The sequence below is a fragment of the Arsenophonus nasoniae genome (assembly GCF_004768525.1).
Taxonomy (GTDB): Bacteria; Pseudomonadota; Gammaproteobacteria; order Enterobacterales; family Enterobacteriaceae; genus Arsenophonus; species Arsenophonus nasoniae.
Genome location: NZ_CP038613.1, coordinates 1,094,552 through 1,150,084, shown reverse-complemented (window position 1 = coordinate 1,150,084; position 55,533 = coordinate 1,094,552). Strand labels below are relative to the sequence as shown.

Here is a 55,533-nt window from a genome sequence, read left to right as displayed (position 1 = left end):
AAAGCGCACAAGGGCCATCAATCTTAGCTTCCGCCGTTGACTTATTTGGGAAGATGTTGTCATTTTTGTCAGGTCTTACCGTCACATTAGACATCATCCAGTTCATTACTGGGTGTTGGTTGTGGTGCAGTTTCCCGGCGTATACCAATGCTTCCACTGCTTTCATTGCTTCTGACAGATTTCTGACTGTTTGAGAAACTTCAACCAGTGGTAGGCCTTCTTCTGCGAGTGATAAGCCAAATTGCGTTGCACTCCAGGGATCAAATCCTATTTCTTTTAATGTTTGTCCTGAGACCCACGTAATGATTTCCTCTTTGATTTGATTGTGATCAACCACTTCACCATCAGTCAGGGTTAATACCCCCATCGCTGACCATTTCCGATAGAGTTCTGCAATTTGTCGAGAACAACGCGCTAGCCTGTCCTCTGGCAGCCAGAACCTGGCATCAGTATGAACATGACCATTGTTTGCCTGCCAGACTTTGACGGCCGCACAAATATCAATTTTGTTAGCCAAATCAACACCGACCCACATCGGATAGGTTTTTAGCTCGTGCATTGGGGCGACAGCAGAGAGATCTGTCCATTTGAGCATATCCATCCAGGCTGACTCTGCACTCACCCAAACGTTGGCGTGCTTTGTTATAAAATTACAAACAATTATAATTTAACTATATATCAATAAGTTAATGAATATTTATTATTTATTTATAGCTATCTGCAATACACATTGCAATACACAGGTTTTAATCAGAAGAGAAATTTGTTTAAGATTATCCGGGGCGCTAATAAAAACCCGCTACACCCCATCAAATGAAGCTAATCGTTGTTTCTGCTCATCGGTCAAACTAAAGGTAAAGTCCTCATGCTCTATCTGCCATGTGCCAAAACTCATCAGAAACGCTAAGGCCGGGTCGATTTTATTAGCCGATTTCTTCTTGTTCGGTTTAATATTGGCGTTTGCATCGGTTTCCATCACTACATTTGCGATCGCCCATGTTAAAACAGGGTCGCCGTTATGGTGGATATTCTGACGATTAACAAACACTTCTGCTGACTTGGCGACAGGGCTTAAACGCATATAGGTTTGTGGGAAGGGTTCAACATCTAAACCTGCACCCTGTAATTGCGTTCTAAGATGAGTCGCATTCCACGTATCAAAGCCAATGAGCTTAATCTCAAACTGCTCACTGTCTTTGAGAATATCATCTCTGATACGGTCATAATCAATACAATCGCCTTTGGTGGTTCTCAGCCAGCCTAACCGCACCCATTGATGATAGATTGCTCTATTTTTATTCGCTGGACTCTGTAATTGCGCTTCGGGGATATAGTGACGGCTCAATAGCAAGAGCGCATTCTCTTGTGGGAAGGTATAACAGACGCTAGTAATATCGTTTGTTGAGGATAAATCCATCCCTGCATAACAGGTTTGTCCCTTTAAATCCGTTTCCTTGTAGTCCCGTTGACAGGCAGCCCAAGCCCCTTCACCCATCCACGGCGTTTGACCCTGACACCAGATATTAAATCGTTTGGTTAACATCTCTGTCCATTGTGAGGGAATTCCCCTTGCTTTTTTAATCGTATCGTTCAGGGCATGACTTTCTACAGAGACATTAAGATTAGGATTGGCTTTAACCCAGTTATGCTCATCATCAAGCTCACCGTCTTCGTCTAGTTCATAAATCAGGGCAAAGAGTGATTCATTCTGCGCTTCACCGTCCAATATCTGACAACAATAATCATAGTGCTGTTTACAGGCTGAAATAACATTGCTCCCTGCGGTGGTAATGGCAAAAAGTAGTGCTTCAGGGCGTGCCCCCATCCCTAACTCAAGCGCGGAATAAACCGCATTATCAGGGTGTAGATGGTACTCATCGACGATCGCCAGACTCGGATTAGTGCCCTCAATGGTGGCAGCTTTGGCAGCAAGCGGCTTTAGCAAACTGTTATTTTTAGGATAAATTATTTTATGTTGCTGGATAGTCAGCCGTTTCTTTAGGCTAGGGGATAGCAAACACATCTGACGGGCATCATCAAAAACAATGCGTGCCTGGTCTCGACTCACGGCTGCCGTATAAATATCCTGTTGCCCCCCTTCCATGATTAAAAACCAATTAGCCAGTATTGCAGCCAATGTAGACTTAGCGTTCTTTCTTGGCACTTGGATATACGCACTACGATATTTTCTTCTTCCCGTGCTAACTTCTTTGAATCCTAAAATATTCGCTATAGCAAATTGCTGCCAAGGTTCTAATTGAATGGGCTTACCTCGAAGATGTCCTTTTACATGGGGGCAGAGACGGGAAAAAGCGATAAAACGTGCTACCGTTGGCGTATCGAAGGTATAAACGGGATTATTGCGGTCATTAAAATAACGATTAACCGCCTGTTTTAAGCGCTTACAGGCCGGAATATCGCTATTTCTGACGCGCTCAGCGTATTGATGCCAATCGGTCAAGTTCATCTTCTTCTTGCATTTCTACCGGATTACGGCGACGTGATACGGGGTCAAAACCTAATAGGGAGGCCATTTTTATCATGGTTTTTTCTGCCTCAGCTTTGGCGCTTAATGCGGGGTTCCTACTTTCGCTTCCCTGACTGTTGGCGATACTAAATCCGCGTTCTGCGAGGTCTGCAACGGCTTTTCGGTAAATGGAATAGTTGACGCAATACAGCTCAAAGCTACTCCAATCAGTGGGGTTCAGGTCGTTACGCTCTGCAACGAATTTTGCCTTAGCTTTCCATTCTGTAGTAGCAATCTCATCAAGATAGCTAGGGGCTTTGGGTGCTCTTGCCATAATCTACTGTTTTCCTTATTGTTTTATTTTCAAAAAAATGACCGCGCATAAAAATTCGATTGACGTGCGGTCCCAGCGCAATAGGGGGTTGTCATATTTAACTCCCCCACCCCCTACTTCCAAGGCTGATTCCTAAAACATTCCATTAGCTCACGGTCACGCTGAGTCAATCGTTTAACGTAGGATTTATTCGCGCTTGGCTTAACGCGTCGATAACCTTGGCTATGTCTAAGTAATCCCTTAATCAATTGATTTATCTGATATTCGTCCATTAAGGTTATACTCGTGTATCCAGTCATTACGATGAGCAGCTTTTTCTTCCTGCTCACGGAACATGCCAGCTTTACGCTGTGCTTTAGTTATTGGATCTTGCTGAATAATTTTGCGGTTATGACATCCCTGACACAATGATTGATGGTTATCTTGCCACCAGAACAGTACATCGCTATCTCCATCGATTGGGATGATATGGTCAACGATTTTAGCGGGTGTATATATCCCCTGACTTTCGCACTTCACGCAAAGAGGATGCTCCTTCAAATAAATCAGACGATATTTAGCCCATTGGCTGGAGTAGCCACGCTGGGTATGCGTTCCACGTTGTTTTTCTACTCTGCGTCTGGCTGCTCGTTTATGCGCCTCGCACTTACCCGATTTCACTCGGGTACTACAGCCTGGCTCTGTACATCTTTTTAATGGTTGATACGGCATTTAATACACTCCAATATCTCGATACACTGACCATAACGATTTAATCGTAAAGGGGACTTCTTTAAGCTCAACATCTGTTGCCATTTCCCGATTCTCATAGAGCAATCCGATATAGAGCAAACACCCAACCTTAATTGCTGGCGTGAATGTCAATCCTTCATCAAACCGTTTGCCGATATGTTGTTGACAGGCTTCAAGTGCTGCTTCGGCATACGTGGTTAATAATTTATCATCCAGCGTAAAACTCTCTTCTAATCGACAATGCTGTTTGATTTCATTTAAAGGGATTTTTACATTAATCAAATCGTCCTCCTCCCTTGCAAATCAATTCTAATCTTGATTGGCGTGCATCGGATAAAACAACGGCTATCTCAAATCGAGAACCCAGTGTATTAGCACCTTTATACACAATGGCGTTGTCAATCGTGATATCAGGACGATAACGCATCCAAATCTTGACGATGGCTTGAGGATAGCGAGTACCAAAGGTTAATAACTCCTGACCGCGTAGCGCTTTTACTTCTGCCCAGACATCTTCAACATCTACCCAGGTTACTCGCTGGTCACCTAGATTACCGTATGTAATCTCTTGTTTCTGAATCGTCACACGATGTCTTAATCGTCCTGCTCTCATGCGTTGTCCTCCGCATGTTTCTTAACCTCAATATGCTGTTTCCACGCCTGACTAAATTCATCACCGCCATCACGAGGCGGTAAGCCTTCCCGTTCACGGGCTTCATTGGGGCACATCACACCGGATTTAATCGCCGTTTCATAACTTAAGAAACGCTCTCTTGGGTTGGCTCTGAGTAAATCGGCGGTGTCAAATTCCACTTGGTAACGCATACCGGATTGCGGAACATTAAGTAGTAGTGCCGATTTGATTTGCTGTTCGAAATTCGCTAACCAAGGGCGCATGGTAATGGTTAAAAACGCGCGGCTGGCTTCACTAAAATTACTGTAGGTACTGTTGGAATATTCTTGCAGAAAAATAGGGCTGACATTGAACATGCGGGCGATATCTTCTATCGTAAAACGGCGGGAAGCTAACCATTCTGCATCCTGATTACTCATGCCTAATTTTTCATATCCCATTCCACCTTCAAGGATTGGCACTTTACCCGCATTTTTTGCGCCTCGATAACGTTCAAGCGCGTCAAGGGCTTTTTTGCCCTTTGGCATCATTCAGCCACTCATTGGATTTAATAATCCCTGCTGCCATCATGCCATCTTTCATCACACTCGCGCCGTGGCGCTGTTGGGCTAGTCCTAAACCTAATGTCTCCCGACAAATCGTAATCGGTGAACGTCCCATAAACCCATCATCCGTGGCGTAACGTAAATGTAAGATTTCTTCTTGCAGACAGATACGGACTTGACCACTGTATGGCTCGGTTATCGTATAACGGTAACGGTGCTCACTTAATCGTTCAGGTACAACCGCACTCGGCGGATAAGGATGTAATGAAGCGGGCTGTCCGTCTTTACCCCATGTGATAAGCGCATAGGCATTACCATTGAGTAAGCAATGGCGCATTAGGGTTCGTTTAAACTGGAAAGGTGTTTGACAATCATTTGGTTTTTCATTGAGCAAATAATCTACCACGTGGTTACTTAGCCATTCCCGTGATTCCATACCTTTATCATTGTGTACCCGATATAAAAAACAGGGCATCGTCGCCACCGCTTCACTAATCACCGTAACGGCATTGATAACAGCGGGTAAGCCTTCTGCGGTTATCGGTGAGACATATTCGCCTGACCGACTGTTAGGAATGCCAGCCAGTGACAGGAACTCATCAATACTAAGGCTGCGTTCTTCTGCCTTTTTATGTCTGAATGGCCACATTATTCCACCTCAGATAATTGTAGCCACCGATTGTACAAATGCGTGGGTTTGGAGCGATTAGCATTGAGTGAACGCTTGGCAATTTCGACACCACTTTCAGGGTAAGCGGGTAAACTGGTGATCGTGATTTCTAGCAATTCAGCCTCAATAACCGTTCTGAGATAAGGCTTTTCACCAATTTCCCAATGGTCTTTTATCGTCCTAAACGCAAAGCTCATACCGGATATATCCCCCCGTTCAACCAGTGTTAGAACATCTCGGCCTAATTGGGTATCAGGCGGGGTAAGCGCAAACCGTAACCCCGTTTCATCTTCAGCCAGTTGTAACGTACTCGACGCGGTACGCCCTAATAGATTAGTTACGTCATGTTCAAACAGACACCTTACATCTGTTCCTTTTCCCAGACTGTTTTTAAACGCATAGGGGGCAAAGGTTTCAATAAATTCACCCCACAACAGTTGTGAACGGCTATTCCATTTAACCGCATAGCCCATTAGTTTTTTTTCATCAGCGGTGATGCCTGCCGTGCGTATTTCAAAATCGGTTGATTTCATGGCGTTATGCCTTAACCTCAAGCACTTTAATCGCATTGGAATCGACTAATCCACCACCGAGATATTTATCAGTATGAATTTTGATAAAGCCAGGCTCAGTAATATTGTCAGGTCGTGTACGGGTGCCTGTCTGATGGTCAACAATGGTGTAGCCACGTTTAAAGTCACCCAGCGCTATCACATCATCATTCATAAATTCAAGGTAATGAACCGATAAACCCAACAGACTATCAGGATCACCCACTTGTAACCGTTCACGCCAGATATAATCACCATTGCCATTTTTCAATTTTTGTACTTTGGCAGCGGTGTTTGAGTTCATCACCCAGACAGCATTTTTACGGTATTTATTTTTTAGCGTGAATTTCAGGTCAATCAGGCTATCGGCTTCCAGTTTGGTCACTTCCTGCTTTTGCAATGTGCCAAAACTACGCGCTTTATCGGCTTTCGTATCACGGGGATAGGATAGAAATCCTTTTGCTTTCTTTGTACCGTTACCACTGACTAAATCGGTTTCTTCGGTATCAACAAAGGTGTCAGCGATTTCACGGGTCAACCAGCCTAAAATATCGACATCACTAAAATCCAGAATTTCCTGTGTTGTCTTGGGATAGGCATAGACAGGAAATAACTTGATACTCACTTCTTCCAGTTTAGGGGTAGCGGTTTCGGTTCTGGCTTTGCCTTCTTCACCGTGATTGATCACGGCACCACCAACAGACACCAGTTGCTTATATTCGTTGCTGTGAGTGGTCTTGATAGTACAGATTTTACGCATGACGGACTCATCACTGAGACGTTGCATAATCTGTTTATTCAGTTCAGGGATAACGGTATAGCCACCATCAGCCGGAACCCCAGTCGAAAGCCCGCGTGTTTCCCCTGTCAAAACATAATGCCTTAATGCATCATTTCCCTGTTCTTTTTGTACAGGCTTTGCCGCTAATGTTCTTTCTTCATCAGCGAGACTTTCATAACGGGCGATTTCAGTATTGAGGGTTTCCGACTGATGACGCAACGCATCAAAGTTTTTAGCTTCATCTTCGGTCAGTGTTCGTTTTTCTGTTTCTGCTAATGTCAGCATTGATCGCATTTGTGCCGTTAAATCGGCTTTTTGCTGACGTAATTCAAGTAGTCTTTTCAAGGTTGGCTCCTGCATGCAGTGATTGTCTTGACTGAACATGCAGAAAAAAAGCAGCTAAGGGAAGGTGATATAAACCTTAACCGCTTTTAGTAACCATGAATATTTCAAAATACACCTGCATGAATCAGGAACCTCAATTTAACATGATGAAAAATAACAGGAAACAACCTCACAGGAAGGCAAAAAAGATGAGAAAACATGAGAACCAATAATTTACATAACTTTACATTAATTATTTATTAAAACATTAATAAGGGTTGCACCCGTTTTAGTGAAAACATCATGAGCTATTTTGGACAATCGGTAATCACTGCCTACCAGGAAAAAGAAAGAATTTTTTATGATGATCCTTGTTCTCTTTCGAAAAGATAAAATTTATTTAATAATATTTCTCATGTCAGAGAAAAAAATAAAAATATTTTAGCGTGCGTTTTATATAATTAAAAAAAACTGGAAAACTGTTCATACTGTTCACCAATTCAATAAAAGATATATATATCAATAAATTAAAGGGTGAACACTTAACTTAAAACTATTCACCAAGTGTTCACCACTGTTCACCTTTTTATGGGAGGGGTAATGAACAAAAAGTTTTCTAACTTCAATTTATTTATAAATAAAATTAATATTTATTTAAGTTGGTTAATAAAATAATTTTTTAATCTTGTAAGAAAAATAAAAGATGGAAGTGTTTATTAATATTTAATAAAAAGTGTTTTGATTGTTAATGATTGCAAATAAATATATTATATATCAATACGTTATACTATTATTGCCTGAACTAAAGCAATCCATAAAAAGGTGAACACTTTATTGAAAGGGTGAACAGTGGTGAACACTTAACACAAAACTATTCACCACATAATTTATTGATATATATATCTTTTATTGAATTGGTGAACAGTATGAACAGTTTTTACCAAAAAGTTTTATACGCATCTATTTTTTGTCTAACGCGACTTAAATAAAAAATTCTTTCCTTTCCCTGGTAGGCAGATAAAAAAGCCAGCCTTTTACTGGCTGGCGTTGTTTGTTTAGTATTGGCTGATGCTGGTTTGATATTACGGTGTCTATAATTTATGTTAAGGTACACTTGGCAACCAATCTTCGGCCTCCACTTCATTTAATTCCAGATTTGTTCTATATCCATGTTTTGTTCTTTCTCTAATATACCTTTTACCCAGTTCTTTAAGCGCATTATTAATCGAGCGTCCAAAGGCGGTTAAACTCAAGGCGTTTTTATTACCGTTCCCTTGCATATAAGCCGTGTAAGCATGGTATAAATATTTCCTTGGCACTGGCGGGTAAATATTGGCGTTCCCCATCAACATACCGCTAGCAGCTTCTAATGTAATGAGATAGGCGCAAAAATCGATGAGGGGGTCACTTTCCCGTTTGATTTCTATCGCTTCCCCTGATCCCCTTTGTTCAAGTAATAACGCTTTTGCGTCTTCTGGATCATCAAAAGTTGCCAACAATCGACGTACAATGACAGCGATCTCACTTGAAATCTTTTCCGCTAACCTAGAATCTTTATCTTCGTCTTTTACCTTGTTATTGAACTGGAATATCACTCGCCTACGGGCTACACCGTCTGCACGTTCAGTGAATATCATAGGGGTATTATTTGTTGCAATAACAACGGCTCTTATTACAGTGCTATACTGATGTTCATATTTAGGGTCAATTTCAATTAAATCACCGCCTGTTATGGCTTTTGCTCCCGTGGCTTCTCCTATGTACTTCGGTTGATCGGGGAGGGTGATCAATCGTTTACTAACGAATTGTGCTCGCCCTCTCGCGGTATCTAAAGCGGCCATATTGCTACTTCCGGTATTATCTTCACCTACGAGTAAAGTGGCTATTTGGGCAAAAACACTTTTACCGCTTCCGCCTATTCCTGTAATTTCTAAAAACAGTTCCCAGTCATAGCGGTTAGCTAAAATCATATATAACCCTGCAAAAATCCGTTTCATTTTATACGGGTCACGATTAGCAGCATGATCTAACCATTTATGAAAATGTGGAGCATGATCCCGTAAATTTTCATCGGGTGGGGCGGGTCTATATTCAATCCCATTGTGATTTAATAACCAGTTATCGGGCTGGTGTGGTGAAAATACTTTAGTTTTAATATTAAAGACACCATTAGCAAAAGGAATAACATCGTTACAAGGCTTACCCAACTTAGGGACAATAATTTTCAATGCCTCCACCGCATTATTAACCGCTCGGTTGCTAAAGTTGGTGTTATGTTGACAATAGATATTGCCCATTTCACGAGCCAGATCAAGGTGGGAAATTTTTTCCCATATCCCTGATACGTAGCGATAAAATACCTTACTATCACTGTGTACAGCGATCCCCTCATAACGTTCAGCCAGCAACAAGGCTTTTTCATTGTCTGCCATTTGAGAAAGATTGTTACCCGTCTTTTGCTTGTCAGGCTCAACTTGATACGCCCCCTCTATAAACGCCTGTTTTGCTGCCTCAATCCCATGTTGCTGACGGTAATCATCCCAATCAGCTTTTTCTTTGGTTGGCGGTATGGTGACCCAACCATTAACCACTTTTGCGGTTTTCTCCGCTTTAATCTTGCCAATATTGGCTTCATCGGGCTTAACATCATTATCCGCCGCAATAATGATTTTTGATTGAGGGTAATGCTTCCTGACCCATGTAGCAACGGGTAATAAATTACCTTCATCAAGCGCTGCCAGTACCACGCCTTCATGCAACTGGCTCACGGTTAAAGCGGTTGCATATCCTTCGGCAATTAACACCGTATCGGGCGTTCCAGTGAAATCAACGACGGGAATATAGCCACCTTTTTTCTTTGTGCCTGAGATAAAGCGCTTTTCACCGTTAGCTCTGATAATCTGAGCACCCAGTAATTTATCACCCTGTTTTACGGGTAATATCATCGAGCCATCTTTTAATAGCTTAACTGAACAGGTATGACCTTTGAGTATTAAGTACTGAGATTGACCTAATGTGGCTTCTTCTAATAACTTTGCGGATTTTTTAATAGCATCCGTTAAAGGCGGTTTATCTGATATAGTCGTTTCTTTTTGGACAGGTATTGAAATAACCTTAGCCACTTCCTTAGCCGCTTCCGTGACATCAACATTAAATAACCGTCTCACTAAATCCAGTCCGTCACCACTACCACACTGATTACAGATAAATGTGCCGTTACCTTCCTTATCATCAAAGCGAAAGCGGTCTTTACCCCCACAAGCTGGACAAGCGGTATGACGATTCAAGGGGACTTCTGCCCCCAGTGATGCTAATATACCTTGCCAACGTCCTGTGGCCTGCTGCTTAACCTGACGGATTAAATCAATATTTCTCATGATTTATCCTCCTGAGCAGCAGCGCTATCCGCCATGTCATTCATCATGTCAACCCACATATCAAGCCCCATCCCTGACAACTTGCCGTTCTCAACGCACAGGTCAAGTATTTGTTCAGCGACAGATTCCCAAGATTTGTATTCATCTTTCAACGGTTTTAATGCATAAGTATCAACCAGCTTCCGAATCCCTTTTACGCCGTCGATAATATCAACATGAATAGCGTCATCTTCGGTGTATAAGGTAAACCAGTCTCCGCCGTTTTCTGCTCTTACATCCTGATAGATTGCCTTAGCAAAAGCGTTAGCCCGTGCATTCAGGCGAAAGTTTAAAGTGATTAATGTCATCTTTCCCCCTTAATGCACCACAGCAACGGGCTGAACATTGCCGTTAAGCACATCATCGATAAATAGGTTATGGAGTTGGGCTAAAATTTCTTGCCCCATAAAGGAAAGTTTTAAACACTTAGCATTACTGACTTCTAGCATGTTTCGATAAAACGTCAGAATATATTGCTCTGCGTCTTCCTTGGTCTCCCTAGAATAAAAAGCGCCTTCAATATTATTCTCCATGCCCATGCGTTCAGTCGCCAGAAAAATAGGAAGGTGATAGTTTTTATGGGTGTAGTAAGGCTGACCATTTTTAACGTTGCATTGCATAACGAAAATAGCCGAAATAACACAGCGTACGGACGTGATCACATCGGCTTTGTTAAAATCGTCTTTTTTCCAGTATTCATCGATTAATTTCAGGATTAACTTAGGGTCATCATCCCAATGACCCTCATTAACACGATTAGGGATATCCGCCACAGGAATCGTTATTTTTTCAATATGCCCCTGTTCGTTTAAATGTGTAAGGCATACATTTTTGCCAATGGTTTTTATTTTATAGCTCATCTTGACCCCTTCCTTTTTTTAGCCTGTTTGCGCTTACACTTTTTCGACTTAGTGCCTGTGTGCTTTGAGCCACTGACATAAGTGTTAATCCCAGGATTTCTTATAAATTGGGGCTTCACTTTTCCCTTAAGAAAAGCCCGTGTATTCTTAGCGTTAAAGGTATTATCCCGCCCTGAGTTATAGCCATCGCTAAAAGTAATTAATGGTTGTTCGTCATATTGTGTCATGTTCATCTCACGCCCTCCGATACAGGGAATCCTTCACGCTGATAGAGTGTGAACTGGGCGTTTTCTGCGTTGATAATGAGTGCCTGAGCAATTTTAGGTAAGCACATCAACGCCTCACTCATCCGGCATAAATCCGCTTTCGCCTGACTATCGGCATAGTTTTCATTGCTACATGCCCAATATGCGCATTCACCAAAGGCTTTTAGCCCTGACATAATCCCATCAAACCCTGCCTCACAAGCACCTTTCATTTCTCTTAGATCTTTAGTGCTCATCGCCTGTAAATTATCCGCTATGAGGTAATGCTGAATATCAGCCATGATGTACCCCCTTGGTGAAATCACCTAAATCACAGATAGACAGTTGGGAAAGTTCAATAACGGTTTTGATGGCTGGACGAAGGCGCTTAAGCTCTCTACGGCGTAGGGTCATCGCTGCACTGCCTGGCTTACCATGACCAAGATAAGAGTCCTTCTCTGCCTTAACGACAAGATGTTGCGCTTCCTCCGGTTTCATCTGGCTTAACTCTTCAAGCGAAGGAATATCAACATGACGGAGTTCACCTAAGGTGTTACGGCGGAAATAAACATTGACTAGCTCTTTTTGTATTTTCCAAGAAAGCTCATCACGAAATGACTTAACGATTAACAAATAACCTGATTCAGTTAGAACCGTTAGCCCCCTGTTTGGCACAGAAATTCCTAAAGTATCTAATTGATACTTTAGAGATACTGGAATCGATAAATAATCTTCCTCATAGACAAAATGTTCTCTATGGCGGTTAAATGCGACTCGTGTAGTTCCTTTAGGGCGATCATGTGCCTTATCAATCATGGCAAAAGTAACAACACGCTTACCTTGGTACTCCACAACAGGCATCGCCCGATTATGGATAGCGACAAAATTAGACATGTTGTCCCTCCTTACCCATGTCTAGCATGGTCACGAGGGTATTAGCCCTTTCAGACGCCAAAAACACTAAATCAGATAGATAAAAGGCTAGGCTATTATCCTTTTCTACTGCTATCTGATTGATACAATTAAGCAAAGATGCCGTTATGGTTGCATAGTGAAGAAGATTGTCATTATTGACATAAGCGCTATTCATAATGTCACCTCCTCTAAATCCTGACGAGATTTAGCCAAGTCCCTGGCATATTCGAGTAGGGCGAAAGCAATGTCTTGTGACTTCGGATCGCTAAATAAATATTCCATCGTCTCAAGCAATGTCGCTATGACATTTAATTTGTCTTGAGGGTGAATATAAGCCGCTGGAAGTGAGCTATTACACATAAGCCACCTCCTGTACAGGCTTAAGGCCTGACCAGACAAGCCGATCACCTTTGAACAGCACATGAAATAATCTGCGCTCACGACGGGTTAATGACACTTTGCCGTAGGGAATGTTGGAATCTAGAGGGATAATCCAGTAAGTATCTGTAAATTTAGGGCGAGTTTGGGTAGACTTATACGAAGCCATAACTGTTACTCCAGTTAACATTGTGGTTAGGCGCCCTGCTAGTGTTGAAGCACTGTAGGGCGTTGTCTTTTGTTCAATGTGATAGTAACGTGTAGTTACACATAAACACATTACAACAGGTGTAATAGACATGTCAATACACAAAAACGATAGACGAGGTAACCCAGTTTTCCAATTTCGATTAGATCCGGAACTTCGGGCTGCTATGGAAGAAGCACAAAAAAAAGACGGAGATGAAAGTCTTGCAGGATGGATGAAACGCATTATCCGTAAAGAACTAGACAAAAGAGGCATCACCCCTAAAGGCTGAAATCGCTTAGATACATATTCCGCTGATTGCTTCTGAGCCAATCCAGCCAACCCAACCAACCCGATATTATCGGGTAGCCTCATCATCAGAGAAAAATTTCCTTGATGTTCTGAGTGACCATGAGCCACTCGCTTTGTTTGTTTATTAACCGTTCCTCTTAATGATGAATGGTTATTTTTTGCACTACTCAAATTTGAGTAGATGAGGTATTTTAAGCTGCGGTTAGATGGTTGTTTTGTATACTGCACAAATTGAATCAACCTATTGTTTTTAATGCTTTCTTTTGTGCGCACCTCTCTAATGGCTTGTACACCCATGTTGTTTAATTTCTGAACTACACTTTTTGTGTAGTGACCTACACTTTTTTTGTAGGTCGACTTGTTCAGGCGATTAAATATATCGCCCCCCTGATTTTTGGCATAAAGAAGCCCTTCACGGTTATTCACCGTGTTTTGAATGTTCATATTGAACCTTATTTAATTAATTGAGCGGTGAGTCATGCTGCTTGGTCAGAAAAAGGGGACTTTCGGTAATCACTGCCTGCCAGGGAAAGGAAAGAATTTTTTTAACCGACTTCCTCTTTAAGTTGTTACAGGTCTTTATAGGTTTTTAGAGGTATTTTATCTACCTATACCTAATTAACTAATTGATATTAAACGGATTAAATGTAATTGGTACAGGTGATACAGGTTTTTTAGGTTTTCTGCCAAAAAGGGGACTTTTCCCCTCATCAGTGAGATTGACGGCTGTAAGGATTATTCACGTTCTTCACCTCTGGCGGATTGCGTGCCCACCATAGAACATCGCTTAATAGCCATGAGACGGAGTTCTTTCCCATAGGTATACGCTTAGGAAATTTTCCTTCTTCCTCTAACACCCATCGACGGGAACGGGATAAACCAGATATCTGCTTACATTCGGCTTCCCTGATTCGGCGATCATACTTTTGACCATATTCATCTAAAATAAATTGTCTTTCTTCTCTGGTAGGTTCAGTAAATTTAACCGTTATCATTATTTCTTCTCCATAATAAAAAAACCCCGATTAACGGGGTTCAATTCATGACATTTAATTTTTATACGTTCTAGTTATTCAGGTTTCCATGTGCCTTTTATCCAAGCCTGAACTTCGGATAATCGGTATAATCTGGTTTGTAGTCCTATATTTATTTTTAAAGGAAATCTGCCCCTTTTTTCTAAATAATATCTATGATTTCTACCTAGCGAAGTTAACCATTCACATTCTTCTTCTTTAATTAATCGGTCAATTTCATCCATATTTTCTATCTCAGCACGAGTTAATATTAGTATCATAAAACCATCTTCTTTTTATAATGCGTTTAAATAATCTACCCACCAAACAAGCGCTTCTCTTTTCCTATTCATATATTTACTTCGATTGTATATTCCCGCTACACCAGTTAATGTGTGACCAAGTAATTGTTCAATAACATTATGTTCAAATCCGTTATCACTAAGATTTGTAGCGATTACTCTTCGCATATCATGTGGAGTCCATTTTTCTAAATGATTAAGCCTTTTCCATATTTTTATCATGCTGATACTGGCTGCACTCTGACGCATGTTAAAACCAATTACCCTCTCTCTATTACAAGTTGCTTTGTTTAATAGTGATAGCCATTGTTTAAAATTATAGGGAATGGGTCTAATAATTTCTCTACCATTTTTACTATGATGAGGGGGGACTCGCCATATATCATTTTCTAAGTCCCATTCATCCCATGTTGATAATATTATTTCAGAAAGACGACAACCAAAGACAATAAGAAATTTTAAAATAATTCTATTTTCATATGAGATAATATGATTATCATATTCTTTATTCACATAATGCCACAGCGCTTTTAATTCATCCTTTGTTAACACTCTCTCTCTTTTATTTGATTTTTTTCCTACATCACTTACATCTAAATCGTCAATTTCATGGCTGATTGCATATTTTCTAACCCTACAAAATTTTAAAGCCTGTTTTGTTGTTTTTAACATTGCGCCTGCTTGTACCGGAGCAACTTTTTTTATTCTATCGAAACAGTTAACCCACATAGACAACGAACAATCATTCAATGGAATATCTCCAATATCGGAATAAATATGTTTCATGAAACAACTTTGAATATATTTTGCGCCTTTTCTTTTATCTTGAGCATAATTATTAATCCAGTATTCTAAGCTATCTTTGACTGTAACAGGTTTCAGTAAATCATCTTTGGTTATTTTGATTTGTATTCTCGGATCTTTACCCCCAGCTAACCATATTCGACAATTATCTCTCTGCTCCCTTGCGGCTTTTAAACTTAAATCTGGGTACTTGCCTAATGTTAACCATATAGGCGCGCTCTTTCTCCCGTAAAGGCGAAAGAAAAAAACAAAACTTATCGTACCTGTTTTACTTATTCTTATAGCTAACCCATTACCATCAGCAATAGTTTGTTGTTTTTCGCTTAATTTACCATGTAAGGATCTTAACTTTTTATCACTGAGCTTGTTGACTGCCATGTAGCGCCCTTTTTTCAATTTGCAATACACATTGCAATACACAGAGTTGTGTAAAAACCAGAAAACACGAAAAAACACGAGAACAATAAAAAATGAATAATCTATTTTATATCAGTATCTTACAAACAACACGAGGACGGCTAATCCATTATAATTAGCAGATATTACATTCTTTGTTATAAAATTCGTCCTAGCTGAAACCTGCTCCTGTGCTTTTTTTGCAAGGCGGCGCATATCATCCCATCGCTTGCAAATACCTAATCCAGGATTGGCTTTTTGCCACATCTTCTCGTCAAACGGATCATCTTTCTTGTCTAGGGTATAAATAATGCCAAAGAAGGAATCGTCTTCAACCTGCCCCTGTAAAACCTTGATGGCATAATCGCGTAATTCGTAGCATATGCCTTCTTTATTAAATCCAGCGGTGGTAATACCGAAGAGCAAGGATTGTAATCTTGCACCTGTTGCCGTCTCTAATACGTCCCAAACATCACGCGTTTTGTGTGCGTGCAGTTCATCGACAATACCGCAATGGATATTTAACCCGTCCAAATTATTTGCATCGCTGGATAGTGGTTCGAATTTTGAAGCGGTGACTTCTTGATAAATCGCTAATTTATTGAACTCAAAACATTGACCAAGGGTATGTTTAGCCTTCCTTATCATGTTTTTTGCATCTTCAAAGACAATGCGAGCCTGATCACGAGTCGTGGCGGCTGAATAAACCTCTGCGCCACCTTCGCCGTCTGATCCGGTCATATAAAGTGCAATACCTGAAGAAAGCGTTGATTTGGCATTCTTACGGGCAACTTCGTTATAGGCGGTACGAAAACGTCTGACCATCACGACTCGTCCACTGCCATCATTACGGATTACCCTTTCCCCCGTTTGTTCATCGACTAAAGGGATAACAAATCCAAAAATATTGATCAGGATAAAAATATGCCAATCCATCAATTTTATAGTTTGACCGGCAAGATTACCTTTTACATGGGGCACAAACTGATAGAAATTAAGGATATGTTGTGCGCGGGGGAAGCTAAAATAGATACCCCGTTCTTCACCATGCTCAAGGTCATTCAAAAAGCGTTGACACGCCAATCGTACATATTCACACGCGATGATATCACCCGACACAGCGCGTTGTGCATAGCTAATGCCTTCCGCTACTTTTGCCATTAGTCTATCCTGCTTTTCAAAAATTCGACAAACGGATCTATTTCGTTTGAAGCCTTACCGTTTACTTTTGACCTGCTAGCGGGGTCATGCCGAATTCAGCTTGCATTCTGCAAATGCGCTTCCACGCATCGGCCATCATGGCAACTTGCGGATGTGGACGGATCATGACGTTGCCGTCAGTGGATGTTGTCTTGTAGGTCTCGCCTTCTTTGTCAATAACATCTCGATGTTTTCGCCATTCGACATACGCCCCAACCAGCAATTCCAGAGCCATACCATCGATAGCAGTAATAACGCCTATCGCATCTAGCCGTTCGCAAAGAACCTTAAACCAGTAGCGTTCTTGCTTGTTAAAGTGTTTTGGTGTTGGGGGAACCCCTTTTTCGGGTTTTGGCTCATTTTTATTAATTGCCCTTTTTGAAGGATTACCCCTTATCAAACGTAGATGTGTCGGTGTTTTTGGGGGTCCAGACATAATTTAAAATTCCTATTAATCGCGCAATTGGGATACCTATAAAAAGGTTTTCTAACCTGCGGTGGTGTAAAAAAAGGCAAATCGGCGGTTCCCAAAGGTAAAAGAGGGAGCGATTTTACCCGCCCCTCCCTCGCTTTTCTCTTGCGGTCTTCGTGCGATGGCATGGCCAACATAACGCTTGCAAGTTACTTTCTGCATCATTGCCGCCTGTTGCTTTTGCGAGAATATGGTCAACGGTGGTTGCGGTTATCAATCGCCCTTCAACTAAACATCCCTGACACAAAAATTTATCACGTTTTAATATTTTTTTACGGAGATGATCCCACTTTGTACCATAGCCACGCTGATGACGGCTTTTACCTTGTTGATAATCTTTCCAACTTTGGTTTCGATGTGCGTCACAGTACCCACTGCATTCAGTTGTTGTCTTGGCACAACCGGGTTTGCGACAGGCACGAGGAATACGTGGCGGCATAGTCCTCCTTAAGCATTCACTTCTTCTGCTGATTTTAAATATATATCAGGCGCATCAACTATTATCTCATCAGTCACAATGAAAGAGGCCTTAACACGTGGAATTTCCTGCGGTTTACTCTCTATAACCGTCGATTCCTGATTAGAGAGTATCTTGCCATTAACGGTAAGTGCATAGCCTTTAAACACACCCCTAATAAACAGTTTTGATAATTTTATCGATGTCTCTTTTTCATCATTGATTTGTTTATCTCTTGCTTTTTTCGCGCCTTCTCGAGCACCTATATTACAAGCCTCTTGTACTGCCATTTGCAAACTGGCTGGATATGTTTTCTCTTCGTTAATTGACCCCATTTGTTGCATCAAATTAGCAATACGTTGCAAGCGATCTTCTAATTTAATGAGATCACTATCATCAGCCTTTATTCTTACTCTAATTTCTGGTGCATTTTTTTCAGACATAGCTCACCTATTTCAAATTAATGGTAATCTTTAATAATTATTTCCAACTGAATGGTGGCCAACCTGTTAAACCACCACATAGCAAGCCAAAAATAAACGTAATTATTGGATAAAGGAGCCACCAATATTCATGAATGATTTGATAAAAATCCTGCAACTTTACTCACCTCTGATTAGTTTATTAACATTCTTTTTGGGCTTATATATTGGTAACAAACACGCCATAGGTAGAGATAAAAGACAAGAGTTTAATGAACGTGCTGAACCCATAATTGACTATTTTGATTATATGCAGTCATGGTTTGAACAACGGGGTTTTACTACTGCATTCCTTTTACCAGAATCCGCGATAACCCGCTTAATGCGTCGGTTATCTAAAAGAAAACAGAAACGTTTCGATGCTTTAATTCGTCAATATCAATCGACTTTTAATCAGCTCAAACATGAAAAATCCAGAACTGAGGAGGCATACAATTTATTATTAAAACAGGTGGCAGATATAAAACTATTTTTACGCTTTAAATAAAGCAAAATTAACCACTACACTGTGTTTTGATGTACTGCTGTAGATATTCCGTCTGCTTTTCGTTCTCAGCTATCATCTCTCTGAGATGGAAATAATCCTGTCTAGCTGCCTCACCAAGTTGTGGGCTGGCTTCATCATGTCGGCTCTTGGCGGTAGCGGTTTTGGATGCACGACACACGGCGTTGACGCGCAACCGCTTAGTGCCAGCGCGAACAGTATCATGCAGCTTAGCAATTTCAGCTTTGGCATTATTGAGTTTCTCAGTCTGTTGAATGTCGAGTTGGTGCAAAGCATCGATTTTTTGCTGCTGTAATTTCACCGCTTCAATTTGTGCGTGATATTCCTGTTTTAGCGTGTGGTATTGTGTTTTCAGATTTTTGTAGTTTGATAAAACAACGTTGAGATAAATCATCAATCCGACAATGATTATCAGGATAAGTGTGACAGGTCGCCAAAACATATTACGCTCTCTATTTCCCGACGGGTCATTAACCCTTTCCACTTTCTGCCATCGACATAAACCCAGCGTCTCATCTCGTTACAAGCGCCCTTTCGGTCATCAGCGTTGAGCTTTTTGAGTAACGTCGATTTAGCGAAATTCCCCACGCCCACGTTGTAGGCAAATGAGTAAATCGCGGCTTGTGTCAACGTATTGATATTGACTTTAATCAACGGGTCAACGTAACGTTTTACCGCTTTTAAATCGTCATCAAGCCATTTATCGCAGTCTTTTTGCGTGTACGTCCGGTTACGCTCAATATCGTTACCTGTGTGCCCATAACAGACAGAAAGCACACCGCCACCGTCAAAATAGGGCTTAAGTCTCAACCCTTCGAAATGCGTTATCATGCTTGATGCCAGAAACAACGCGCTACCGCCTGTTGCCATCAATATTTTTTTCGGTATCTTCATACTGACGCTCTTTGAGTTTGTACTCCTTTTTGCGGTAGTACACGTTGATAAAAAATGTCCCTATCGTGCAGCCGATACCCATCACCGCAATCCACTGGTCAAGGGTTAAAAAATCAAAAATCGTTGTTGTAACACCACCGATGGTCGTCATGATGCCCCACAGATAGGCAGCCGGTGTTGAGTATTTTTCAGACATGCGCATATACCCTCCCATTGAGGGTTCCATTGCTTTGAATTGAACAGGGAGCCAGCCGCCTTACTCGTTTTGATGATTGTTTTTGTGAGTATTGCGGTGGCTTATTTTTAATGCTTATTCAGGTTTTTTTGCCGGTAACACAGCCCAATAAGCATAATCTTTTGGCTTAAAGGTGACATACTCGCCGTTATCCCAACCCTGGAAATAGAGAAATTTGCCGTCTTCTGCAAAAGTCCCGACTACCTGGTTGTAGTAATCCGCACTGTTTACGATAAGATATTGACGGGGGTATTCTTCTGTACCAAGTTTAACACTAGAAGGGTGTAATTCAAGGTTTAATGTTTTAGTCATAAGATTTCTCTTTGTTATTATTGTTATCAATTATCCCGTTCCTTGATGTTGCTAAAACAAAAAAAAACACCTCAATGTGTGCTATTTCTATATATTCAATTTGTGAGTGTTGGTGGTGTAAACAAAAAACCCCACGCTTTCACGTGGGGCTATGCACTACTGGCTTATTTACCGTATGGATCGTACGAATTCACAAAAAAGTAGTGCACCAACAAAATATACTTAATTGGTTAACAACACAAGCCAAAAAGAAAACCTCGCAAAAGCGAGGTGAGCAAAAAAATAATTAATCGAGGTTTTATTTATCAGCGTACATTTCTGCTGGACGCAAAAATTCATCATGGGCACTTTAGCATACCTTTTGCGGTCGCACTAGTGTTTGATAATTGTTTGTACGATATTTGTACAATATGTCGATATCTAATTGAATATCAAGGGTTTCAAGGCATCCTAGAATAAATCCTTCCGCTATTTGCATTCTTTTTCGCACCTCATCCTCGCGTACCGCAAACTTACGCGCGATAGCACGCTTGGATACCCCCCCTGATGTAATAATCCTCAATATAACTCAACTCTCTCGCCATCCCCACCGTGTTAAGACGACTGACGCACACATCAATCACCAGCCCATCTGCATCACTGCACGATAAGCGATTTGTGCCTGTAAACGGCATGAGGCGACTAAAGCCCGCAGCCACGGACAACCAGCTCACCACTGCATACGGATTACCCGCACACCACCCACCCCAGTGGAGTAGTATTTTCTCGATGTCTCTGCTCATGATCTTTTTGCTCCTGTTGTGAACGGGAATATTTCTTCTTTACCCCAGCAAGACAACCTATTTCTATTAATACTTTTTAAGGACATATATTACTAGCGCGCGTATTGGTTTCAAAAAAGGTTGTCTTGGTTGTCTTGGTTGTCTTGTTTTGGTGAAAAAACGCGCGTTTGTATTCCATCAATATAAATTCTTTCCGTTTTATACCCGCAATTTTGTAAAACATTGCCAATGCGCATTTGTTCCCTTCGCGATATATTTTTTGGTTCAAGGTTCAATGCTTCACGCAAAATATCCGCAGAACGTAAAAATTGCCGTGCCCGTGGTTTTTGTCCGGTCATTAAATCCGGTTCATCTAACCAACGCTCGATAATTTCCTGTAATGGTCAACAAATTCTGTAGAAGATCTAAGCGGCATTTTTTAGTTCATGATATTTTTGATGTGGCGTTAAATAACCAATCGTTGAATGGCGTCGATAATAATTGTAAAACTGAATATAATTTTCAACTTCACAGACAACAGATTGATGATTCATAAACGATAAACGATAAACGATAAACGGTTAAGTCTTTCTGTCTTTAAACTCCTAAAAAATCTTTCCATCACGGCATTATCGAGGCAATTACCTCGCCGACTCATGCTTTGAGTTATTTTCCGTTCAAAGAGGTGCGCCCTAAACTCCTCCGATGAATATTGGCAACCTTGATCTGAATGGAACATCAAACTTGTCGTATCCGGTAATTGCCGTTCAATTGCGTTATCTAAGGCTTCTTTCACTAATTTCGAATCCGGTTTTGTTGATAAGGCATAACCAATAATTTCTTTGGTGGCTAAATCCAACACACAGGCTAAATAGCTCCACCCATAGTGATGTCTAATATACGTGATATCCCCGACATAATAGTGATTATGCTGTTCAGGGGAAAATTGTCGTTTAAGCAAATTAGGGGCATATCGATGTTCGTTACCCGATGAGTGATAGTAGTGCTTTTTCGTTGGTCTAATTGCAACTAATTGATTTAATTTCATGATGTTCGATATTTTATAAGTGCCAATTTGGTGCCCTAAACCCTTTAACTCGGCTTGAATACGTCTTTTGCCATAAATTTGACCCGATGTATAAAAAATACGTTTGATTTCGCCACACAGTCTTTCATTTTCAACTGTCGGTATTTTCGTTTCATAATAAAAACTACTGCTGCTTACTTCAAAAAGATGGCATAACTCAGTGACCGTAAAATTGGGGTACATGATTTTCAGTTGCTTCACGATTTTGAGTTTTGATTGTCGAGGATGAAGTAAGCCGCGGCTTTTTTTAATATGTCATTATCCCTCTGAGCACGCTTAAGTTGAACTTCTAATTCTTGTATGCGCTGTTGCTCGGGTGTTAACGCTTTTGATTTTACAGGCGTATTCCCATTTAACTCGGCAAGATATTGTTGCTTCCATCGTGATACGGCAGATTTACCCGCACCGGATATTTTTTCAACTTGGATATTGCTATATCCACCTTCAACCATGAGTTTTGCATATTCCAGTTTTTGCTTTCCGCTAAAGGTTACTTTTACTTTTCGGGTCATATTTATACCTATAAGATTTTGCTTAATTATAAGCTATAAATCTCTACAGTTTTATTAGACCACTACACTTCTACCCTTACCAGCAAGGGTTTGCCAATCTATCCCACAGACTAATACGCTTAATATCCCTATCGTACCGCCCCTTGAATCTGTCAGTTTGCAACACTCAATCAGCGTATACGAAGCATTACTGGGAGGTGAACATGTTATTGCATGAACAAATTGAACACCTGTGTGAGTCATTGAAATTAAATTCTATTCCGACTCATTGGTCATCACTTGCCGAAAAATGCATTGCCCAAGACAAAAGCTACGGAGAGTTTTTACTGTCCCTGTTAAAATGTGAGCAACAACAACGAGATGAACGAACTCGTAATCTTTTGAGTCGGATGGCAGGATTCCCAGCACATAAAGAACTTAATACGTTCGATTTTAAGTTTGCAACGGGGATCCCCAAACAACACATACAGGAATTAAGCGCATTAACGTTTATTGAACGTAATGAAAATGTCGTGTTGCTTGGCCCAAGCGGTGTAGGCAAAACGCATTTAGCTATTGGGTTAGGATTAAAAGCAGTACAGGCCAAGAAGAAAACCCGCTTTACCACGGCAGCTGAACTGATGTTGCAACTCTCAACTGCCAAACGACAAAATAAGCTCAAACAATATCTATCACGTTCGGTGATGGCCCCGAAGTTGTTGATTATCGATGAGATTGGATACCTGCCGTTTGGGCGAGAAGAAGCAAACCTGTTTTTCAATGTGATTGCCAAGCGTTATGAGCATGGCAGTGTCATATTGACGAGTAACCTATCATTTGGGCAATGGCCAAGTGCTTTTGCTGATGACGCAACATTAACTGCCGCTATGCTTGATCGTTTACTTCATCATTCGCATGTACTGCAATTAAGCGGTGAAAGCTACCGATTGAAAGATAAGCGGCGCTCAGGAGCAATAACTGAGTAAAACAGTGGATCAATTTTGATTGATCGGATTTAGATAAAAAGTGGATCAGTTTTCGGTGATCGTTGACAGACAAGCCGAGTCGCTGGGCAAAACTGGAAGCACTTATTGAGCGAGCAGACGGTAAACCCGTCATCGCACCAGAATCAGACCCAAGACCTGCCATTATTACTAACCCCTTAAACGACTTCGACGATGTGACCGAAGCGTCACTCGCTGATAAATCCATTTAATTAAAAGGTAACACTATGAAAATCAAATTAAACAACGTACGTCTGGCTTTTCCTGATTTGTTTGAACCCTCTCAGTTTAGTGGTCAGAGTGAATTTAAATACCGTGCCACTTTCCTAATCGCCAAAAATCGTACTGACCTGATTGAGGAAATCAAAGCCGGGATCAAACACGTGATTGGCGAGAAATGGGGCACCAAGGATATCGAAAAAATCTATAACAGCATTTGCAATAACCCTAACCGTTTTTGCTTACGCGATGGGGATAGTAAAGAGTACGACGGGTACGCCGGAAACCTGTATATCGGTGCTAGCAATAAATCTCGTCCGTTAGTCATTGACCGCAATACCTCACCGTTAACCGCACAGGACGGACGCCCCTACTCAGGCTGCTAAGTTAACGCCACCATTGAATTTTACGCCTATGACAATAACGGTAACGGTAAAGGCGTCTCCGCATCATTAAGAGGGGTTCAGTTTTTCCGGGATGGCGATGCATTTAGCGGTGGAAGTGTGGCCTCCGTTGACGAATTTGACGACCTGAGCATGGCTGAGGAAGAAGAGTTATTGGCAAGTTAAACACCAGGGAACTACCGCCGCCTGAGGTGGTTAAACAATCAGGCACCGCTCAAAAATATGAGTGATTTTTACTCAATTTATCTTAAGGAAAATTTGATATGTAACGTGTAAATAACCCGAGGAGTCTCAAAAATGAAATTAGATAATATGAGTGAAACCATTGCACTTACTAATCCCAGTAACAACCACCATTATCTGCTTAACCTGGAACAACCCGTTTACGCTGATGAGGAAACCAGAACATTAATCAATATGATTCAACTACTGGCAGAAGAAAACCAGTACTTGAGAAAAGAGAATAAGCGATTGGCAAAGAGCCATCGGTAAAATGGTGGGCTATGCAGGACTCGAACCTGCGACCGATGGATTAAGAGTCCACTGCTCTACCCACTGAGCTAATAACTCATAATAGTGATTATAGTGCTGGCATTAAAAACGCTTTTACCACCAGAGAAAGGATACCCAAAATACCGGCACCTAACATCCAGCGCATTAACTTTTGTTCAGCACGAATACCTGACATCTCAAGTTGTAGGTCTTTGCGAACTATCTCCATGTCTTTGCGAACATCAGCTATATCACGTTTAAGTTCAATGATATCCGCTTTAGTCGCTACATCAGCAACCTCGTGAGACTTACGCACAACAAGCGAAATAGCCTTAGCTTGCTCTCTGGAAATACCTGCACTTTCAAGCTCTTCTGACGCTTGTAAAGTATCAAATGCAAATTGGCCCATAAAGAAATCCCCCTGTGTTTAGGTAAGTATAACCTAACAATAACCATTGACGAAAGAAGAAATCATGCGCTATAGTTCGTTTAGGTGCTAGAAACACCTTACGAACGGCAACCGCGCCCGTTAGTTCAGCGGTTTTTTTGTGTCCATATTTTAGATATGGCCGAGTGTGGGTGAATAAAATACCAGTAATGGGAATAAGCCCGCTTGCCTTCGTACAAGTTTCTAGCACTTGGCCGCCTGAGCCGTTCAGGCTTTCCTCTAGAAAAGGATACGAAAAATGAACACCATCATTCTTGATAACCTTAAAGTTCTAACTCACGATAATATACCTGTTATCACTACTGAACTACTTGCTAACTTGTATGGTACCGAAGTAATTAGGATTCAACAAAATTATAACCGTAACAATAGTAGATTTATTGAAGGTAAGCATTTCTTCAAAATTACGGGTGAATGCTTAAATAATTTGCGACTATCTTTTAGCGAGTCACAAATATCTGCCAAAACTCGCAGTCCCATACTTTGGACAGAACGAGGAGCCGCTCGCCACGCAAAAATGCTTGAAACAGATAAAGCATGGGATGTATTCGAACAACTAGAAGATTGTTACTTTAATTCAAAAAAAGTTAACAATTCTCAACCCCAAACGAAAGCCGCAGAGCGTTTTACCCACTCCGATACTCGTAACCTGACGCATTTAGTTTGGTGTATGACAAATGGCTTCCGTTTTGAGCGTTCATGGAGTAATGCGGTGTGGCTAGCGTTACGCGAAGTAACTGGCACACCCTCACCGGAGCGTTTTCAGGTAGAGCATATCCCGTTAATGGCTGACGAATGCAGACGCATTTACTACATCACCGAGGCACTACGCCAGATTATCAATGACGCTGAAAAGCAAACGATCAAACGACTTTTGCGTAAACGTGAGAACATCGATACTGTATTAGCGGAAATAAAACAGCTTTTTGAGCAATTCCACCATCAACAAATCGGGATAATCACCGCACGCACCGATCAGTGGTATGAAGGTGAGTTGACCCACTTCTTAGAACGTCACTAATTTAATCTTAACGCCCCTTTTTATAGGGGCAATTTTTCATCAATTTCATTATTGAGGAATTTTTATATGCAAAATTTAATGAATGTACCAAATGTCACACTTTCCAATAACGAAACGATTGACTCGCAACAATTACTGCTAATGGTCAACGAAACACGAAAAGAACACGGCGAACCACCAATTAGAAACAACAAATTTATTGAAAAGGTTAAAGATGAACTTGAAGGAGAGACCTACACAAAAAGTGTAGGTCAAAAAAACGGCGCTGATATTGAAATTATCGAAATGATGCTTAAGCAAGCGCTTCGTGTTGCCGCCCGTGAATCGAAAGCCGTTCGCCGTTCACTGATTGATAAACTGGAGCAGCAAAGCAAACCACAAAGCGCCAATGAAATTATCGCAGCAATGGCGTTAGCTAACGTTGCACAGGAGCGTCGGTTAAAGAGTATCGAGCATCAGGTAGAACAAGTTTCGGAAGAAATCGAACATATAAAACAAGGCACTATCCCCGCGGATTTCCAAGGTTATAGCTATCTTAAAACAAAATATGGCTTAAGCGATGCGAAATGTCGCCAGTTAGTGATGGCGTGGAATGTGCCTTATAAAAAAGTGCCCCATGTAGCGCCAGGTGGTCAGATTACCCAAATGTCGGTAGTTGAGGAAGAAGCATTTAAATACGCGCTGGATACGATGATGCTTGAGTCTGAGAAACGCGGCAGTCAGTGGTATCACCCTAAAATGGGGCGTTTTCCCGTAACCGCCTGATAAGGATGGATTATGCAAAATTTACTATTTTGTGATTTAGAAACCTATAGCGATATTCCGATTAATTGTGGTACGCATCGCTATGCTGAAAATGCAGAAATATTACTTTTTGCCTACGCTTATAATCATGGCTCTGTCAAGGTTTGGGATGTGACTGAAGATAAAACGATGCCCACAGATTTAAAATCCTATTTTGATGCCCCTGAGATTTTAACCGTTTGGCACAATGGCGGTATGTTTGATACGGTAATTTTAAAACACGTGTTAAATATTGACTTACCGTTATCCCATGTTCACGACACGCTTGTACAAGCACTGGCACATGGCTTACCCGGTGCGCTTGGTTCGCTTTGCGATATCTTCAACGTTAATAGTGATAAAGCCAAAGATAAAGAAGGTAAAGCCCTTATCTCTTTATTTTGCAAACCGCGCCCTAAAAACAGCAAAATACAACGCGCCACGGCGTTAACACATTTCGAAGAATGGCAACGTTTTAAGCAATACGCAGGTTCTGATATTTTAGCCATGCGCGAGATTTATCAACATTTACCTCGCTGGAATATGAATTTTAATGAAACAACGTTGTGGCAGTTAGACCAAAAAATTAACCGCCGTGGGATGTGCATGGATGTTGAGTTGGCAAAAAGCGCCTTGACCGCCGTTGAGAACGAGCAGAAACGGTTATCAACCGTCACACAGCAATTAACAGGTAACGCTGTACAGGCTGCGACCCAACGCGATGCTCTGCTACAGCATATCACCGCGTCATTTGGCATCACATTACCGGATATGCAAGCCAGCACGCTACAGCGACGCGTTAATGACCCTGATATTCCACGGGCTTTACGTGAACTGCTGTCAGTCCGTCTGCAATCGTGCACAACCAGCACCAGTAAATATAAAGCGCTGTTGAAATCGGTGAGTGCAGATGGACGACTTCGAGGAACCAAACAGTTTTGTGGCGCTTCACGCACTGGACGATGGGCGGGGCGGATTTTTCAACCGGATAATCTCCCCAGACCTACGCTTGACCAAAAAACCATTGATGAGGGGGTTGAAGCGTTAAAAGCGGGTTGCGCCGAGCTGATTTGCGATGACATTATGCAACTGACCAGTTCTGCGCTTAGAGGATGTATTATTGCCCCGCAGGGTAAGAAGCTGGTTATTTCCGATTTATCCAATATTGAAGGTCGCATGTTGGCATGGCTGGCGGGCGAAAACTGGAAAGTCAAGGCTTTTAGCGAGTTTGATAACGGCAAAGGCGATGACCTCTATAAATTGGCATATGCGCGCGCATTTTATCTTTTACCAGAGAACGTCACTAAAGCTCAACGACAAATCGGTAAGGTGATGGAGCTTGGATTAGGCTATGGCGGTGGGGTTGCGGCATTTTTGACATTTGCCCTCGCCTATGGCCTGGATTTAGATGAATTGGCGGAAGCCGCATTACCTAATATACCGCATAACGTTAAGCGAGAGGCGATAAGCTGGTATCAACAATCTGTTGAAACAGATAAAACTTATGGCCTCAGCGAAAAAGTCTTTGTTACCTGCGATTCCCTTAAGCGCATGTGGCGCAATGCCCATCCACAAACCGTATCATTCTGGTACGATATTGAAAAGGCAGTAAAACAGGCCATTCAGTCACCTCAAATACCCTTTGAGTGTCGCAAACTTAGCGTTCGACGCGATAAAAGCTGGCTTAGAATTTGTCTACCATCAGGTCGTAGTCTTTGCTACCCTTCTGCACGAATAGAGAATGGACAGATTACCTACATGGGGACTAACCCCTACAGCCGTAAATGGGAAAGGCTAAAAACCTACGGGGGGAAAATTACAGAAAATATCTGTCAGGCCGCTGCACGCGATGTATTAGCCTATAACATGCCGCCTATTGAAAAGGCGGGGTATGAGATTGTCCTAACCGTCCACGATGAGATTATCAGCGAAGCGCCCGATACCCCACAATTTTCCGCTGAGGGGTTAAGCGCACTGTTAAGTGCCAAGCCTGACTGGGCTTTTGATTTACCGCTTAGTGCAGCGGGATTTGAGACTTATCGCTATCGAAAAGAATAATAACACACAGGATAAAATAAACATCATGGCATTTAAAAAAAACGATAGCCCACTTTATTTCAAGGCGGCGCAGGACGCGGTACACCTTGAGCAGTCAGGGCAATACCATGAAGCAGCGCGCGCATGGGCACAGGCAAACCGATTGGCGCGCAATCGCAATAACCGTATCTGGAGTGAGAACCGCGCCGATTTTTGCATTATGCAAATAAAACGGGAAGACATAAAAAGGAAGTATCCATGCGGTTAATTAGGGAAGAGAGTATCGAAAAACATTTGGTGCGTGAAGTGCAAAAAATCGGTGGCATTGCCTATAAGTTTGTTTCACCCGGACGACGAGGCGTGCCTGACCGATTAGTCGCGCTGCCCAATGGCAACATTATTTTTGTGGAGTGCAAAGCCCCAGGCGAAAAGCCTACCCCCTACCAGTTACGCGAACACGCTCGGCTTTTTGCCCTCGGTCATCAGGTTATCGTACTGGACAGTCAGGATCTAAGCAGCATTTTACCCGTTGCGGGCTGAGAGCCTTAAAAACAATTTATCTTCTTGATTTCCGGTATTTAAGCCCTGCGAGTTACAGAACATTTTTCACACTATCAATTTAACTATTGAGGAATATCCTTATGTCAAATTTAATCAACATCGAAACAAAAAACATTAACGGTGGATTAATCCAAACGGTTAATGCTCGTGATTTACATGCATTCTTAGGGGTAAAAAACCATTTTAAAGATTGGATAAAAGATCGCATTGAAAAGTATGGTGTCAACGATCACCGAAAACTGATCCACTTTTTATCTAAATCCGATCAATCAAAATTGATCCACTGTTTTACTCAGTTATTGCTCCTGAGCGCCGCTTATCTTTCAATCGGTAGCTTTCACCGCTTAATTGCAGTACATGCGAATGATGAAGTAAACGATCAAGCATAGCGGCAGTTAATGTTGCGTCATCAGCAAAAGCACTTGGCCATTGCCCAAATGATAGGTTACTCGTCAATATGACACTGCCATGCTCATAACGCTTGGCAATCACATTGAAAAACAGGTTTGCTTCTTCTCGCCCAAACGGTAGGTATCCAATCTCATCGATAATCAACAACTTCGGGGCCATCACCGAACGTGATAGATATTGTTTGAGCTTATTTTGTCGTTTGGCAGTTGAGAGTTGCAACATCAGTTCAGCTGCCGTGGTAAAGCGGGTTTTCTTCTTGGCCTGTACTGCTTTTAATCCTAACCCAATAGCTAAATGCGTTTTGCCTACACCGCTTGGGCCAAGCAACACGACATTTTCATTACGTTCAATAAACGTTAATGCGCTTAATTCCTGTATGTGTTGTTTGGGGATCCCCGTTGCAAACTTAAAATCGAACGTATTAAGTTCTTTATGTGCTGGGAATCCTGCCATCCGACTCAAAAGATTACGAGTTCGTTCATCTCGTTGTTGTTGCTCACATTTTAACAGGGACAGTAAAAACTCTCCGTAGCTTTTGTCTTGGGCAATGCATTTTTCGGCAAGTGATGACCAATGAGTCGGAATAGAATTTAATTTCAATGACTCACACAGGTGTTCAATTTGTTCATGCAATAACATGTTCACCTCCCAGTAATGCTTCGTATACGCTGATTGAGTGTTGCAAACTGACAGATTCAAGGGGCGGTACGATAGGGATATTAAGCGTATTAGTCTGTGGGATAGATTGGCAAACCCTTGCTGGTAAGGGTAGAAGAGACTTAACTTCCTTAGCTAATCTATCTGCTGGCTTCTCTAACGTTGTTCCATGAATTCGCTGATGGGCAACGCGTTGTAACCATGGACCCACTTTTGCATTAGCTATTTCAATATCCAGTTCAAGATTATGAGCACGAAGGTCGGTGTTTAATGGCACGATAAAGCTGTTTTTTAAATAGTGGTTAAAGCGCTCTACTTTCCCTTTCGTTTTTGCCCTGTAGGGCTTGCAAGCCTTCAATTTAAACCCGTAATCTTTCGACATTTGAAGCATTTCGACATGTAATTTATGATCACCTTCTGCATAAGCATCCCGTTCGATGATGAGGGATTTTGCGTTATCACACAATACTTCCTGTGGTACACCACCAAAGTAGTCGAAAGCTTCTCTTAAACCTTGCTGCCACGATTCTGCTCGTTCATTATCAAAGAACTTTACATAACTCGCACGCGAATAGCCTAGCGTTGCAACAAACGCTTTCAGCGATTTTTTACCTCGCCGGATGCTGGTGAAGTCGATTTGCATTTGTTGACCTGGCTGTGTTTCAAAACGGACGACTACTTCGGGAACAATGCTTGGTTTAAATTGACAAACAAATCGGCGTAATTGAGCAATACCACCTTGATAGCCGTTTTCAACTACCTCATCAAATAAGACTGTTGCAGGGATCCAATCAGGTTTAGCCAGTTCAATTCGCTGAAGCAAATAAGGTTTAAAGGGGGATAATTTAGTCGGTTGTTGACTTCTTTTAGCATAAGTTGGCATTGTCTGTTGTTGTAAATGATGTTTTACGGTGTTACGGGATATACCCAACTCACTGGCAATTTTTCGAAGGCTTTGTCCTTGTGCAAAGCGAACATGAATATCCACAAATATCTCCTTGGTTAACATAAATTATCCGTACAAAAATGTGCGAATAATACCAAGTGGATCAGTTTTAGATGATCGTTAGTGGATCAGTTTTGCATGATCGGTGACAGTATGGATTCCTTGCGAATGAGGACTTCGTGACTTTCGCGGAAAAAACCGCAAAAGGTAGGCCGTCTATAGAATACGCAATTTCCCTCGACATGGCGAAAGAGCTATCCATGGTTGAGCGTAATGAAAAAGGAAAACAGGCAAGGCAGTATTTTATTGAATGTGAACGACGTGTTTTACAACCTCAAACATTGCTACCAACAGCAAAAGAACTCGCTCTCATGGTTGTTCGTGCCGAGGAAGAGAAAGAACAGTTATTACTGGAAAACAAAAGCCTCTCAACAGAAAACGATTGTCTTAAAAATCTCTTCAAAGAAGGTATGACCCCTACCCAATTTAGCAAAATGCTTAACGGGGTAAACAGTCAGCAGATAAATCATTTTCTGGCAGGACTTAAATGGCTCTACAACGAAAGTAAGTCCGGTAACAATTTACGCTGGCGTGTTGCCGCTACCGCTCGGGATAAATATTTAACCGAAAAGCAAAACGAAATAAGCCCACATGGTGCAAATAGTTTCATTAGCTATCGTCCTGTTTTGCTGAGAAAAGGCGCACAGCGACTTTATGACCAGTATTTGGCTGACAAACTCCCCATGAAAAAGAACTGGAACGGATTACATACCCATGACAAAACTATCCAGATTGTCGCCTGAACAAAAGACAATCGCTAAAACCTTCACCCCTCGCCCTTACCAAAATCTCATTATCAATCACCTACTCGATATAAAACGCTCAAATGTCTGGGCGGGAATGGGAATGGGTAAAACGGCAGCAACGCTGACGGCGTTAGAAAATCTCTATCTTGCAGGCAGTGAAACCAAACCCACATTGGTATTAGCCCCTTTACGGGTAGCCCAATCCACCTGGCCGGATGAAGTGCTTAAATGGAACCATCTCCATAATATCGAAGTACAACCCATCATTGGCACTGCCAAATCACGAATGGCAGCACTCAAAAATACCCATGCCAGCGTATTTACTATCAATTATGACAATCTCGTCTGGCTGGTTGACATCCTCGGAGAAAGTTGGCCTTTTGGTACGATTATTGCCGATGAGAGCACCCGGTTAAAATCATTCCGGCTACGCAAAGGGGGTAAACGCACCGCAGCCCTTGCCAAAATCGCCCATAAATCGGTTCATCGATGGGTAAACCTAACAGGCACACCTTCACCCAATGGCCTGATGGACTTATGGGGGCAAGCGTGGTTTGTTGACCAGGGCGAACGGCTAGGCAGAACGCATAATGCGTTTACGTCCCGCTGGTTTAATCGTATCCAATTTCCTGGGCAACAATGGAGCAAATTTGAGCCTTTAGGATTTGCTAATCTACAAATTCAGGCAGCTCTCAGGGATGTCACCTTATCCCTTAACGCCGCTGACTGGTTTGATATCGAAGAGCCGATACACAACGTTATCAACATTACGTTACCTGTAAAAGCACGAGCGCACTATCAGGCGATGGAAAAAGAACTGTTTCTTGAGTTGGGCGATAGCGCTATCGAAGCGTTAAATGCTGCTGCCAAAACAATAAAATGTTTGCAAATTGCAGCAGGCGCTATTTATAGCGATGACAATCACAACTGGACAGAAATACACGATGCCAAAATCCAGGCGCTGGAAAGTATTGTCAATGAAGCCGGAGGAATGCCTGTACTGGTTGCTTACCACTGGAAACATGACCTTGAAAGACTGTTAAAAGCATTTCCAAAAGGCAAAATGTTAGACGCTAACCCACAAACCCTCACCGACTGGAATAATGGCAAAATCCCGCTGCTTTTTGCCCACCCTGCAAGCTGTGGACACGGCTTAAATTTACAGGACGGCGGTAATATTCTGGTCTTTTTCTCCCACTGGTGGGACTTGGAGCAGTACCAGCAAATTATCGAGCGTATCGGCCCCACCCGTCAAGCGCAAGCTGGACATAATCGTCCTGTCTTTGTCCACCATATCGTCGCTAAAGATACCCTCGATGAAGTGGTGATGGCGCGCCGTAATTCAAAACGGGCAATACAGGATTTATTACTGGAAGCGATGAGAAGGAAATAAAAAAAATGCCAACTCAAACAAGTTGGCGACGACTTAAACCAGGAGAAAATGAGTTTAATCACGAAAAAACGTGAAAGGAATAAAAATTATCATCTGCAATAAGCATAGAAGAGAAATAAAGAATTAACCTTAAATTTACAAAAATTTATATATTAATATAAAATAGTTATCATTAGCATTACTATTCTCATTAACAATGGAGAATTCACCATGTGGATTTTAATCTTGGCCATGTACGCCAGCCCTTACGCATCAAGTAACTTTGCAAGTGTTCATACTCAGGAATTTGACACTGAGAACATGTGTCAATTTGCCGCTAAACAATTTCAGCGTGAATTTGAAACTTTCAAGGATATCAACGCCAAAGCCATTTGCGTTAAGAAATAAGCTAATTTTACAAAGGTTCAACCATGAAACTTAACATCATCAAATTATTAATCACTACGTTACTTTTTATCAGCGCAGCGTTCGCCTTCGAACTCATTGTTGGTCAGATTGCGCACGCCGATGCCGTCATTGACCCGCAAATCAGGTTTAAGCGTGGCGAATTAGGCAATATCCATTTAGGTGGGCAAGAGCTACTAGTTATTGGCACTATCATAGTGCCAGCTCTTATGGTTTATTTGGGGGTATTTCTCGATACCTTGAAGAAGTAGCATAAAGAGAATAAGCATTATCCCACCTGAATTTTCCTACTCTAATTAGCAATATCGAAAGGTAAGCGTTTGACTATTAAAAAAGACCAGCACAAGGCTGGCCAACACCTGGGAAAATCACGTTGTGAATAGCAAACACACAACAAAGAAAATCGTAACAAAAAAATCAATCACTGTATATAAAAACAGGTGTAAAGATGTAATAAAGGAGAAAATCCTATGAATGAATCCCCTTTTGTCAAAACCAGTGAACTAGCAAAAAGGTACAGAGTGACAATACACACTATCAGGCAGTGGGCGGGTAATGGAAAACAACGGCGTGACGGTTTTCCACGCCCTCGGTTTAGATCTAATGAGCTTAACTTTGCCCGGCAGGATATTCTGGATTGGGAGATGGGTAAACGATTTGATTAACTTTATTCCACCAGCGCTCATAAGCTTCTCGCTGCTCTTCTAGGTAGATATGCTTGTCGTATACCTGCCAAACTCCCGGTAATTTATGCCCTAACATGATTTCGGCTACATGAGGCTGAGTTAACTCCGCAACCCCTGTGCGCATAGTTTTACGTAAATCATGAATTGACCAGTGAGTATAGTTTTCAAATTTTAACGCCATTTTTTTGTTTAGAGTGGTAATGAAAACGGTATGACCGCCTACACATAAAGGTTTACCTTCCGATACAATAAACAAATAATCGCTGCCATGACTTAATTTTTTAGCCGTTTTTATCAATTCCTCTGCCGCTGAAATAATAGGCCGGATAATGGGCTTTTTGCTTTTTCGCCCTGTTTTATGATTTTCAGGTGGCACTGTCCAGATTCCTTTAGTGAAATCGAAATCGGTCATTTTCGCTTTTAGCAATTCGCCTATCCGGCAACCAAACAATAACGCCAGCTTGATTATCAGAGCGTTTCTAGGGTTATAGTCTGGGGCATCAATTAACGCAAATAACACTCTGAGTTCTTCTTCACTTAATACCCTCTCGCCCTGTTGATTTATCACCCTGTAATGGTCAACAAATTCTGTAGAAGATCTAAGCGGCATTTTTTAGTTCATGATATTTTTGATGTGGCGTTAAATAACCAATCGTTGAATGGCGTCGATAATAATTGTAAAACTGAATATAATTTTCAACTTCACAGACAACAGATTGATGATTCATAAACGATAAACGATAAACGGTTAAGTCTTTCTGTCTTTAAACTCCTAAAAAATCTTTCCATCACGGCATTATCGAGGCAATTACCTCGCCGACTCATGCTTTGAGTTATTTTCCGTTCAAAGAGGTGCGCCCTAAACTCCTCCGATGAATATTGGCAACCTTGATCTGAATGGAACATCAAACTTGTCGTATCCGGTAATTGCCGTTCAATTGCGTTATCTAAGGCTTCTTTCACTAATTTCGAATCCGGTTTTGTTGATAAGGCATAACCAATAATTTCTTTGGTGGCTAAATCCAACACACAGGCTAAATAGCTCCACCCATAGTGATGTCTAATATACGTGATATCCCCGACATAATAGTGATTATGCTGTTCAGGGGAAAATTGTCGTTTAAGCAAATTAGGGGCATATCGATGTTCGTTACCCGATGAGTGATAGTAGTGCTTTTTCGTTGGTCTAATTGCAACTAATTGATTTAATTTCATGATGTTCGATATTTTATAAGTGCCAATTTGGTGCCCTAAACCCTTTAACTCGGCTTGAATACGTCTTTTGCCATAAATTTGACCCGATGTATAAAAAATACGTTTGATTTCGCCACACAGTCTTTCATTTTCAACTGTCGGTATTTTCGTTTCATAATAAAAACTACTGCTGCTTACTTCAAAAAGATGGCATAACTCAGTGACCGTAAAATTGGGGTACATGATTTTCAGTTGCTTCACGATTTTGAGTTTTGATTGTCGAGGATGAAGTAAGCCGCGGCTTTTTTTAATATGTCATTATCCCTCTGAGCACGCTTAAGTTGAACTTCTAATTCTTGTATGCGCTGTTGCTCGGGTGTTAACGCTTTTGATTTTACAGGCGTATTCCCATTTAACTCGGCAAGATATTGTTGCTTCCATCGTGATACGGCAGATTTACCCGCACCGGATATTTTTTCAACTTGGATATTGCTATATCCACCTTCAACCATGAGTTTTGCATATTCCAGTTTTTGCTTTCCGCTAAAGGTTACTTTTACTTTTCGGGTCATATTTATACCTATAAGATTTTGCTTAATTATAAGCTATAAATCTCTACAGTTTTATTAGACCACTACACCCCCAAGTCCTGGGCGGTCACATCGATAAGCGGATTTAAACTGATGACTCCCCTACGTATCCCCCACCGATGGGCTGTTTTGGTATAAAGCAAGATCCGTGCTCCTATAGCCGGTTTTGCTTTTACCACCTCTTCAATTAGCGATAACCAGACATGCAAATGCGTTTCATCATGAGGCAAATTGCCTATCTTGGGGAAAACATAAATTTCAAATGACCGTAATATCTCGCCCGCTTTTATCTGTGCATTTTTAAGCGATTTTTCCCACCAATCTCTGATAACCGACTCAACGGTTTGCGCATCAATCGACTGTTGCTTCCGAGTGCGTTTAACCACTTTAGGATTTCTATGCTGCTCCAATTCACCACGGTAAAAAAGCGCACTATCCCGCGCATCTTTTAAACTGATTGCCGGATACGTTCCAATATCTATCCGATCACCTTTCCCTTGCCAACGATAGCGATATTGAAAAATCACTTTACCTTTTGGTGTTACGCGAACTGATAACCCCTCTCTGTCTGATTTAGTCACCATTTTAGCTTGTGGCTTACCATTTACCGCTCTTAACCATGAATCACTTACCGCCATCTTTTTTTCTCCTTGTGTCCAATCTTTTTATGATATTTCATGTACACCAATATGTACATAAATTTCATGACACAAGGATTATAATAGGTGACTAAAAACAGCTATTATATACTAAGGTAAAAAATAAAAATGATTTAAAACAGAGTATTAATTTTAATTTATCGACTATTAGCGACTGTTGACGACTGTTATTTATTGTTATAAATTATTTGTATTACAAATACTGGCGCTGTTATCACCGATTGTAATTCAAGTTATTATGGATAAGGTGCTGATCCATCAAGCCTTTAGCACCTTAGACGTGCTTATTTTTACCTTAATAATAGCCGCTTTTATTGAAGTTATTTTAAAAGGTTTCCGAGAATATATTTATATCCATACCGCCAATCGTATTGACATCCGGCTCGGATTAAAACTAATCAGGCATTTATTACACTTACCACTCTCCTTTTTCAAAACCCGTCAAGTCGGCGCAATTGTTAATCGTGTTAGAGAACTAGAAACCATCCGTGAATTTTTAACCGGTAGTATGTTTACTTTGCTGGTCGATGTTCTTTTCTTATTTGTCTTTATTTATGTAATGTCAATTCTATCAACAACATTAACACTCATTTTTCTGCTCTCAATTCCCTTTTATTTGTTACTTGCCTGGAAAATAACACCAAAGATAGAAAAAGCAGCCGAAACACAATTTATGCATGCGGCAATCAATACCTCTTTTTTAACCGAAAGCGTGGCCGGCAGTGAAACGATTAAAAGTCTAGCTATTGAGCCACGTTTTATCCGTCGCTGGGATGCGCAAACTGCCGATATGATCGCTAGTAATTTTCAAGCTCAACAAATAAACTCACAAGGCAGCCATATCGTCATGCTGATTGAAAAATTGACGATGGCGGTGATTTTATGGATCGGTGCAGCAGAAGTACTCGCATTAAATATGACGATAGGCCAGTTAATCGCTTTTCAAATGATGGTCTCTCACAGTAGTCAACCATTAGGAAAATTGGTGCAATTATGGGGAGATTATATTCGTACACGCGTTGCGATTGATAAACTAGCACAAATCATTAATTTACCAACCGAACAACATAATGAAGGCTTACACCCACAGTTAACCGGCAAGATCCATTTTCAAAATGTCGATTTTCGCTATCAACCGGATCTTCCTCTTATTATTAATCAATTCAATTTATCCATTAACGCCGGAGAGATGATTGGTATTGTCGGTGCTTCAGGTTCCGGTAAAAGTACTTTAGCGCGTCTATTATTACGCCTTTATACCCCAGAAAAAGGCGGCATATTAATTGATGATATTCCCCTTTATCAGCTCAATATCGCTACGTTACGCCAACAAATCGGTATCGTGTTACAGGAAAATTTTCTCTTTAACCAATCTGTATTTAACAATATTGCTCAATCAAAACCTGATGCAACTTTAGATGAAGTCATTGCTGCCGCCAAGTTAGCAGGTGCTCATGATTTCATCTTAAAAATGCCTTTAGGTTACGACTCATTGATTGCTGAAGGTGGCCAATCATTATCAGGGGGTCAGCGCCAACGTATTGCTATTGCTCGTACAATACTAAGCAATCCTCGTATTCTGATCTTTGATGAAGCCACCAGCGCTTTAGATGATCAAACCCAAGCCATAATCCAACAAAATATGCAAAAAATTGCCCAAGGGCGGACCGTAATTACGATTGCTCACCGCTTGTCCACAGTTAGTCATCACCATCATATTATTGTCATGGATCAAGGCAAAATTATTGAGCAAGGAAGCCATACACAATTATTACAACTAAAAAAACATTACCACTATCTGTGGTCATTACAACAATCGTTAAAGCAGCAGTAGGACACTTCATGACAAATCGCATTACACGGAAGTTAAAACAGTTCTTTATGCAATATAATTATGACTTCTTGCCTTCACATCTGGCGTTGATGAATAGCCCGCCATCACCTTTTGCACGTTTAACGGCACTAACTTTAAGTATGGGCGTTGTTATTACTATGGGTTGGGCCTACTGGGGACAGCTAGATGTTCAAGCCACCTCAACCGGTCGACTTATCGTTTCCGGACATTCACAAGTTATTCAAGCTTATGAGCAGAGCCGATTGACGGAATTACATGTAAAAAACGGGCAACATGTAAAGAAAGGAGAACCTCTGCTTACCCTTGACGCTCTGGGGGTTAGTCAGGATATCATCGGTATTTCACATCAAATCGAGTATCATACGATTGAAAAATTACTTTACCAATCGCTACTGGAAAACAAAATCCCCCATCAACAACTCACCTTTCATCAATTAACCAAGCGCCAACAAGAAAAAATCAGCAAAAACTATCACCATGAAAAAGCACAGTTTGATGCACAAATTGCTAGCTTAGCCTCTGAAATCGAAGTTAATCATACGTCGCAAAAAGCGAAAACCAATGATCTCAATGTGCTCTTTTTGCTACAAAAGAATATCAAACAGCGGTTAGAAGCCCGTAAAACCCTAAGCCAAAAACAGATGATCAGTAAATCAGAATATTTAGAACAGGAAAAAGAGTTATTAGAAATTAGGCGTCTAATTGCTCAACAAACCTCTGAGCTAAATATTTTAGATTCGCAAGAAAAAAACCTAAAAGAACGGCTCAATGCTTTTCAATCACAAAAACAGCATGAATGGAACGATAAAAAAAAGCAGTCAGAGATCCAGCTCTCGATGCTAGAACAAGAATACGCAAAATTTGATGAACGAGAGCAGTTAGAAATTGTCCGCTCACCCGTTACTGGCACCGTACAACAATTAGCCACTTATACCTTAGGGGCAGTATTACAACCGGCACAAAATTTGATGGTCATTGTACCCGATAACGATGTGCAACTTGCCGAAGTTAAGATATTAAATAAAGATATTGGTTTTATTCGCCCTGGACAAAATGTCACTGTCAAAGTCGATGCCTTTCCCTATACGCGATATGGCACTATTGAGGGAGAAGTATTATCAATTTCGCGTGATTCGGCCCAAGATGAACAACTAGGTCTTATCTTTCCTGCGCAAATCAGTCTAAAGCAAAATAATTTAATGGTTGATGGTCATTCAATTGATATCACCCCAGGTATGTCTATTGTGGCAGAAATCAAAACCGATAAACGGCGCGTGATAGATTATCTATTAAGTCCAATTCGTGAATACCTGTCCGAATCAATGCGGGAGAAATAAACTATGGAAACTTTTTCTACCGTAGCAATAGCTAACCACACCACTAACCAAGCCTTAGATGCAATAATCTGGCTTGGTAAACGACTGAGTAAATCCATTACAATTGAACAATTAACTCACTCTTTAGGATTAGAATCTGAACATCTTACTGACTGGCAGTTACGAGAGTGTGCGGATTTCATACAATTAAAAAGCAAAGTAAACTTTCTTACACTCACTGAACTAGAGCAAATCCCGTTACCCGCATTAATTGAAATAGAAGGAATATGGTGGGTATTTACCAATATAACGCAACAAATCATTGAAGTAATAAATCCGTGTTCTGAGAAAACATTAACTTTTCCTCATCATAATAATCCAAATAGCCCAATCAAATTTAAAGTATTGTTGGTGGCAGAAAAAAAATTAACTGCCAAAAAAATCAAGTTTGGATTAGATTGGTTTTCTCCTTCGGTTCTTAGACAAAATAAACAACTAAGAGATATTTTTATACTCGCCAGTGTAGTGCAGATATTTGCCCTTATCCATCCAATCCTTTTTCAACATCTCATTGATAAAGTCTTGGTCGGTCGTAGCCTAAATAGCTTACATGTTTTAGCATTTGCTGTGGTCTCATTAGCAATAGCCGAACCTATTTATAGTTTTATTCGTAATAAAATTTTTAACCATACCTCTGGCCAAATTAATGCTGAATTATCTGGCCGCTTATATCGTCATTTATTAGGGCTACCACTCGATTATTTTAAACAGCGACAAACAGGACAAATTATTGCCCGGGTTCGTGAAATGGCGCAAATTCGGCAATTCCTCACTGGTTCAACTTTAATGTTGTTTATCGATCTCTTTTTTGTCACCTTATTTATTACTGTGTTGTTCAATTACAGTGCACTGCTCGCTAGTATCGTTGTTGGTTCATTGGTTATCTATTTTATTTTTTGGTTATTAATTGGTCCCATTATCCGTAAACGGGTAGAAAAAGAGTATGAAGCTCAAGCCGAAAACACCACTTTTCTTACTGAATCAATTACTGGTATTGAAACCATTAAAACAACTGCTACAGAGAATAGGTTTTTACAACGCTGGCAAAAAATCCTTAGTCACCAATTACAAAAAAGCTTTCAGGTGCAAAAAAGCAGTGTGATAGCCAGTCAAATCATTACACTGGTCAATAAAATAACTACCGCTATTTTATTATGGTTTGGTGTTAAAGCCGTGATGCAAGGCCAGCTTAGCCCTGGAGAATTAATTGCTTTTAATATGCTTAGTGCCCATGTAACCCAACCGATTCTCCGACTGGCGCAAGTATGGCAAGATTTTCAACATACCCTTATCGCACTAAAACGTGTTGGTGATATTCTTGATGAACCTACCGAATTTGGCCAAACAGGATTAACTAATACCGCATCTCTTGAGGGTAATATTAAATTTAATCACATCAGATTTCGTTATGCTAGCGATATGCCAGAAGTATTGCAGAACCTATCCTTGTCAATTAAAGCCGGACAATTTATTGGTATCACAGGCCCTTCAGGATCCGGAAAGAGTACCTTAACGAAACTATTACAACGACTTTATATTCCTCAGCAGGGTCAAATTACGATTGATGGTATGGATCTGGCTGTCGCTGATCCCATGGCTTTACGCCTTAATATGAGTGTAGTATTGCAAGAAAGTATTCTGTTTGCAGGTTCAATAGCAGACAATATCCGCTTAAGTCAGCCGGCAGCTTCTGACGAAGCCATGACCCAGGCCGCACAAATGGCAGGCGCATTGGATTTTATTCAACAACTTCCGCAGGGTTTCAATACCCAGTTAGCAGAGAGGGGGATGAATTTATCAGGTGGTCAGCGGCAACGCATAGCGCTTGCCCGTGCCCTGTTAACACAACCACGCATTTTAATTCTTGATGAGGCCACTTCCGCGCTAGATTACGACTCAGAAGCCGCTATCATGAAAAATATGCAATATCTATCTGCGGGTCGAACAGTAATTAGTATTGCTCACCGGCTTAATACTATCCGTCATGCTGATAAAATCTGTGTGATAAATGAAGGACAAGTAATTGAATTCGATAGCCATGATAATCTACTCAAGTTAAATGGGTTTTATGCTCAACTCTGGTATCAGCAAATAGGATCAAAGGCAAAAATTAACGCTTAAACATGACACAAGTCGCCAGTAAGCTCACATTTATCTGTTTTACTGGCTATGTCTCATTTCAGTTGCTCACTAATAGACTGCTTTATCAATAGGATATATTTTATCTGATAGTAGCGATAGTTATCTTGCTAGGGTATGATTGTTTTAAGTAACTAGCAAATTTCCATCAACATTTAAATTTATGGCAAAAGAGCAGACTGATCGCACAACCCGGGATCTATTCGCCGATGAACTTAGACCTGGGCGTCCGAAAACCAATCCCTTATCTCGACATGAACAATTAAAAATTAATAAACGTAATCAATTAAAACGTGATAAAAGCAAAGGATTACGTCGTATCGAATTAAAAATCAATGAGCGGGCTGTTGCGGCATTAAATATGCTAGCCCAAGAACAAAAAATAAGCCGTAGTGAACTAATAGAACAAATATTACTGACACAATTAGCAAAGAAAAACTGATGAGTTGCAGTTTTACTAGTTTATTTTGTCTAAAACACACAAAATTGACAGAATTATGCAGTTATTTTCGTCAAAATAATGGTCATTTAATTATTTATTAATCAACTGTTATTATCTTTCCTATTACTACTGTTAGTAACAATAAGATAACTAAACAACGCAAATTAAAATCAAGAGGTTTATTTACTTTATGGCAATCATAGGTATCTTCTTCGGCAGTGATACTGGCAATACAGAAAATATTGCCAAAATGATCCAAGAAAAACTTGGCGGCGCTGATATTGCTGAAATTCATGATATTGCTAAAAGCAGTAAAGAGGATATTGAAGCATTTGATATTTTACTATTCGGTATTCCTACCTGGTATTATGGTGAAGCACAGTGTGATTGGGACGATTTCTTTCCGACATTGGAAGAAATTGATTTTGAAGGTAAGCTGGTGGCTATTTTTGGTTGTGGCGATCAAGAGGATTATGCGGAATATTTTTGTGATGCCATGGGTACAGTGAAAGAGATTATTGAATCTAACGGTGCTAGCATTATTGGTCACTGGCCAACCGAAGGTTACCACTTCGAAGCATCAAAAGGACTCGCTGATGACACTCACTTTATTGGTCTTGCGATTGATGAAGACAGGCAACCAGAACTAACCGATGAGCGAGTGCAAAATTGGGTAAAACAAATATCCGACGAGCTAGAATTGCCAGCCATCATCCATAGATAGATGTCAATTTTTTTTGTACATGATAATTCCTGCAAATTGTGTAATGATATTAAGACATATATAATTGTAAAATTAGTATGAAAGAAACAGTATGCTACTGTTAACAATGTTTTGATATTATTGAATTCACTACTAATGCAACAAGGTAGGATCCGTATGACCGACAACAATAAAGCATTGAAGAATGCAGGGCTTAAAGTAACACTTCCACGTTTGAAAATTTTAGAGGTATTACAAGAGCCAGAGTGCCATCACGTCAGTGCGGAAGATCTCTATAAAAAACTCATTGATATGGAGGAAGAGATTGGCCTCGCAACGGTTTATCGTGTACTTAACCAATTTGATGAAGCTGGTATTGTTACTCGTCATAACTTTGAAGGCGGTAAATCAGTTTTTGAGCTGACACAACAACATCACCACGATCACTTAATTTGCTTAGATTGTGGTAAAGTTATTGAATTTAGTGATGAATCGATTGAAACAAGACAAAAAAACATCGCTGAGCGTCATGGTATTAAACTCTCTAATCACAGTCTCTATCTCTATGGACATTGCTCCAAAAAAGACCATTGTGATGAAAACGACTTGGGGCATCCAGCCCGGAATAGTAAAGAAGAAAAATAACCCTGCCTATCACTGTTTTTGTTATTAATCAGTTGAAAATAAAAGGAGAATAGAAGCGAATTTCTCCTTTTATTTTACCACAATATTTTGCTTTATTGTTCCACCTAAAAATTAGCCAAGATTTTAACAATTTTTTCATTTTACCTTCCAAACAATGAGATATCAGTTGAAAAGTATTATGCCTTACACGGTTGCCACTTATTCAGTTACAAATAATCACTCATCTATAACATCCTTATGTATGACACAACAAATAATTTATGCTTGGCCTATTGTAGGCGATGGCGCTAACATCTTGCTTGACATGCAACTTACCCTTGCGGTTCAATTCCCCGCTTACGTAACTCCTTCCTTAAGATACGCATGATCCACATCGCTAAAGAAGTATCACCATCTTTTTTGGCCTGTTCTTCGTGCTGCTCACGAAATTTCTCCGTAAGACGCATTTGATATTGTGGCGAACGCTTTTCTTTTGGCATTGAAATTGGTAATTACCAGATATTGTGATGTTTAGATGGTAACTATTATTGTAATGATACAGTAACCATAAAACAACGAAGCCCGCAGGTGCTACCAACACCTACGAGCCTCTCACCACAACATTAACAGGAGTAATGCTATGGCTTGTAGTGGTCTAATAAAACTGTAGAGATTTATAGCTTATAATTAAGCAAAATCTTATAGGTATAAATATGACCCGAAAAGTAAAAGTAACCTTTAGCGGAAAGCAAAAACTGGAATATGCAAAACTCATGGTTGAAGGTGGATATAGCAATATCCAAGTTGAAAAAATATCCGGTGCGGGTAAATCTGCCGTATCACGATGGAAGCAACAATATCTTGCCGAGTTAAATGGGAATACGCCTGTAAAATCAAAAGCGTTAACACCCGAGCAACAGCGCATACAAGAATTAGAAGTTCAACTTAAGCGTGCTCAGAGGGATAATGACATATTAAAAAAAGCCGCGGCTTACTTCATCCTCGACAATCAAAACTCAAAATCGTGAAGCAACTGAAAATCATGTACCCCAATTTTACGGTCACTGAGTTATGCCATCTTTTTGAAGTAAGCAGCAGTAGTTTTTATTATGAAACGAAAATACCGACAGTTGAAAATGAAAGACTGTGTGGCGAAATCAAACGTATTTTTTATACATCGGGTCAAATTTATGGCAAAAGACGTATTCAAGCCGAGTTAAAGGGTTTAGGGCACCAAATTGGCACTTATAAAATATCGAACATCATGAAATTAAATCAATTAGTTGCAATTAGACCAACGAAAAAGCACTACTATCACTCATCGGGTAACGAACATCGATATGCCCCTAATTTGCTTAAACGACAATTTTCCCCTGAACAGCATAATCACTATTATGTCGGGGATATCACGTATATTAGACATCACTATGGGTGGAGCTATTTAGCCTGTGTGTTGGATTTAGCCACCAAAGAAATTATTGGTTATGCCTTATCAACAAAACCGGATTCGAAATTAGTGAAAGAAGCCTTAGATAACGCAATTGAACGGCAATTACCGGATACGACAAGTTTGATGTTCCATTCAGATCAAGGTTGCCAATATTCATCGGAGGAGCTTAGGGCGCACCTCTTTGAACGGAAAATAACTCAAAGCATGAGTCGGCGAGGTAATTGCCTCGATAATGCCGTGATGGAAAGATTTTTTAGGAGTTTAAAGACAGAAAGACTTAACCGTTTATCGTTTATGAATCATCAATCTGTTGTCTGTGAAGTTGAAAATTATATTCAGTTTTACAATTATTATCGACGCCATTCAACGATTGGTTATTTAACGCCACATCAAAAATATCATGAACTAAAAAATGCCGCTTAGATCTTCTACAGAATTTGTTGACCATTACATCAATCATTGGGGGTGCACAATGCTGTCTGATAGCAACATTCTTTTTTCCGAGTTAGCTGATGTGCTTCGCAAGCTAGATATCTCACATTTGAGTACCGATGAAATGCTACAGTTGGCAAATAGTAGTGAAGAGTGCTGGGCTGGATTGTGTCATAATTTACATTTTCTAGCGAAAACCCTGGTTTCTTTGGCAGATAATAAAGTATCAGAGTTTTCTCTGGAAAGCCTATGTCAATTAGGGCATGGGTTGTCGGCAACGGCGCTTCCATTTGAATTATCAATGGAAGCGCTAATAACGTCTATTTCTCTTTTACGCACCTGGGCGCACAGCTTGAAATTGTATTCATTACCTCAAGGAAATATTTTAACACTGATCAAAATAGGATCAAAAAGTGGTAGCGACTAGGTTGTCAAACTGCTTGCTGATACAAAGTACGAATATGCGCTACATATCTGCTATGAGCAGCCAAGGCGCTATCTTTTTTCTCCGCTATCTGCGGAATAATATTAACACTACCAATATGATCAACGGCAAAAAATTTATCCAGCTTTGGAATAATATCACCATCAACATAGTAGTGATTAATATGAGCCTTAACTTTTTTTAAGTTGGCTAGATTGCTATATTGTGCTAACAAATCTTTCTGTAAACCTAAGCCAAGTTGAGCGCTGCAAAAACATTCTGCTCGAATAGTTTTTTCTGTGGTAGATACTTTCAGCGCAGAATAAGCCGCTAAGCCTCCGCCTAATGAATGACCACTGGTTGAAAGACTATATTTCTCCCATTTCTCATGTTGCATAAGTAATTGTAAATGATGCAGCAGCTGGCTAGCCTGTTTATAGCAAGCAGGAATGTCACCAAATACATTATCAATATTTGCATTACATTGATTAATAAAAGTTCTCGGATTCTTCATATAACGCGGCGCTCCACCACTTACCGCTTCACCACTGGTGGTACCACCAAAAACCAAGCGAATTTCCTGCCTAATTTTATTGTGAAAAATATAATGTCAACGATCACCGAAAACTGATCCACTTTTTATCTAAATCCGATCAATCAAAATTGATCCACTGTTTTACTCAGTTATTGCTCCTGAGCGCCGCTTATCTTTCAATCGGTAGCTTTCACCGCTTAATTGCAGTACATGCGAATGATGAAGTAAACGATCAAGCATAGCGGCAGTTAATGTTGCGTCATCAGCAAAAGCACTTGGCCATTGCCCAAATGATAGGTTACTCGTCAATATGACACTGCCATGCTCATAACGCTTGGCAATCACATTGAAAAACAGGTTTGCTTCTTCTCGCCCAAACGGCAGGTATCCAATTTCATCGATAATCAACAACTTCGGGGCCATCACCGAACGTGATAGATATTGTTTGAGCTTATTTTGTCGTTTGGCAGTTGAGAGTTGCAACATCAGTTCAGCTGCCGTGGTAAAGCGGGTTTTCTTCTTGGCCTGTACTGCTTTTAATCCTAACCCAATAGCTAAATGCGTTTTGCCTACACCGCTTGGGCCAAGCAACACGACATTTTCATTACGTTCAATAAACGTTAATGCGCTTAATTCCTGTATGTGTTGTTTGGGGATCCCCGTTGCAAACTTAAAATCGAACGTATTAAGTTCTTTATGTGCTGGGAATCCTGCCATCCGACTCAAAAGATTACGAGTTCGTTCATCTCGTTGTTGTTGCTCACATTTTAACAGGGACAGTAAAAACTCTCCGTAGCTTTTGTCTTGGGCAATGCATTTTTCGGCAAGTGATGACCAATGAGTCGGAATAGAATTTAATTTCAATGACTCACACAGGTGTTCAATTTGTTCATGCAATAACATGTTCACCTCCCAGTAATGCTTCGTATACGCTGATTGAGTGTTGCAAACTGACAGATTCAAGGGGCGGTACGATAGGGATATTAAGCGTATTAGTCTGTGGGATAGATTGGCAAACCCTTGCTGGTAAGGGTAGAAGAGACTTAACTTCCTTAGCTAATCTATCTGCTGGCTTCTCTAACGTTGTTCCATGAATTCGCTGATGGGCAACGCGTTGTAACCATGGACCCACTTTTGCATTAGCTATTTCAATATCCAGTTCAAGATTATGAGCACGAAGGTCGGTGTTTAATGGCACGATAAAGCTGTTTTTTAAATAGTGGTTAAAGCGCTCTACTTTCCCTTTCGTTTTTGCCCTGTAGGGCTTGCAAGCCTTCAATTTAAACCCGTAATCTTTCGACATTTGAAGCATTTCGACATGTAATTTATGATCACCTTCTGCATAAGCATCCCGTTCGATGATGAGGGATTTTGCGTTATCACACAATACTTCCTGTGGTACACCACCAAAGTAGTCGAAAGCTTCTCTTAAACCTTGCTGCCACGATTCTGCTCGTTCATTATCAAAGAACTTTACATAACTCGCACGCGAATAGCCTAGCGTTGCAACAAACGCTTTCAGCGATTTTTTACCTCGCCGGATGCTGGTGAAGTCGATTTGCATTTGTTGACCTGGCTGTGTTTCAAAACGGACGACTACTTCGGGAACAATGCTTGGTTTAAATTGACAAACAAATCGGCGTAATTGAGCAATACCACCTTGATAGCCGTTTTCAACTACCTCATCAAATAAGACTGTTGCAGGGATCCAATCAGGTTTAGCCAGTTCAATTCGCTGAAGCAAATAAGGCTTAAAGGGGGATAATTTAGTCGGTTGTTGACTTCTTTTAGCATAAGTTGGCATTGTCTGTTGTTGTAAATGATGTTTTACGGTGTTACGGGATATACCCAACTCACTGGCAATTTTTCGAAGGCTTTGTCCTTGTGCAAAGCGAACATGAATATCCACAAATATCTCCTTGGTTAACATAAATTATCCGTACAAAAATGTGCGAATAATACCAAGTGGATCAGTTTTAGATGATCGTTAGTGGATCAGTTTTGCATGATCGGTGACATATAAGCGACTAAGCCGGTTTTACTATCGTTTAATAAACCATGCTGTGGATTCAGTTTTATATTGGTCTTTTTAGACAGGAACCGGGCCAATTCACGCTCGATCCCCCACTGAGTGGCTTCTAAAGTCGTAAAGTCACGGCTGTAAACAAAATCAGCTAATAGCGCATCATGATAATGTTGCTCGATGTTGGCTTTATCTACCAACAAACTTAATTTTTGACAAGTATGCAACTCATTTAGTGGCGTTTTTTGTCGTGATATTTCAACATTACTATTATAAATATTTTTTAATGGAGGGAGGTAATTGCATTTAGAAGATATCAGTTGCGATTTCTTAGGCAAAAACACATTTTTTACTAAACAGTTTGAATTGATAAAGTTCGGCATGGCCTAACATCCTTATTAATAGCCAATAGTTCTGTTTAATAATTATATTTGCCAAAGAGTGGTTATCTTGTTTTAACCAACTAGAAATCTATGACTAAAAGCCATATTTTTCTGGTGACTGCTCCCCGCCGTAAACGGCGAGGCTTCCCACTTCTCAGACCGCAACCGTCTTACGACGGATTCGCGCTGGTCTCCATGGGCTGAAACGACGTGTCCCGCCGCTTGTAATTCCAATATACCCTTGTGTCGGATATTGATTGCCGCATTGATATCGCGGTCATGTTCAACTCCACATTCAGGGCATTGCCAGATACGCTTATGTAGTGGCATTTCTGACATTTTGTAACCACAGCAATGACAGGTTTTCGTACTGGCAAACCATTGATCCAATTTTACCAGATGTATGCCTTTTTCTGCGGCTTTATATTCCAGTTTTGTGATAAAACCATGCCAGCTTGCATCACCGATAGCGCGTGCCAGACAGCGGTTTTTCATCATGTTCGCCGATTTCAGTGTCTCTACTATTACCGCTTGGTTTTCGTCAACAATTGCACGAGAGAGTTTGTGTTGAAAATCAGCACGGGCATTCGCTACCCGTTCGTGTACACCTGCAAGCTGTATTCGGGCTTTACGGCGATTAGTACTCCCTTTTTGCTTGCGAGATAAGGCTTTTTGTTTTCGACGTAGGTTATGGCTGGCATTGATAAGGTGGCGCGGATTAGCAATCTTATTGCCGTCTGATTTGATGGCGTAATGACTCAGCACTACATCAAGCCCCGTGATATTTGATATCAATACTGGCTTTGAGGGTACTTCTACCCCGTCATCACACAGTAGTGACGCATAGTATTTCCCTGTTGCGCTTCGACTCAGTGTGATGCTTTTCACCTTACCGGTAATCTCTCGGTGAATATTCGCTCTGATAGCCGGGATTTTAGGGATCTTGATAGTGTCGTTGGTGATTTTCAGATTACTGCAATGGTAGCTGGATTGCGCCCCGTGTTTCCGTTTGAATTTCGGATATTTTGCCCGCTTATCAAAGAAGTTTTTGAAAGCCTGATCCAGATTCTGTAATGCCACCTGTAACGCATTACTGTCAGCCTGTTTTATCCATCCATAGCGACGGGATTTTTTTGCAATAGGCAACAAAGGCTGAATGTGTTTGATGTTACTCAGAGAAACGCCGTATCGCTTATACCAGTGAGTACGGATATGCAGAGCTTTATTGTACACAAAACGCACCGCTCCGAACTGTTTTTCCAGCAATTCAGCCTGTTCTTACGTTGGATAAATGCGTACTTTTGTTGCTCTATACATAATAAGTGCTCTTATATACAATCAATATAAAATAATCTTCCAAGAAGGTTTTGTAAATGAGTGCTCAAGATAAAACTTTTCCCGATTACCTTCGCCGCCGTCATTCGGTAACGAAACTTGTTGTACACCTGATTTTCTGTACTAAGTACCGACGTAAGTTGTTAGACGGTGCAATGATCGCCCAGATACGGGAAGCAATGCACCATGCCGCCAAACGGCTTGAGATAGATATTCTTGAAGTGGATGGAGAAGCGGATCACATTCATGTTCTGGTGGGATATCCGCCAAAGTTATCGGTTAGTGTTCTGGTAAATAACCTGAAATCGATCAGCAGCAGAATGGTACGACAACAAAATAGTCACCTGATAAAGCAGTCTAATACTGGCGTTCTCTGGTCACGTTCTTACTTCGCCTGTAGTTCTGGCGGTGCAACAATCGAAACACTGAAAACGTATGTAGAATCGCAGAAAACACCTGATTAGCATCCCTTATATCCCGGCCCGCATTGGGCGAGGATTTACGGGGCAATTGTTAATAAAAAAGCGTGGTTATCAACCACGCTTTTTATAGTCACTATCAATGATATAATTTCTTAGCTGGCTATTTTTGCCCAACTATCTCTTAACCCTACCGTACGATTAAATACCAATTGTTCGGCAGTATGGTCATGGTTATCGGCACAAAAATAGCCCTCGCGTTCAAACTGATAAGCTTTTCCAGCTTGCGCGTTAATTAAACTTGGTTCAACAAACCCATGCCGAATCACTAAAGAATCTGGATTAAAAGCGGCTAAAAAGTCCTCTTCTGCCGCAGGATTAGGCACAGTAAATAAGCGATCATACAACCTGATTTCTGCTGGCAGAGCATGTAATGCACTTACCCAATGGATAACTCCTTTGACTTTACGTCCGTCGGCAGGATCCTTATTTAAGGTATCAACATCATAAGTACAATAAATCGTGGTAATATTACCTGCAACATCTTTATCAACCCGATTAGCCTGTATAATATAAGCATTACGTAAACGTACCTCTTTACCTAAAACTAAGCGCTTATATTGTCGATTAGCTTCTTCACGAAAATCAGCCCGATCAATATAAAGCTCTCGACTAAATGGTACTTGACGAGTGCCCATCTCAGGTTTATTCGGGTGATTATACATTGTCAGCATTTGCTCATCAGCGGGCATGTTTTCAATCACTAACTTTATCGGATCTAATACCGCCATGGCTCGTGGTGCATTTTCATTTAGATCATCACGAATGCAAGACTCCAATGCTGCCATTTCAACCATATTATCTTGCTTGGTAACACCAATACGGCGACAAAACTCACGAATTGATGCAGCCGTATAGCCACGACGACGTAAACCTGAAATAGTTGGCATTCTAGGATCATCCCAGCTTGCAACCCTATTTTCTGTCACTAACTGATTTAGTTTACGTTTTGACATCACCGTATAGGCAAGATTTAGACGTGAAAACTCATACTGTCTTGGATGACAATCAATGGTAATATTATCTAATACCCAATCATACAAGCGGCGATTATCCTGAAATTCCAGGGTACAAAGTGAGTGAGTAATCCCTTCTAATGCGTCCGAAATACAATGGGTAAAATCATACATTGGATAAATACACCATTTATTACCTGATTGGTGGTGCTCAGCATATTTTATTCGATATAACACCGGATCACGCATAACTATAAAAGGAGATGACATATCAATTTTAGCGCGCAGACAGGCCTTACCCTCTTCAAATCCGCCCGCTCGCATCTTGTCAAATAGCTGCAAATTTTGCTCAATACTGCGATCACGATATGGACTATTTTTACCTGGCTGCTTTAAAGTTCCTCGATATTCACGAATAGCATCAGGACTTAATTCATCAACATACGCTAAGCCTTTTTTAATCAGCTCAATGGCATATTGATAAAGGTCATCAAAATAATCGGACGAATATTTAACGTTACCACTCCAATTAAAGCCTAACCACTTCACATCTTCTTGAATAGAATTAACATATTCGACATCTTCTTTAACTGGATTAGTATCATCAAAACGCAAATTGCATTGACCCTGATAATCCTTAGCAATACCAAAATTCAGACAGATTGATTTCGCATGACCAATATGCAAATAACCATTTGGTTCAGGTGGAAAACGGGTATGTACATGAGTATGTTTACCTGTAGCCAAATCTTCATCAATAATCTGGCGAATGAAATTTGTTGGGCGAGTATCTGCCTCATTCATTGTCATAGTTCCTCAATGCAAAAGCATGTTAATAACGCTTTTATCATCTACGATATCCGAATTAGAAACAACCGTTTATTAACACATATTATTAGGCTTTATTAAATTAATAAAAAGCGCATAAAGGAAAAACGGGAGGTTCATAACCCTTCCCGTTTTATCCATTATTAATTCTACGATTATTATATCAAATCATAATAATAAAACACATTACTTCAATATATCATAAATTGGCGTTATTCCCGCGATTACTTCACCCGTTGCCACGATTGTCAATCCCTGATAATCATCAATATTACTGATAATAATTGGGCTTATCATTGATTTAGCATGCTGCTCTAAGTAAGGTAGATCTAGTTTCAGGATAGGCTGACCTACCTTTACGACACTATTTTCTGCAACTAAACGCTCGCATCCTTGCCCCTTTAATGCCACAGTATCAATCCCCATGTGAACGATCACTTCAACACCTTCATTAGTTTCAATACAGAAAGCATGATTAGTAGCAAAAATTTTTATAATCCTGCCTGCGACAGGTGCTAACACCTCACCATTGGTTGGCTTAATCGCTAAACCATCACCGACAATACGGCTAGAAAAAGCTTCATCAGGAACTTCATCAAGGGAATAAATTTCACCACTAACTGGCGCAACCAGTGTTAAAATCGTTTGCCCAACAGGTTTATTTTTTGCTTTTACTGCGAATTGTCGATTATCTTTCTCAACAAAATTTGATGGTGCAACAACCTCTCTTGCAGCAATCTTTTTCATTGCTTCTGCAATCATTTCTGCTCGCGTTCCAACAATAATTTGCACATTATGTTTATTTAAACGAATAATGCCTGATGCACCCAATTTTTTTACCAAATCATCATTAACAATATCAACGGTTTTAACGCCTAGACGTAAACGAGTAATACAAGCATCGATTACTGTTAGATTATCTGTTCCACCTACCGCCGCAAGATATTGGTATGCTTCATGGGTAATATCTTTATCGCTGATCATGATATCTTTATCATAATCATCAATCTCTTGTTCATCATTTGTCATTTCACGACCAGGCGTGATTAAATTGAACTTATTAATCACAAAACGAAATATGACATAATATAAACAAAAGAAAATTAAACCCTGGAAAATCAACATATACCAATTTACTGCTAATGGATTATGACTCTGCAGCAACATATCGACTAAACCGGCACTAAAGCCAAAACCCGAAATCCAGTGCATTTCTGCCGCAATATAAACAGAAAATCCCGTTAATAGCGCATGGATGACATAAAGAATTGGCGCAACAAACATGAATGAAAATTCAAGCGGCTCAGTAATGCCAGTAAAAAAGGCGGCGAAAGCTCCTGCCATCATAATACCCGCGACTTTTGCTTTATTTTCCGGGCGGGCACAGTGGTAAATGGCCAATGCCGCGCCAGGCAAACCAAACATCATAATGGGGAAAAATCCAGCTTGATAACGCCCAGTAATTCCTTTTTCGGCCATACCTGCTGCCAACGATTTAGCTCCCGCCAAAAAGTTGGGAATATCATTAATGCCCGCCACATCAAACCAAAATACTGAATTTAATGCATGATGTAATCCAACCGGGATCAACAGGCGATTGAAAAAAGCATAAATACCGGCGCCTAATGAACCCAAATCTTTAATATTTTCACCAAACACCACTAATACATTATAGATGAATGGCCAAACATACATCAAAACGAAGGACACCAGGATCATCAAAAATGAGGTCAATATAGGTACTAAACGACGGCCACTAAAGAACGACAAAGCTTTTGGTAACTCGACACCACTATAGCGATTATAAAGTTCCGCAGCCAATACACCAACCAATATCCCGATAAACTGATTATTAATTTTGCTAAATGCCGCTGGGACCTGCTCGCTAGCAACGCCCATAATCATCGAAAAAGCAGTCGGAGAACATAGGGTGGTTACTACTAAAAAACCAACAAAACCGGTTAATGCCGCTGAACCATCTTTATCTTTCGACAAACCATAAGCAACACCAATTGCAAACAGTATTGACATATTATCTATAATTGCCGCGCCTGATTTGATCAATAAAGCG

General features: G+C 40.7%; 65 protein-coding genes, 1 tRNA gene and 8 pseudogenes (2 of these 74 only partly in view). 25 read left to right on the top strand and 49 right to left on the bottom strand.

Features of this window, described 5'->3' with window-relative positions; all coding sequences use genetic code 11:
- The 18 genes and pseudogenes from ArsFIN_RS05610 to ArsFIN_RS27225 form a co-directional block, all read right to left on the bottom strand.
- Window positions 1–652, bottom strand: a pseudogene (locus ArsFIN_RS05610) (terminase TerL endonuclease subunit) (its annotated part extends 92 nt beyond the left edge of the window); the annotation flags it as partial.
- 147 nt (window positions 653–799) lie between these two features.
- Entirely contained in the window at window positions 800–2,461 is a 1,662-nt protein-coding gene (locus ArsFIN_RS05605) for a terminase large subunit (RefSeq protein ID WP_135678158.1), read from the bottom strand.
- The gene (locus ArsFIN_RS05600) at window positions 2,436–2,801 is read right to left on the bottom strand and encodes a phage terminase small subunit P27 family (protein WP_135677454.1); all 366 of its coding nucleotides are present in this window, start codon (window positions 2,799–2,801) and stop codon (window positions 2,436–2,438) included. Before ArsFIN_RS05600 ends, ArsFIN_RS05605 begins: the two co-directional genes overlap by 26 nt.
- Window positions 2,802–3,041: 240 nt before the next feature.
- On the bottom strand, window positions 3,042–3,512 hold the full coding sequence (locus ArsFIN_RS05595) for an HNH endonuclease (protein WP_135677488.1): 471 nt from the start codon (window positions 3,510–3,512) through the stop codon (window positions 3,042–3,044).
- The gene (locus ArsFIN_RS05590) at window positions 3,513–3,812 is read right to left on the bottom strand and encodes a head-tail connector protein (RefSeq protein WP_026824208.1); all 300 of its coding nucleotides are present in this window, start codon (window positions 3,810–3,812) and stop codon (window positions 3,513–3,515) included. It lies immediately after the preceding gene.
- Window positions 3,808–4,146, bottom strand: a complete 339-nt coding sequence (locus tag ArsFIN_RS05585) for a phage head closure protein (RefSeq protein WP_026824207.1) — start codon at window positions 4,144–4,146, stop codon at window positions 3,808–3,810. Before ArsFIN_RS05585 ends, ArsFIN_RS05590 begins: the two co-directional genes overlap by 5 nt.
- A pseudogene (locus tag ArsFIN_RS05580) lies at window positions 4,143–5,361 on the bottom strand (phage portal protein). Before ArsFIN_RS05580 ends, ArsFIN_RS05585 begins: the two are co-directional and overlap by 4 nt.
- Window positions 5,361–5,915 carry an HK97 family phage prohead protease gene (locus tag ArsFIN_RS05575; RefSeq protein ID WP_135677555.1) on the bottom strand — a complete coding sequence of 185 codons (555 nt, stop codon included), beginning with the start codon at window positions 5,913–5,915 and terminating at the stop codon, window positions 5,361–5,363. The pseudogene ArsFIN_RS05580 and the gene ArsFIN_RS05575 overlap by 1 nt, the downstream one beginning before the upstream one ends.
- A gap of 4 nt (window positions 5,916–5,919) precedes the next feature.
- Entirely contained in the window at window positions 5,920–7,059 is a 1,140-nt protein-coding gene (locus ArsFIN_RS05570; RefSeq protein WP_135677554.1) for a phage major capsid protein, read from the bottom strand.
- A 1,082-nt stretch (window positions 7,060–8,141) separates the two neighbouring features.
- Window positions 8,142–10,415: a primase-helicase zinc-binding domain-containing protein gene (locus tag ArsFIN_RS05565; RefSeq protein ID WP_135677553.1), complete on the bottom strand. Its 2,274-nt coding sequence runs from the start codon at window positions 10,413–10,415 to the stop codon at window positions 8,142–8,144.
- Entirely contained in the window at window positions 10,412–10,762 is a 351-nt protein-coding gene (locus tag ArsFIN_RS05560) for a hypothetical protein (protein ID WP_135677552.1), read from the bottom strand. Before ArsFIN_RS05560 ends, ArsFIN_RS05565 begins: the two co-directional genes overlap by 4 nt.
- A gap of 9 nt (window positions 10,763–10,771) precedes the next feature.
- Complete coding sequence (locus tag ArsFIN_RS05555; protein ID WP_135677551.1) at window positions 10,772–11,314, bottom strand: hypothetical protein; 543 nt, start codon at window positions 11,312–11,314, stop codon at window positions 10,772–10,774.
- Window positions 11,311–11,547 (bottom strand): hypothetical protein, encoded by a 237-nt coding sequence (locus ArsFIN_RS05550; protein WP_135677550.1) that lies wholly within the window; start codon window positions 11,545–11,547, stop codon window positions 11,311–11,313. Before ArsFIN_RS05550 ends, ArsFIN_RS05555 begins: the two co-directional genes overlap by 4 nt.
- Window positions 11,544–11,861 (bottom strand): hypothetical protein, encoded by a 318-nt coding sequence (locus tag ArsFIN_RS05545; RefSeq protein WP_135677549.1) that lies wholly within the window; start codon window positions 11,859–11,861, stop codon window positions 11,544–11,546. Before ArsFIN_RS05545 ends, ArsFIN_RS05550 begins: the two co-directional genes overlap by 4 nt.
- Window positions 11,854–12,453 carry an ORF6N domain-containing protein gene (locus ArsFIN_RS05540; protein ID WP_026824154.1) on the bottom strand — a complete coding sequence of 200 codons (600 nt, stop codon included), beginning with the start codon at window positions 12,451–12,453 and terminating at the stop codon, window positions 11,854–11,856. The genes ArsFIN_RS05545 and ArsFIN_RS05540 overlap by 8 nt, the downstream gene beginning before the upstream one ends.
- Window positions 12,446–12,649 (bottom strand): hypothetical protein, encoded by a 204-nt coding sequence (locus tag ArsFIN_RS05535; protein WP_026824155.1) that lies wholly within the window; start codon window positions 12,647–12,649, stop codon window positions 12,446–12,448. The genes ArsFIN_RS05540 and ArsFIN_RS05535 overlap by 8 nt, the downstream gene beginning before the upstream one ends.
- Complete coding sequence (locus ArsFIN_RS05530) at window positions 12,646–12,834, bottom strand: hypothetical protein (RefSeq protein ID WP_026824156.1); 189 nt, start codon at window positions 12,832–12,834, stop codon at window positions 12,646–12,648. Before ArsFIN_RS05530 ends, ArsFIN_RS05535 begins: the two co-directional genes overlap by 4 nt.
- A complete protein-coding gene (locus tag ArsFIN_RS27225) occupies window positions 12,827–13,132 on the bottom strand; it encodes a hypothetical protein (RefSeq protein ID WP_135677548.1) in 306 nt (101 codons plus the stop codon). Before ArsFIN_RS27225 ends, ArsFIN_RS05530 begins: the two co-directional genes overlap by 8 nt.
- Before the next feature lie 19 nt (window positions 13,133–13,151).
- Between ArsFIN_RS27225 and ArsFIN_RS27220 the strand changes: the two genes are divergently transcribed.
- The gene (locus tag ArsFIN_RS27220) at window positions 13,152–13,331 is read left to right on the top strand and encodes a hypothetical protein (protein WP_135677547.1); all 180 of its coding nucleotides are present in this window, start codon (window positions 13,152–13,154) and stop codon (window positions 13,329–13,331) included.
- Window positions 13,332–14,061: 730 nt separating this feature from the next.
- On the opposite strand, the gene ArsFIN_RS05515 is transcribed toward ArsFIN_RS27220, so the two are convergent.
- The 7 genes and pseudogenes from ArsFIN_RS05515 to ArsFIN_RS05490 form a co-directional block, all read right to left on the bottom strand.
- Window positions 14,062–14,346, bottom strand: coding sequence for a helix-turn-helix transcriptional regulator (locus ArsFIN_RS05515; protein WP_026823957.1), 285 nt, complete (start codon window positions 14,344–14,346; stop codon window positions 14,062–14,064).
- Window positions 14,347–14,420: 74 nt separating this feature from the next.
- Window positions 14,421–14,645, bottom strand: a complete 225-nt coding sequence (locus ArsFIN_RS05510) for a helix-turn-helix transcriptional regulator (protein WP_026824086.1) — start codon at window positions 14,643–14,645, stop codon at window positions 14,421–14,423.
- Window positions 14,646–14,660: 15 nt separating this feature from the next.
- Window positions 14,661–15,848, bottom strand: a complete 1,188-nt coding sequence (locus ArsFIN_RS26225) for a tyrosine-type recombinase/integrase (protein WP_034250440.1) — start codon at window positions 15,846–15,848, stop codon at window positions 14,661–14,663.
- 165 nt (window positions 15,849–16,013) lie between these two features.
- A pseudogene (locus tag ArsFIN_RS26220) lies at window positions 16,014–17,027 on the bottom strand (terminase large subunit); the annotation flags it as partial.
- Window positions 17,027–17,502: pseudogene (locus ArsFIN_RS05500) on the bottom strand (phage terminase small subunit P27 family). The pseudogenes ArsFIN_RS05500 and ArsFIN_RS26220, both read right to left, overlap by 1 nt.
- 115 nt (window positions 17,503–17,617) lie before the next feature.
- Window positions 17,618–17,977 carry an HNH endonuclease gene (locus tag ArsFIN_RS05495; RefSeq protein WP_135677546.1) on the bottom strand — a complete coding sequence of 120 codons (360 nt, stop codon included), beginning with the start codon at window positions 17,975–17,977 and terminating at the stop codon, window positions 17,618–17,620.
- 8 nt (window positions 17,978–17,985) lie between these two features.
- A complete protein-coding gene (locus ArsFIN_RS05490; protein ID WP_135677545.1) occupies window positions 17,986–18,438 on the bottom strand; it encodes a hypothetical protein in 453 nt (150 codons plus the stop codon).
- Window positions 18,439–18,568: 130 nt separating this feature from the next.
- Between ArsFIN_RS05490 and ArsFIN_RS05485 the strand changes: the two genes are divergently transcribed.
- Window positions 18,569–18,964, top strand: coding sequence for a hypothetical protein (locus ArsFIN_RS05485; protein ID WP_135677544.1), 396 nt, complete (start codon window positions 18,569–18,571; stop codon window positions 18,962–18,964).
- A 7-nt stretch (window positions 18,965–18,971) separates the two neighbouring features.
- On the opposite strand, the gene ArsFIN_RS05480 is transcribed toward ArsFIN_RS05485, so the two are convergent.
- From ArsFIN_RS05480 to ArsFIN_RS05450, 8 genes and pseudogenes are all read right to left on the bottom strand, one after another.
- Window positions 18,972–19,376, bottom strand: coding sequence for a lysis protein (locus ArsFIN_RS05480; protein WP_167876662.1), 405 nt, complete (start codon window positions 19,374–19,376; stop codon window positions 18,972–18,974).
- 17 nt (window positions 19,377–19,393) lie between these two features.
- Window positions 19,394–19,876, bottom strand: a complete 483-nt coding sequence (locus ArsFIN_RS05475) for a lysozyme (RefSeq protein ID WP_135677542.1) — start codon at window positions 19,874–19,876, stop codon at window positions 19,394–19,396.
- Window positions 19,836–20,078 (bottom strand): phage holin family protein, encoded by a 243-nt coding sequence (locus ArsFIN_RS05470; RefSeq protein WP_135677541.1) that lies wholly within the window; start codon window positions 20,076–20,078, stop codon window positions 19,836–19,838. The genes ArsFIN_RS05475 and ArsFIN_RS05470 overlap by 41 nt, the downstream gene beginning before the upstream one ends.
- A gap of 108 nt (window positions 20,079–20,186) precedes the next feature.
- The gene (locus ArsFIN_RS05465) at window positions 20,187–20,423 is read right to left on the bottom strand and encodes a hypothetical protein (protein WP_135677540.1); all 237 of its coding nucleotides are present in this window, start codon (window positions 20,421–20,423) and stop codon (window positions 20,187–20,189) included.
- A gap of 349 nt (window positions 20,424–20,772) precedes the next feature.
- Window positions 20,773–20,913, bottom strand: a complete 141-nt coding sequence (locus ArsFIN_RS28135) for a hypothetical protein (RefSeq protein ID WP_276489414.1) — start codon at window positions 20,911–20,913, stop codon at window positions 20,773–20,775.
- Window positions 20,914–20,935: 22 nt separating this feature from the next.
- Window positions 20,936–21,205 (bottom strand): antiterminator Q family protein, encoded by a 270-nt coding sequence (locus ArsFIN_RS28130; RefSeq protein ID WP_276489413.1) that lies wholly within the window; start codon window positions 21,203–21,205, stop codon window positions 20,936–20,938.
- Window positions 21,206–21,315: 110 nt separating this feature from the next.
- Window positions 21,316–21,543: a hypothetical protein gene (locus tag ArsFIN_RS05455; RefSeq protein WP_246067351.1), complete on the bottom strand. Its 228-nt coding sequence runs from the start codon at window positions 21,541–21,543 to the stop codon at window positions 21,316–21,318.
- A 66-nt stretch (window positions 21,544–21,609) separates the two neighbouring features.
- A pseudogene (locus tag ArsFIN_RS05450) lies at window positions 21,610–22,783 on the bottom strand (IS3 family transposase).
- A gap of 203 nt (window positions 22,784–22,986) precedes the next feature.
- On the opposite strand from ArsFIN_RS05450, the gene istB (ArsFIN_RS05445) reads away from it, so the two are divergent.
- From istB (ArsFIN_RS05445) to ArsFIN_RS05430, 4 genes and pseudogenes are all read left to right on the top strand, one after another.
- A complete protein-coding gene (gene istB, locus ArsFIN_RS05445; protein WP_135677409.1) occupies window positions 22,987–23,748 on the top strand; it encodes an IS21-like element helper ATPase IstB in 762 nt (253 codons plus the stop codon).
- A 74-nt stretch (window positions 23,749–23,822) separates the two neighbouring features.
- Window positions 23,823–23,978, top strand: a pseudogene (locus ArsFIN_RS05440) (DUF2800 domain-containing protein); the annotation flags it as partial.
- 15 nt (window positions 23,979–23,993) lie between these two features.
- Window positions 23,994–24,554, top strand: a pseudogene (locus tag ArsFIN_RS05435) (DUF2815 family protein).
- Window positions 24,555–24,686: 132 nt separating this feature from the next.
- Window positions 24,687–24,881, top strand: a complete 195-nt coding sequence (locus ArsFIN_RS05430; RefSeq protein ID WP_026824018.1) for a hypothetical protein — start codon at window positions 24,687–24,689, stop codon at window positions 24,879–24,881.
- A 2-nt stretch (window positions 24,882–24,883) separates the two neighbouring features.
- On the opposite strand, the gene ArsFIN_RS05425 is transcribed toward ArsFIN_RS05430, so the two are convergent.
- The 3 genes from ArsFIN_RS05425 to ArsFIN_RS05415 form a co-directional block, all read right to left on the bottom strand.
- Window positions 24,884–24,959, bottom strand: a tRNA-Lys gene (locus ArsFIN_RS05425).
- Between the two features lie 10 nt (window positions 24,960–24,969).
- Window positions 24,970–25,290 (bottom strand): CCDC90 family protein, encoded by a 321-nt coding sequence (locus tag ArsFIN_RS05420; RefSeq protein ID WP_026824019.1) that lies wholly within the window; start codon window positions 25,288–25,290, stop codon window positions 24,970–24,972.
- Window positions 25,271–25,519, bottom strand: a complete 249-nt coding sequence (locus ArsFIN_RS05415) for a hypothetical protein (RefSeq protein WP_026824020.1) — start codon at window positions 25,517–25,519, stop codon at window positions 25,271–25,273. The genes ArsFIN_RS05420 and ArsFIN_RS05415 overlap by 20 nt, the downstream gene beginning before the upstream one ends.
- A 48-nt stretch (window positions 25,520–25,567) precedes the next feature.
- On the opposite strand from ArsFIN_RS05415, the gene ArsFIN_RS05410 reads away from it, so the two are divergent.
- The 6 genes from ArsFIN_RS05410 to ArsFIN_RS28740 all read left to right on the top strand — a co-directional run bounded on the left by ArsFIN_RS05410 (window position 25,568) and on the right by ArsFIN_RS28740 (window position 30,120).
- Window positions 25,568–26,350, top strand: coding sequence for an ORF6N domain-containing protein (locus ArsFIN_RS05410; RefSeq protein WP_034250333.1), 783 nt, complete (start codon window positions 25,568–25,570; stop codon window positions 26,348–26,350).
- Window positions 26,351–26,416: 66 nt separating this feature from the next.
- A complete protein-coding gene (locus ArsFIN_RS27215) occupies window positions 26,417–27,115 on the top strand; it encodes a hypothetical protein (protein ID WP_246067350.1) in 699 nt (232 codons plus the stop codon).
- Window positions 27,116–27,127: 12 nt separating this feature from the next.
- Complete coding sequence (locus ArsFIN_RS05395) at window positions 27,128–29,191, top strand: DNA polymerase (RefSeq protein ID WP_135677539.1); 2,064 nt, start codon at window positions 27,128–27,130, stop codon at window positions 29,189–29,191.
- Entirely contained in the window at window positions 29,163–29,438 is a 276-nt protein-coding gene (locus tag ArsFIN_RS05390) for an ANR family transcriptional regulator (RefSeq protein WP_407062021.1), read from the top strand. The genes ArsFIN_RS05395 and ArsFIN_RS05390 overlap by 29 nt, the downstream gene beginning before the upstream one ends.
- Window positions 29,429–29,710: a PDDEXK family nuclease gene (locus ArsFIN_RS05385; RefSeq protein ID WP_135677538.1), complete on the top strand. Its 282-nt coding sequence runs from the start codon at window positions 29,429–29,431 to the stop codon at window positions 29,708–29,710. The genes ArsFIN_RS05390 and ArsFIN_RS05385 overlap by 10 nt, the downstream gene beginning before the upstream one ends.
- Window positions 29,711–29,811: 101 nt before the next feature.
- Entirely contained in the window at window positions 29,812–30,120 is a 309-nt protein-coding gene (locus ArsFIN_RS28740; protein ID WP_135677537.1) for an antA/AntB antirepressor family protein, read from the top strand.
- On the opposite strand, the gene istB (ArsFIN_RS05375) is transcribed toward ArsFIN_RS28740, so the two are convergent.
- Entirely contained in the window at window positions 30,020–30,781 is a 762-nt protein-coding gene (gene istB / locus ArsFIN_RS05375; RefSeq protein ID WP_135677409.1) for an IS21-like element helper ATPase IstB, read from the bottom strand. The two genes, ArsFIN_RS28740 and istB (ArsFIN_RS05375), sit on opposite strands and share 101 nt — an antisense overlap.
- The gene (gene istA / locus ArsFIN_RS05370; protein ID WP_135677417.1) at window positions 30,768–31,808 is read right to left on the bottom strand and encodes an IS21 family transposase; all 1,041 of its coding nucleotides are present in this window, start codon (window positions 31,806–31,808) and stop codon (window positions 30,768–30,770) included. The genes istB (ArsFIN_RS05375) and istA (ArsFIN_RS05370) overlap by 14 nt, the downstream gene beginning before the upstream one ends.
- 116 nt (window positions 31,809–31,924) lie before the next feature.
- On the opposite strand from istA (ArsFIN_RS05370), the gene ArsFIN_RS27210 reads away from it, so the two are divergent.
- The 4 genes from ArsFIN_RS27210 (at window position 31,925) to ArsFIN_RS05355 (ending at window position 34,600) form a co-directional block, all read left to right on the top strand.
- Window positions 31,925–32,548, top strand: coding sequence for an antA/AntB antirepressor family protein (locus ArsFIN_RS27210; protein WP_135677536.1), 624 nt, complete (start codon window positions 31,925–31,927; stop codon window positions 32,546–32,548).
- Entirely contained in the window at window positions 32,520–33,944 is a 1,425-nt protein-coding gene (locus ArsFIN_RS05360; RefSeq protein WP_246067349.1) for a DEAD/DEAH box helicase, read from the top strand. Before ArsFIN_RS27210 ends, ArsFIN_RS05360 begins: the two co-directional genes overlap by 29 nt.
- Before the next feature lie 210 nt (window positions 33,945–34,154).
- Entirely contained in the window at window positions 34,155–34,331 is a 177-nt protein-coding gene (locus tag ArsFIN_RS26210; protein ID WP_167876661.1) for a hypothetical protein, read from the top strand.
- A 23-nt stretch (window positions 34,332–34,354) separates the two neighbouring features.
- Complete coding sequence (locus ArsFIN_RS05355; RefSeq protein ID WP_135677535.1) at window positions 34,355–34,600, top strand: hypothetical protein; 246 nt, start codon at window positions 34,355–34,357, stop codon at window positions 34,598–34,600.
- A gap of 358 nt (window positions 34,601–34,958) precedes the next feature.
- Here ArsFIN_RS05355 and ArsFIN_RS05345 read toward each other — a convergent pair whose 3' ends face one another.
- From ArsFIN_RS05345 to ArsFIN_RS05335, 3 genes and pseudogenes are all read right to left on the bottom strand, one after another.
- Window positions 34,959–35,645 carry a site-specific integrase gene (locus ArsFIN_RS05345; protein ID WP_135677533.1) on the bottom strand — a complete coding sequence of 229 codons (687 nt, stop codon included), beginning with the start codon at window positions 35,643–35,645 and terminating at the stop codon, window positions 34,959–34,961.
- Window positions 35,635–36,801: pseudogene (locus ArsFIN_RS05340) on the bottom strand (IS3 family transposase). Before ArsFIN_RS05340 ends, ArsFIN_RS05345 begins: the two are co-directional and overlap by 11 nt.
- Before the next feature lie 62 nt (window positions 36,802–36,863).
- Window positions 36,864–37,457 carry a tyrosine-type recombinase/integrase gene (locus ArsFIN_RS05335; protein ID WP_135677532.1) on the bottom strand — a complete coding sequence of 198 codons (594 nt, stop codon included), beginning with the start codon at window positions 37,455–37,457 and terminating at the stop codon, window positions 36,864–36,866.
- A 259-nt stretch (window positions 37,458–37,716) separates the two neighbouring features.
- Between ArsFIN_RS05335 and ArsFIN_RS05330 the strand changes: the two genes are divergently transcribed.
- The 6 genes from ArsFIN_RS05330 (at window position 37,717) to fur (ending at window position 44,638) form a co-directional block, all read left to right on the top strand.
- Entirely contained in the window at window positions 37,717–39,312 is a 1,596-nt protein-coding gene (locus ArsFIN_RS05330; RefSeq protein WP_246067348.1) for a peptidase domain-containing ABC transporter, read from the top strand.
- Window positions 39,313–39,320: 8 nt separating this feature from the next.
- Complete coding sequence (locus ArsFIN_RS05325; protein WP_034250134.1) at window positions 39,321–40,670, top strand: HlyD family type I secretion periplasmic adaptor subunit; 1,350 nt, start codon at window positions 39,321–39,323, stop codon at window positions 40,668–40,670.
- A gap of 3 nt (window positions 40,671–40,673) precedes the next feature.
- Window positions 40,674–42,830, top strand: coding sequence for a type I secretion system permease/ATPase (locus tag ArsFIN_RS05320; protein WP_026823767.1), 2,157 nt, complete (start codon window positions 40,674–40,676; stop codon window positions 42,828–42,830).
- Between the two features lie 181 nt (window positions 42,831–43,011).
- A complete protein-coding gene (ybfE, locus tag ArsFIN_RS05315) occupies window positions 43,012–43,290 on the top strand; it encodes a LexA regulated protein (RefSeq protein WP_026823768.1) in 279 nt (92 codons plus the stop codon).
- 190 nt (window positions 43,291–43,480) lie between these two features.
- On the top strand, window positions 43,481–44,014 hold the full coding sequence (fldA, locus tag ArsFIN_RS05310) for a flavodoxin FldA (protein WP_026823769.1): 534 nt from the start codon (window positions 43,481–43,483) through the stop codon (window positions 44,012–44,014).
- Window positions 44,015–44,170: 156 nt separating this feature from the next.
- Window positions 44,171–44,638 (top strand): ferric iron uptake transcriptional regulator, encoded by a 468-nt coding sequence (gene fur / locus ArsFIN_RS05305; RefSeq protein ID WP_026823770.1) that lies wholly within the window; start codon window positions 44,171–44,173, stop codon window positions 44,636–44,638.
- A 311-nt stretch (window positions 44,639–44,949) separates the two neighbouring features.
- Here fur and ArsFIN_RS28125 read toward each other — a convergent pair whose 3' ends face one another.
- Entirely contained in the window at window positions 44,950–45,084 is a 135-nt protein-coding gene (locus ArsFIN_RS28125; protein ID WP_276324681.1) for a hypothetical protein, read from the bottom strand.
- A 246-nt stretch (window positions 45,085–45,330) separates the two neighbouring features.
- Here ArsFIN_RS28125 and ArsFIN_RS05300 point away from each other — a divergent pair.
- Window positions 45,331–46,490, top strand: a protein-coding gene (locus tag ArsFIN_RS05300; protein ID WP_135677531.1) for an IS3 family transposase whose coding sequence is annotated in 2 segments (ribosomal slippage) — window positions 45,331–45,610 and window positions 45,610–46,490 — 1,161 coding nt in all. Because the reading frame shifts where the segments join, the coding sequence is not laid out codon by codon here.
- A 49-nt stretch (window positions 46,491–46,539) separates the two neighbouring features.
- Window positions 46,540–46,926 (top strand): hypothetical protein, encoded by a 387-nt coding sequence (locus ArsFIN_RS05295; protein WP_071846926.1) that lies wholly within the window; start codon window positions 46,540–46,542, stop codon window positions 46,924–46,926.
- Window positions 46,927–46,930: 4 nt separating this feature from the next.
- Here ArsFIN_RS05295 and ArsFIN_RS05290 read toward each other — a convergent pair whose 3' ends face one another.
- From ArsFIN_RS05290 to ArsFIN_RS05270, 5 genes are all read right to left on the bottom strand, one after another.
- A complete protein-coding gene (locus ArsFIN_RS05290; protein ID WP_026824198.1) occupies window positions 46,931–47,494 on the bottom strand; it encodes a lipase family protein in 564 nt (187 codons plus the stop codon).
- A 105-nt stretch (window positions 47,495–47,599) separates the two neighbouring features.
- A complete protein-coding gene (gene istB, locus ArsFIN_RS05285) occupies window positions 47,600–48,361 on the bottom strand; it encodes an IS21-like element helper ATPase IstB (RefSeq protein ID WP_135677409.1) in 762 nt (253 codons plus the stop codon).
- Window positions 48,348–49,388 carry an IS21 family transposase gene (gene istA / locus ArsFIN_RS05280; protein WP_135677417.1) on the bottom strand — a complete coding sequence of 347 codons (1,041 nt, stop codon included), beginning with the start codon at window positions 49,386–49,388 and terminating at the stop codon, window positions 48,348–48,350. Before istA (ArsFIN_RS05280) ends, istB (ArsFIN_RS05285) begins: the two co-directional genes overlap by 14 nt.
- Window positions 49,389–49,453: 65 nt before the next feature.
- Window positions 49,454–49,864: a hypothetical protein gene (locus ArsFIN_RS05275; protein WP_135677530.1), complete on the bottom strand. Its 411-nt coding sequence runs from the start codon at window positions 49,862–49,864 to the stop codon at window positions 49,454–49,456.
- Between the two features lie 72 nt (window positions 49,865–49,936).
- Window positions 49,937–51,130, bottom strand: a complete 1,194-nt coding sequence (locus tag ArsFIN_RS05270; protein WP_246067346.1) for an RNA-guided endonuclease InsQ/TnpB family protein — start codon at window positions 51,128–51,130, stop codon at window positions 49,937–49,939.
- Between the two features lie 107 nt (window positions 51,131–51,237).
- Here ArsFIN_RS05270 and tnpA point away from each other — a divergent pair, with 107 nt between their 5' ends.
- Complete coding sequence (tnpA, locus tag ArsFIN_RS05265) at window positions 51,238–51,663, top strand: IS200/IS605 family transposase (RefSeq protein ID WP_135677529.1); 426 nt, start codon at window positions 51,238–51,240, stop codon at window positions 51,661–51,663.
- 110 nt (window positions 51,664–51,773) lie between these two features.
- Here the strand turns inward: tnpA and glnS are convergent, their stop codons facing one another.
- Together glnS and nagE are read right to left on the bottom strand one after the other, a co-directional pair.
- Window positions 51,774–53,438: a glutamine--tRNA ligase gene (gene glnS / locus ArsFIN_RS05260; RefSeq protein WP_026823738.1), complete on the bottom strand. Its 1,665-nt coding sequence runs from the start codon at window positions 53,436–53,438 to the stop codon at window positions 51,774–51,776.
- A 210-nt stretch (window positions 53,439–53,648) separates the two neighbouring features.
- Window positions 53,649–55,533 carry the 3' portion of an N-acetylglucosamine-specific PTS transporter subunit IIBC gene (gene nagE, locus ArsFIN_RS05255; RefSeq protein ID WP_026823737.1) on the bottom strand. It continues 137 nt past the right edge of the window, so only the last 1,885 of its 2,022 coding nucleotides appear in the window; the start codon falls outside the window, past its right edge; the stop codon is at window positions 53,649–53,651.

Bases quoted from the DNA above. Each gene is read 5' to 3' on its own strand.
- ArsFIN_RS05470 (WP_135677541.1), bottom strand. From the start codon at position 20,078: ATGCGCATGTCTGAAAAATACTCAACACCGGCTGCCTATCTGTGGGGC.
- ArsFIN_RS27220 (WP_135677547.1), top strand. From the start codon at position 13,152: ATGTCAATACACAAAAACGATAGACGAGGTAACCCAGTTTTCCAATTT.
- ArsFIN_RS28740 (WP_135677537.1), top strand. From the start codon at position 29,812: ATGTCAAATTTAATCAACATCGAAACAAAAAACATTAACGGTGGATTA.
- ArsFIN_RS05335 (WP_135677532.1), bottom strand. From the start codon at position 37,457: ATGGCGGTAAGTGATTCATGGTTAAGAGCGGTAAATGGTAAGCCACAA.
- ArsFIN_RS05495 (WP_135677546.1), bottom strand. From the start codon at position 17,977: ATGCCGCCACGTATTCCTCGTGCCTGTCGCAAACCCGGTTGTGCCAAG.
- ArsFIN_RS27215 (WP_246067350.1), top strand. From the start codon at position 26,417: ATGCAAAATTTAATGAATGTACCAAATGTCACACTTTCCAATAACGAA.
- ArsFIN_RS05555 (WP_135677551.1), bottom strand. From the start codon at position 11,314: ATGAGCTATAAAATAAAAACCATTGGCAAAAATGTATGCCTTACACAT.
- ArsFIN_RS05360 (WP_246067349.1), top strand. From the start codon at position 32,520: ATGACAAAACTATCCAGATTGTCGCCTGAACAAAAGACAATCGCTAAA.
- istA (WP_135677417.1), bottom strand. From the start codon at position 31,808: ATGTTAACCAAGGAGATATTTGTGGATATTCATGTTCGCTTTGCACAA.
- istB (WP_135677409.1), bottom strand. From the start codon at position 48,361: ATGTTATTGCATGAACAAATTGAACACCTGTGTGAGTCATTGAAATTA.
- ArsFIN_RS26210 (WP_167876661.1), top strand. From the start codon at position 34,155: ATGTGGATTTTAATCTTGGCCATGTACGCCAGCCCTTACGCATCAAGT.
- ArsFIN_RS05595 (WP_135677488.1), bottom strand. From the start codon at position 3,512: ATGCCGTATCAACCATTAAAAAGATGTACAGAGCCAGGCTGTAGTACC.
- ArsFIN_RS05455 (WP_246067351.1), bottom strand. From the start codon at position 21,543: ATGACCGGACAAAAACCACGGGCACGGCAATTTTTACGTTCTGCGGAT.
- ArsFIN_RS05355 (WP_135677535.1), top strand. From the start codon at position 34,355: ATGAAACTTAACATCATCAAATTATTAATCACTACGTTACTTTTTATC.
- ArsFIN_RS05510 (WP_026824086.1), bottom strand. From the start codon at position 14,645: ATGATACTAATATTAACTCGTGCTGAGATAGAAAATATGGATGAAATT.
- ArsFIN_RS05420 (WP_026824019.1), bottom strand. From the start codon at position 25,290: ATGGGCCAATTTGCATTTGATACTTTACAAGCGTCAGAAGAGCTTGAA.
- istB (WP_135677409.1), top strand. From the start codon at position 22,987: ATGTTATTGCATGAACAAATTGAACACCTGTGTGAGTCATTGAAATTA.
- ArsFIN_RS05585 (WP_026824207.1), bottom strand. From the start codon at position 4,146: ATGAGAGCAGGACGATTAAGACATCGTGTGACGATTCAGAAACAAGAG.
- ArsFIN_RS05345 (WP_135677533.1), bottom strand. From the start codon at position 35,645: ATGCCGCTTAGATCTTCTACAGAATTTGTTGACCATTACAGGGTGATA.
- ArsFIN_RS28125 (WP_276324681.1), bottom strand. From the start codon at position 45,084: ATGCGTCTTACGGAGAAATTTCGTGAGCAGCACGAAGAACAGGCCAAA.
- ArsFIN_RS05575 (WP_135677555.1), bottom strand. From the start codon at position 5,915: ATGAAATCAACCGATTTTGAAATACGCACGGCAGGCATCACCGCTGAT.
- ArsFIN_RS05275 (WP_135677530.1), bottom strand. From the start codon at position 49,864: ATGCCGAACTTTATCAATTCAAACTGTTTAGTAAAAAATGTGTTTTTG.
- ArsFIN_RS05295 (WP_071846926.1), top strand. From the start codon at position 46,540: ATGCTGTCTGATAGCAACATTCTTTTTTCCGAGTTAGCTGATGTGCTT.
- ArsFIN_RS05480 (WP_167876662.1), bottom strand. From the start codon at position 19,376: ATGATTTATCTCAACGTTGTTTTATCAAACTACAAAAATCTGAAAACA.
- ArsFIN_RS05320 (WP_026823767.1), top strand. From the start codon at position 40,674: ATGGAAACTTTTTCTACCGTAGCAATAGCTAACCACACCACTAACCAA.
- ArsFIN_RS05465 (WP_135677540.1), bottom strand. From the start codon at position 20,423: ATGACTAAAACATTAAACCTTGAATTACACCCTTCTAGTGTTAAACTT.
- ArsFIN_RS05325 (WP_034250134.1), top strand. From the start codon at position 39,321: ATGACAAATCGCATTACACGGAAGTTAAAACAGTTCTTTATGCAATAT.
- ArsFIN_RS28130 (WP_276489413.1), bottom strand. From the start codon at position 21,205: ATGAGCAGAGACATCGAGAAAATACTACTCCACTGGGGTGGGTGGTGT.
- ArsFIN_RS05395 (WP_135677539.1), top strand. From the start codon at position 27,128: ATGCAAAATTTACTATTTTGTGATTTAGAAACCTATAGCGATATTCCG.
- ArsFIN_RS05550 (WP_135677550.1), bottom strand. From the start codon at position 11,547: ATGAACATGACACAATATGACGAACAACCATTAATTACTTTTAGCGAT.
- ArsFIN_RS26225 (WP_034250440.1), bottom strand. From the start codon at position 15,848: ATGGCAGTCAACAAGCTCAGTGATAAAAAGTTAAGATCCTTACATGGT.
- ArsFIN_RS05475 (WP_135677542.1), bottom strand. From the start codon at position 19,876: ATGAAGATACCGAAAAAAATATTGATGGCAACAGGCGGTAGCGCGTTG.
- fldA (WP_026823769.1), top strand. From the start codon at position 43,481: ATGGCAATCATAGGTATCTTCTTCGGCAGTGATACTGGCAATACAGAA.
- ArsFIN_RS05560 (WP_135677552.1), bottom strand. From the start codon at position 10,762: ATGACATTAATCACTTTAAACTTTCGCCTGAATGCACGGGCTAACGCT.
- ArsFIN_RS05600 (WP_135677454.1), bottom strand. From the start codon at position 2,801: ATGGCAAGAGCACCCAAAGCCCCTAGCTATCTTGATGAGATTGCTACT.
- ArsFIN_RS05410 (WP_034250333.1), top strand. From the start codon at position 25,568: ATGAACACCATCATTCTTGATAACCTTAAAGTTCTAACTCACGATAAT.
- ArsFIN_RS05515 (WP_026823957.1), bottom strand. From the start codon at position 14,346: ATGATAACGGTTAAATTTACTGAACCTACCAGAGAAGAAAGACAATTT.
- istA (WP_135677417.1), bottom strand. From the start codon at position 49,388: ATGTTAACCAAGGAGATATTTGTGGATATTCATGTTCGCTTTGCACAA.
- ArsFIN_RS05330 (WP_246067348.1), top strand. From the start codon at position 37,717: ATGGATAAGGTGCTGATCCATCAAGCCTTTAGCACCTTAGACGTGCTT.
- ArsFIN_RS05535 (WP_026824155.1), bottom strand. From the start codon at position 12,649: ATGAATAGCGCTTATGTCAATAATGACAATCTTCTTCACTATGCAACC.
- ArsFIN_RS27225 (WP_135677548.1), bottom strand. From the start codon at position 13,132: ATGTGTTTATGTGTAACTACACGTTACTATCACATTGAACAAAAGACA.
- fur (WP_026823770.1), top strand. From the start codon at position 44,171: ATGACCGACAACAATAAAGCATTGAAGAATGCAGGGCTTAAAGTAACA.
- ArsFIN_RS05530 (WP_026824156.1), bottom strand. From the start codon at position 12,834: ATGTGTAATAGCTCACTTCCAGCGGCTTATATTCACCCTCAAGACAAA.
- ArsFIN_RS05545 (WP_135677549.1), bottom strand. From the start codon at position 11,861: ATGGCTGATATTCAGCATTACCTCATAGCGGATAATTTACAGGCGATG.
- istB (WP_135677409.1), bottom strand. From the start codon at position 30,781: ATGTTATTGCATGAACAAATTGAACACCTGTGTGAGTCATTGAAATTA.
- ArsFIN_RS05490 (WP_135677545.1), bottom strand. From the start codon at position 18,438: ATGTCTGAAAAAAATGCACCAGAAATTAGAGTAAGAATAAAGGCTGAT.
- ArsFIN_RS05565 (WP_135677553.1), bottom strand. From the start codon at position 10,415: ATGAGAAATATTGATTTAATCCGTCAGGTTAAGCAGCAGGCCACAGGA.
- ArsFIN_RS05485 (WP_135677544.1), top strand. From the start codon at position 18,569: ATGAATGATTTGATAAAAATCCTGCAACTTTACTCACCTCTGATTAGT.
- tnpA (WP_135677529.1), top strand. From the start codon at position 51,238: ATGAGTGCTCAAGATAAAACTTTTCCCGATTACCTTCGCCGCCGTCAT.
- ArsFIN_RS05430 (WP_026824018.1), top strand. From the start codon at position 24,687: ATGAAATTAGATAATATGAGTGAAACCATTGCACTTACTAATCCCAGT.
- glnS (WP_026823738.1), bottom strand. From the start codon at position 53,438: ATGAATGAGGCAGATACTCGCCCAACAAATTTCATTCGCCAGATTATT.
- ybfE (WP_026823768.1), top strand. From the start codon at position 43,012: ATGGCAAAAGAGCAGACTGATCGCACAACCCGGGATCTATTCGCCGAT.
- ArsFIN_RS05540 (WP_026824154.1), bottom strand. From the start codon at position 12,453: ATGTCTAATTTTGTCGCTATCCATAATCGGGCGATGCCTGTTGTGGAG.
- ArsFIN_RS05385 (WP_135677538.1), top strand. From the start codon at position 29,429: ATGCGGTTAATTAGGGAAGAGAGTATCGAAAAACATTTGGTGCGTGAA.